Here is a 57,671-nt window from a genome sequence, read left to right as displayed (position 1 = left end):
CCCGCGTTGCCCACCTGCGCGCGGCTTACTGCTGGCGATGGCGCTGGCCGCCACCGGCACGCAGGCCGCAACGCCGCCGCCGTATCTGGACACCCAACGCCCCTTCGACGCGCGTGCGGCCGACCTGGTGTCGCGCATGACGCTGGAAGAAAAGGCCGCGCAGATGCAGAACGCCGCCCCGGCGATCCCGCGCCTGCAGGTGCCCGAATACGATTGGTGGAACGAAGCGCTGCACGGCGTGGCGCGTGCCGGCGGCGCCACCGTGTTTCCGCAGGCGATCGGCCTGGCTGCTACGTTCGATACCCCGTTGATGGCCGAGGTGGCCACCGCCATCAGCGACGAAGCGCGCGCCAAGCACCACGCCTTTCTGGCGCGTGGCGAGCACAAGCGCTACCAGGGGCTGACCTTCTGGTCGCCCAACATCAACATCTTCCGCGACCCGCGCTGGGGCCGCGGGCAGGAAACCTACGGCGAAGACCCGTTCCTGACCGCGCGCATGGGCGTGACCTTCGTGCAGGGCCTGCAGGCGCAGCAAGGGCCGTACCGCAAGCTCGATGCCACCGCCAAGCACTTCGCCGTGCACAGCGGCCCGGAGGCCGACCGTCATCACTTCGACGTGCATCCCAGCGAGCGCGATCTCCATGAAACCTATCTGCCTGCGTTCCAGGCCCTGGTGCAGGAAGGCAAGGTCGCCGCAGTGATGGGCGCCTACAACCGCGTCAATGGCGAATCCGCCTCGGCCAGCACGCGGCTGGAAGGCATCCTGCGCCGCGACTGGGGCTTCGATGGTTACATCGTCAGCGACTGCGCCGCCATCCGCGATATCTGGCAGAACCACAAGATCGTGCCCACGCCCGAGGCCGCTGCCGCGCTCGGCGTCAAGCACGGCACCGACCTGGATTGCGGCGACACCTATGCTGCGTTGCCGGCGGCGGTGCGTGCCGGCTTGATCGACGAGGCCAGCATCGACACCGCGCTCAAGCGGCTGATGACCACGCGCATGCGGCTGGGCATGTTCGACCCGCCGGCCAAGGTGCCGTGGGCGCAGATTCCTGCGGCGGTGAATCAATCGCCAGAGCACGATGCACTGGCCCGCCGCACCGCGCGCGAATCGCTGGTGCTGCTGAAGAACGACGGCCTGCTGCCGCTCAAACCCACGCTCAAGCGCATTGCCGTGATCGGCCCCACCGCCGACGACCCGATGTCGCTGCTGGGCAATTACTACGGCACGCCGGCCGCGCCGGTCACCATCCTGCAAGGCATCCGCGACGCCGCACCGCAGGCGCAGGTGGTCTACGCGCGCGGCAGCGACCTGGTGGAAGGGCGCGAAGACCCCAATGCTGCGGCACCGATCGACACCCGCTATCTGCGCCCGGCGCCGGATGCCAAGCAGAACGGCCTCACCGGTGAATACTTCAAGGGCCGCGCCCTGGCCGGCCAGCCGGTGCTGACCCGCATCGACCCGCGCATCGCCTTCCGCTGGGACCGCAATGCGCCCACCGACGATGCCGTCGGCCGCGGTGAACTGCAGGCCGATCGAGCGCTGGCCAAGGACGACTTCAGCGTGCGCTGGCATGGCCAGCTGCTGCCGCCGGTGTCGGGCACCTACGAGCTGCAGATTGCCGCCGACGATGGCGTGCGCCTGTTTCTGGACGGCAAGCTGCTCATCGATCAATGGAGCGAGGCCCCGCGCATGCGCGGCGGCAATGCCAGCGTCGCGCTGGAAGCCGGCAAGGCCTACGACCTGCGCGTGGAATACTTCGAGGCCACGCGCGATGCCGGCGTGCGTCTGGCGTGGCGCATGCCCGGCGCCAAACCGCCGCTGCAGGAAGCGGTGGACGCCGCACGCAACGCCGAGGTAGTGGTGTTCGTCGGTGGCCTCACCGGCGATGTCGAAGGCGAGGAGATGGACGTCAACTATCCCGGTTTTGCCGGCGGCGACCGCACCGACACCCGCCTGCCCAAACCGCAGCGCGAATTGCTGCAGGCACTGCAGGCCACCGGCACGCCGGTGGTTGCGGTGCTGACCACCGGCTCGGCGCTGGCGATCGACTGGGCGCAGCACCACGTGCCCGCCATCCTGCTGGCCTGGTACCCCGGCCAACGTGGCGGCAGCGCGGTTGGCGATGTGCTGTTCGGCCAGGCCAGTCCCGGCGGCCGCCTGCCGATCACCTTCTACAAGGAAGACGAGCGCCTGCCCGCCTTCGACGATTACGCCATGCGCGGCCGCACCTATCGCTACTTCGCCGGCAAGCCGCTGTACCCGTTCGGCCACGGCCTGTCGTACACGCAATTCGCCTATTCGGATCTACGCCTTGATCGCACCACGGTGGCCGCCGATGGCACGCTCACGGCCACGGTCACGCTGAAGAACACCGGCCAACGCGCAGGCGATGAAGTGGTGCAGCTGTATCTGCATCCGCTCAAGCCGCAACGCGAACGCGCCATCAAGGAACTGCGCGGCTTCCAGCGCATCACCCTGCAACCCGGCGAGCAGCGGCAGCTGCGCTTCACCCTCAAGGCGCAAGACGCCTTGCGCATCTACGACGAGCAGCGCAAGGCCTACGCAGTGGATCCAGGCGACTACGAAGTACAGATCGGCGCTTCCAGCGCAGACATCCGCAGCACACAACGCTTCACCGTCACCGACAAGTAGCAGCCGTTGACACCCTCGCCCTGCGGACGTGGGCGAAGAACCCACTCAGCCGCGATTGCCCTAAGCCCCTCTCCCGCCGGGGCGAAGAGGCACCGCTTGCGCGCCACTGGCGCGCGTGCCTTGGAGCGCCCGCGTCGCAAGACGTGGGCCGGGGCGCGGAGCGGGGGTTGGGGTGAGGGTACGGCCACAGGCGAACTTGCAGCACCCCCACGATTCCAAACAAAAACCCATGCCAATTCCAACGCTCTCCATCGCAACACTCGCGCACCTACCAACCACCGTCCTCACTCCCAGCTACGACCCCAAACAGACCACCATCGGCATCGTCCATCTAGGTGCAGGCGCCTTCCATCGCGCCCACCAGGCCGTCTACATCGATGACCTGCTCGCACAGGACCCCACCTGGGCCATCTGCGCCGTCTCCCTGCACAGCCCGAGCGTGCGCGACGCCCTGCGCCCGCAGGACGGCCTGTACACCCTCGCCCTGCTCGACGAGTACCCGCAGCTGCGCATCATCGGCGCCATCCACGAGGCGCTGTGCGCCGCCGACGAACAAACCGCCGTGCTCGCGCGTCTGTCAGACCCCGCCGTGCGCCTGGTCACCCTCACCGTCACCGAAAAAGGCTATTGCCTGGCCGGCGACACGCTCGACCTCGCCCATCCCGACATCGCGCACGACATCGCCAACCCTGGCACACCGCGCAGCGCCATCGGCTATCTGGTCGCCGGCCTGCAACAACGCAGGCAGCAGGGCAGCGCACCGTTCACCGTGCTCAGCTGCGACAACCTGCAAGACAACGGCAGCCTGCTACGCCGCGCAGTCTTGCTGCTCGCACAGCAAACCGATCCCGCGCTTGCGGCATGGATCGACCGGCACGTCACCTTCCCGCGCTCAATGGTCGACAGCATCACCCCCGCCACCGACGACGCGCTGCGCGCCAACGTGCACGCACAGACCGGTCTGCACGACGCCTGGCCGATCCAGCGCGAGCGCTACAGCCAGTGGGTGATCGAAGACCGCTTCTGCAACGGCCGCCCCGCCTTCGAAAGCGCAGGCGTGATTCTCAGCGACGATATCGCCGGCTATGCACGCGCTAAACTGCGCCTGCTCAATGGCCCGCACTCCACACTCGCCTATCTCGGCGGCCTGCTCGATCTGGAAACCGTCGCCGACGCCATGCGCCACTCGCAACTGGCCACCTTTGTCGAAGCCCTGATGCGCGAGGACATCGCCCCCACCCTGCAACCGATGCAAGGCTTCGACCCGCAGCACTACTGCGGCGCCATCCTCGCCCGCTTTCGCAACCCCGCCATCCGCCACCTGCTCGCCCAGATCGCCTGGGACGGCTCGCAAAAGATTTCGGTGCGTCTGCTCGGCGTCATCAGCGATGCATTGGACGCCGGGCGACGGATCGACCGGCTCTGCATTCCGGTAGCGGCGTGGCTGCAGTTCGTGCGCAGGCGGGCGGCCAACGGCGTGGCATTGGTCGATCCGCTGAGCGAGGTCCTCAGCGACATCGCCCATTCGACCACCGGCGATGCCAGCCATGACATCGCGGCATTCCTCACCGTGGATGCGGTGTTCGCTACGCTCTCTGGCGATGCGCGTTTTGTGGAGGCACTGCGCGCTGCCTACGCTGCGCTGGGCACTGCAACACCGGCAGAGATACAGCTGGCAATCGATGCAAGGTGATGTGCGGCAAACGCATCGCCGGCTGCCATCGCATGCCAGCAAAGCCCGATGTCTGCATCGTGCGATGTCGGGCAGCGTGTATATCGTGCCACCTGACCGATGGCCTGTTCCGGATAGCCAGGTACGCAGATGCGGGCGATTGGACGCCTAGCCACCGATTACCTGCCCAATCCTGATCAGATTTCCGCTCTCATCGACAAGCGCAAATTCCCGCATCCCCCAGGGCTTGTCGCTGACAGCATCGAGCCTGGGGATGCCGTGCGCCGGAAGCTGCGCGGCACGCATGGCGGCGTAGACCGCATCGACATCGCCAACCCGGATATAGCAGCCCGCATAGCAGGCCGCAGGATCCAGGTCCGGGTGTGCGAAGAAATGCAGCTCCACCTCGCCACGCGTCAGGATCGCGTAGCCCGCATCGTGCGGGTGCGCGTCGCCGACAAAGCCCAGCCGCCGATAGAAGGCGACCGTGTGTTCGATCGAGCGACCGGGGAGCAGTGGAATCGCACGGTCTGGCGTTTCGGTAGTGGCAGTCATCGCTTTCTCGTAGTGGGATAACGAAGCCGTCTTTGAGCACAACGATACGCCAGATACGAGGGATCGGTTGGGAGCCGTGCCGTGCTGTCTTGACTCGCTGTGTTGGCGAGTAGCAAGATCCCTGTGCTGCGGCACATTCCGCAGCCGGATTTGACAGTCCGAAACCACAAGGCGCACCAGCGCCCATTGCACGATGTCGGCGCTTTTTCTTTGCCCGATGTCATGCGTGGGGGGCGTGCCCGCTCTATGGCGGGCGGTGTGCGGAGACCGAAAGGTCTGCCGGTACCTTGTGGCCGGTCTGTCAACCGCATACCGTCCGCCACCTCGATTGACAGCGATGCGGCGGACTTCCTATCGCACAAGGAGTTCGATATGACCCGTCCCAAAGCAACCGCCCGTGCACGCGCTGCATCGCCTTCCAGTCGATCTGTTGTAACACGCGCCAGATCCAAGCACCGCCCGGCCGCCAGCATGACCGACGCTGAGCCAGCGGTGGATCCGTCGCTGGCGCACACTCCGCCCTTGCGCAAGCCCGGCTTCCGTATTCCCGAGCGGGTCACCATGAGCTATCAGCACTACGACGTGCGGCGTGCCGAGGATGTCATCGGTTGCGCGGTGCCCAAGCTGCGGCTGTCCGGGCGCTGGCTGGAACACTGCGGTTTCGCAGTGGGTGATGCGTTGCGGGTAACGGTGGGACGCGGCGTGCTGTTGATCAGCCGCGTGGCGCCTGCGGTACCGGCGGTGAGATCGCGCCGCAGGTGACACGCCTGGGGCGAGCGCCCTTGCCCGGCGCTTTGCGCTTCCTTCTCCCGTGCACGGGAGAAGGGACGCATTCTGCTCTGGTCTGGATTGCAGAAGGGAGGCCGGCTGTTGCTGTTTGCGCGTGAGAGCAGAGGTGCCTGTTGCGGTGCGGAGCAGCAAAGCAAGGCTGCGTAGCGCAGGGGCTGTCAGCGGCAGAGAGCTTCTTGCCTGCAATGGCATCTGCACCGCATCGCTCGACATGACATGCTTGGCCTCACCTACGCCCCGCCCACGTTCGGACAGGTTCAAGCGCCACATGGCCATGCGCAAGCTACCGTATTCGCGCACCGATGGAGTTCTCTGCATGAAAATGGCTGTCTTCAGCACGCGCCCTTACGACAAGCGCTTTCTCGATGAAGCGAAACTACGCCTAGGCACGCAATGTGCAGCCGAGTTCGTTTATTTCGAGGCATCGCTCGATCTGCGGACGGCAGCGTTGGCGCAGGGCTGCGAGGTGGTCTGCGTATTCGTCAACGACCAGCTCGATGCGCCCGTGCTGCAGGCACTGCACGCGACCGGTGTGCGCGCGGTGCTGCTGCGCTGCGCCGGTTTCAACAATGTGGATCTCGCTGCGGCCACCGCACTTGGGCTGTTCGTGGCACGCGTGCCGGCCTACTCGCCCGAAGCGGTGGCCGAGCACACCCTGGCGCTGGTCATGACGCTCAACCGCCAGACGCACCGCGCCTACAACCGCGTGCGCGAGGGCAACTTCATGCTCAATGGCCTGCTCGGCCGCACCTTGCACGGCAAGACGGTGGGCCTGATCGGGCTGGGCAAGATCGGGCTGGCGACTGCGCGTATCTTTCAAGGGATGGGCTGCGATGTGCTGGGCTTTGATCCTTATCCCACGCCTGGCTTCGATGCGCTCGGGCAGCGGGTGGAGCTGGAGACACTGTTCGCCCGCTCGGACATCGTCTCGCTGCACTGCCCGCTGACACCGGCAACGCAGCACCTGATCGATGACACGGCGCTGGCGTCGATGAAGCCGGGTGCGATGCTGGTCAACACCTCGCGCGGTGGCTTGGTGGATACCGATGCGGTGATCCGCGCGCTCAAGTCCCGCCAGCTCGGCCATCTGGCCATCGATGTCTACGAACAGGAAAGCGCATTGTTCTTCCAGGACCGCTCGGGCGAAATCATCGACGACGAAGCGTTTCAGCGCCTGATGACCTTCCCCAATGTGCTGGTGACCGGGCACCAGGGGTTCTTCACCGCAGAGGCATTGCAGGAGATCTCCGACATCACCCTGCGCAACCTTGCCGATTTCGCTGCCGGTTCCCCATGCGCGAATCGTGTTCCGGCACCTTAGCGGCACCTTCTCGCTCACCAGCCGCGCAGGTTCGACGCATCGACTCCTCTGTCGTGGTACTCGGGTTCAAGCCGGTACGGCAGTTGCCTGGCGACGCAGCGCACAGATCCGCGTGCAACCAACCGCGGCGGCCAGCCCCAGCTGACCGGTGTACCAGCTCACCTGCCGCAAGTATCCACCCAGGCGGCAGTTGACTGCATGGCCCAGTGGCCGCACCCGCCTGTGGCCCCGGCGCATGTATGCATCCCGGATCACCGGCGCCACGCCCTGCAGCAGAACCGGGCCCAGCCGGCTTGCCAACAAGTATGCAAACACGTCGATACCCACCATCTCCAGCAGTGGTATGGCCGCTGCAACCTCCGGATTGGATGCGATGCAGGCAATCGCCAGCGTGGTAATGGCAATGACCGCCCTGCGGTTCAAGTTGACCGGCCACATGTCGATGGTCCTGAGCGCTCTCTGGATGTCACGCAGATCTGCACAATTCAGACACCTTGGCTTGCCTGTCGGTCACGATACCCGGACGCCCCGGCTGCTGCCGGATGTATTGAAGATGCGCGTCAGCACCAGCACGAGCAGGACCACAAAGCTCAACTCCCACACATAGAATGCGGCGCCCACGTGATCGATCATGACTTGCTGGCCAGCCTCGTTCTTGTCGAACCGGGTTGCGCGAAAGGTATCCAACCCGATCAGGCAAGCCGCTACCAACAGGGCCGCCGCCATCTTGTCCGCCTTGAGGAAATAACACAGCCATGCCAGCAGGAACAGCGGGTTACTCATCCAGGCCAGGCACTGGCCATCGAGCACCTGCATCCAGCCAAGCAGCAGGATGACAAATCCACCCAGTTGATCATTACCGCCATGCAGTGCAGGAAGGCACAGCGAAATGCCGTACAGCAGGGCAGATAGCAGAAGTGGAAACAGCTTCATGGGCGTCCGTGTCTGATGATGAGGCGAGTGCATGTCCCCGCGTTAGGGAGGCTCGTTCCATCTCGGCACAAGCCAACCTGCATCACTATAGACACTGCGCGTGCCGCTTTCACGACCACGCTGCCAAGCCCGCCGACGCATCTCGTGGAGCGGCGGAGGCTTCGGCCCAATGCATCGCTATGGCATGCTTGAACCCCTGCCGCACAGCGTCCGACGTCCGCCTTGCCATGGCCGCCCACAAGAAGCAGAACTTGCCGGAAAAGCTCTGCGTTCAATGCAGGCGACCCTTCTGCTGGCGCAAGAAGTGGGAAAAGGTGTGGGACGAGGTGAAGTATTGTTCGGACCAATGCCGCCGAAACAGCAAGCGGCAGCGCCCGGAACAATAGTCTGCTTACGCGCAACCCATCTCTCCCGTGCCGTCGCGCGTGAGCCGAGCGGGTTCGGCCATTCTGACAGCCGGTTGCGGCTAACGTTTACCAGCTTTTTTCGCAGCACCCGATCCACTCGCCCGCTTGGCAGCGCTGCCTTTACCTGCCACTGCCATGTTGTCCACCAGATTGGGATAGGGGCGGCCTGCTGCCTTGGCGCGTTGTCTGGCCTGTGCCTTCTGCGCCGGGGACAGCGGACCTGAGCGCGAGCGACTCTTGGGGTTGGGCCTTTTCCATGGCGCAGACGTCTTGCTTGTGCCTTTCTTCGCTGCACCGCGCGTGGAAGCGCTCTTCCCGGCTGCAGTTCGGCGGGCGACCGTCTTGTTTACCGCTTTCTTCGTCGATGCTGCCTTCTTTGCAGGAGATTTCCTGGCCGCAGTCTTCTTGACTGCCTTCTTGACTGCCTTCTTGACTGCCTTCTTGCCGGTCGCCTTGCGGGCACCGGCCGAGGGCGCCGACTTGCGCGTCGCTGCGTTACCGGCGCTCGTTTTCTTGGTCGCGGCCTGTGTTGCCGACGGTTTCCTCGCTGGCGACGTTCCGGTTGCTTTCTTTGCGACCGCCTTCTTTCTCGCGGTCTTCTTCGGGGTGCGCTTATCCGCGGCACCGGCATGGGCGGCGGCCGTCGTGGTCGCGCTTGCTCGTTTTCCTGCCGGGGTCTTCGCGCTCGCCGCCTCTTCCAGACGCTGGTACTGCCGTGCCGCCCAGCGCTGGCCGGCATCGCCGCCCCAGAGCAGCCAGGCAATGTAGCCGGCCGATGGCGCGCTACGGTCGGCCCAGCCCTTGCCAGTCTTGTCCACGCTGTGGCGCGCGAAGTACGCATGCATGCGCCGGATGGTCTGCGTGGAAAGCGATTTCCGTGCCGAAAGATCGCGCGCACGCGCAACGCCGATTGCGGTGCCACCACGCCCATGCTGCTCGCGCAACCGCAGTCCGCGTGCCGCCGCGTCGGCAACTGTCTTGGGCGGTGTTGTCGAAGACGCCTGCTTTGCCGGTTTGCGTGCCACACCTTTCTCCTGTCGTATCGCGTTGCCGTAGTGTTCGCATGCGCGGTGCTGCTGCATGTGAAGAAGCCGGCAGCCAGGACTGCCTAGGCAGCCTGCCGGGGACATCACGGCAATGCGCAAGCACGCGCGACCTGGCCCTGGATCAGCCTGCTTGTGCGAGTGGATCATCGCGCACGTGTCGCTACACTTGCCTGCCCACGCCATCGGAAGAGTGCTGCATGCGCCTGTTGACGAGCTGGTTCCGCGCAAGCCTGTTTGCTGCCGCGGTCGGCACTTTCCCCGCGCTTGGTCAGGCCACCGACAAGGCGGTGCCGGTGGCCACCTCGGCACAATCGAAGCAGACGGCCTCCTGGCAGACGCTGACCCCGCACAACAAACCGCACGCGCGCCATGAGAACAGCCTGGTGTCGGTCGGCGACAGGCTCTATCTGATCGGAGGGCGCGACGACCGCCCGCTGGACATCTTCGACACCACAACACGCCGTTGGTCCAAAGGCAGCACGCCGCCGCTGGCGGTCAGCCATGCGCAGGCAGTGGTGTCGTCGGGGAAGATCTACGTCGTCGGCGGCCTGACCGGCGACTACCCGGAAGAAGCCGCGCTGACCCACCTGTTGATCTACGACCCTGCCACCGATCGCTGGCAGGCAGGCGCGGAGATTCCCGAGGGCCGTCGCCGCGGCGCGGCAGGCGCGGTGGCGCACGACGGCGTGCTGTACCTGGTCGGCGGCAACACGCGCGGCCATATGAGCGGGTATGTGCCTTGGCTGGATGCGTTCGACACAAGGACGCAGCAATGGACGCAGCTGGCCGACGCACCGCGTGCGCGCGATCACTTCCATGCAGTGGTGCTCGACGGCAAGCTGTACGCGGCCGGTGGCCGCAGGTCCTCGCACGAGAGCGGCAACACCTTGGCGCAGACGATTTCCGAAGTCGATGTCTATGACATCCAGCGCGGCACCTGGAGCGTTGCCCCGGCCGCGCTGCCGACGCCGCGCGCCGGTGCCGCCGCCATTACACGCAATGGCCAGCTGCTGGTCATGGGCGGCGAGAGCACGCGCCAGTTGAAGGCGCACGACGAGGTCGAAGCCTACGACCCGGCCACCTCCACCTGGACGCCGCTGGCCGCATTGCCGCGAGGGCGCCATGGCACCCAGGCCGCAGCGGTCGGCGACGCTCTGTACATCGTGGCGGGCAGCGGCAACCGCGGCGGCGGGCCGGAGCTGGATGATGTGCTGGTGTTGCATGAAAGCAGCGCGCAATAGGCCATGCCGACTCCCGCGTACGGCATGCTGCAAGAGACCTGGTTGAAGATTGTGCCTCTGCAGACGAGGATCTAATCTGCTGCATCGTTGTTCAATGTGCAGTGCCAGGGAGCGGTCATGCCGAAACGTGGATCAGATCACACGCCATCAACGATGCCTGGCGTTGCCGGGCAATTTTCGCTGCCACTGGTACAGGCGGAAGGCGAGCCGGCGACATCGCCACTGCTGGCAGCTACCGACCCGCGTTACAGCAATTACATCGTCTATGTCGATGAAAGCGGCGACCACGGCCTGGAGTCGGTAGATCCCAACTATCCGGTGTTTGTGCTGGCCTTGTGTGTCTTCCACAAAGGCCACTACGCGCAACGCGTGGTTCCCGCGATTGAGTCATTCAAGTTCAGGCATTTCGGGCATGACGTGGTGATTCTTCACGAGCATGACATCCGCAAGGAAAAGGGACATTTCCGCTTCAGTGATCGATTGGAGAAGACGATTTTTCTGGACGAGCTGACGGGCATCATCGAGTCGCACAACTTCATCCTGATCAGCTGTGTCATCGACAAGACACGGCTGAAGGAAAAGGCCCAGACCGCAGACAATCCCTACCACCTGGCGCTCGCATTCTGCCTGGAAACACTTTTCGAACTGATGCAGGAAAAGAAGCAGGACGCCGTTGCCACGCACGTGGTGGTTGAGTGCCGTGGCAAGAAGGAAGACCGCGATCTGGAGCTGGAATTCAGGCGGATCTGCGACAACGCAAACCGCTGGGGCCGGCAACTTCCGTTCACCATCGTCTTTGCGGACAAAAAGGCCAACTCATCTGGCTTGCAACTGGTTGACCTCGTTGCGCGGCCCATCGGGCTATCGGTACTGCGCCCGGATCATCCCAATCGCGCATTCGACGTGCTGCAGCGAAAATTCTTCTGCAAGCAAGGCCGGCGTCAATTGGGTGTCGACTATGAAGGCTGGGGCCTGAAAATTTTCCCGCCGCCAGAAAGCGAAAAGCCCCGGTGATCTCACCGAGGCTATGACGCCGACCGGGAACCCCCAGTCCACTTAGGGTGCGAGTCTAGGGTTCTGGACCGAAGAATTCAAGGTTGCCTGCTACAAAACCGGGTCAGTCAGGACATCGCATCCATCAGCTGTTGTGACTGCTGAAAGAAGAACGACTTGCAATATAGGGCGATGGATACAGCTCCATCGCGGCCAGGGCCGCTCCTACGGGAGCGGCGACTGCTGTGCTGCGGTTTGGCCGGCCAATGCGCGCTACGGCGCGAACTCCAAGCCAAGCGCCTTGACCCGCACCCGCGCCAGCATCGCGTGCGAGGTCATGTACAGCGTGTGGCCGTCATTGCCGAAGGCGCAGTTGGAGATGGGTTCGCCGGTTTCGATACGGCCCAGCCTGCGGCCGTCGGGGGCGAACACGATGACGCCGCCGGGGCCGGTGGCAAACAGGTGGCCGTCGGCGGAGACCGCCATGCCGTCGGGCAGGCCGGGCGCGTCCTCGGCGACCAGATCGGAGGCGTCGGCGAACACGCGCTTGCTGGTCACCGCACCGGCTGCGTCGAGCGTGTAGGCCATCCAGATCGGGCGCTCCGGATCGGAGTTGGCCACGTACAGGGTGCGCGCATCGGGCGACAGTGCGATGCCGTTGGGAAGGCTGAGACTGTCGTCCAGCAGATGCACGCTGCCGTCGGTGTCCAGCCGGTAGACGCCGTTGTAGCGCAGCTGCTTGACCGGCGAATCGTTCATGCCCTTCAGGCCGTACGGCGGGTCGGTAAAGAACACCACGCCATCGCTACGGCGGACGAGATCGTTGGGGCTGTTGAAACGGTGGCCTTCGAACTGCGTCGCCAGCGGCGTCTTCTTGCGCGTGGCCGGGTCGAGCCTGGCGACGATGCGCGTGCCCGAATCGGCCAGCAACACGGTGCCGCCCGGTTCGGCATACAGCCCATTGGCGCCAGCTTCGCGCAGCGTGGCCTGCTCCGGGCCGCTGTAACCGGATGGCGACAGCAGGACCGACAGGCCTGCGTCCTCCGACCAGCGATAGAGCTTGTTTTCCGGCACATCGGTGAACAGCAGATAGCCACCGTTGCGGACCCAGGCCGGGCCTTCGGACCAGGTGAAGCCTTCGCTAAGCTTCTCGATGCGCGCATCGCCAGCGACCACCTCGCTGAAGCTGCGATCGAAGCTCTGCAGATGCCCGATCGCGGCAAAGCGCGGTGGCGGCACCTCCTTCCTGGTGCAGGCGGCGAGGATTGCCAGCAGCGGAACGGCCAACAGCAGATAGGGCGGCAAGCGCATCGGTCTGTCCAGTAACGAAGTCGGGCCATGATGCCACCATGCGCGTGCAGGCCTGCTGCGCATGCCGGCAGCCGTGCTAGCGCTCGCCAGCGTGCGCGGGTACCGCCAGCACCGCATCCAGTGCCGGTTTGGGCTGGTAGTTTCGATCGAACAGCAGCGGATAGTTGGTACGGCCGGGCACGGGGTAATCGTTCTTCCAGGACATGCCATCGCTGACGCCCCACACGCTGACGCGTGCGAGCTTGTCGCGCTTGCGCCAGAACAGCGCGAACAACTCGGCGTAGCGATCGCGCAGCTGCGCCTGCACCTGCGGCGGCAAGCCCTCGCGATACGGGTCGAGAAAGCGCTTGAATTCCGGCAGCTGGAACTGCTTGTGCGCAAGTCCGGTCCCGATGACCTGGCCTTCCCTGGTCAGTGGCAACACGTCGATGTCCAGCTCGGTGATCATGACCTTGATGCCGAGCGCGGCGTAGGCATCGATGGCGTCTTCGATATCGCGCAGGCTGGGATAGTTGAGCCCCCAGTGTCCCTGCATGCCGACGCCATCGATGCGGATGCCCGATTGCTGCAGCATCCTGACCATGCGCACGATGCCATCGCGCTTGCTCGGCCGCCATGCGTTGAAATCGTTGTAGTAGAGCTCCGCATCCGGCGCATACCGTTGGGCAAAGGTGAAGGCGTTGCGCACCACGGTGTCGCCATCGCCGACGCGCTGCACCCAGTTGGTATCGCGGTAACGTCCGTCTTCGTCGATGATCTCATTGACCACGTCCCAGGCCTGCACCTTGCCGACGTAGCGCCCCGCCACGCGCTCGATGTGCGCGCGCATGCGCTCCAGCTGCGCGTCGGCGCTGTTGGGCTTGCCCTGTGCATCGACGAAGAACCATTCCGGCGTCTGGTTGTGCCAGACCAGGGTATGGCCGACCACGAACAGGGCGTGATCGCGCCCATAGGCGACGAAGGCGTCGGCCGCGCCGAAGTCGAACACGCCTGGGCGCGGGGCGACCACTTCGGCCTTCATCACGTTCTCGGCAGTGATGGCATTGAAGTGGCAGGCGACCAGCGCGGCAGAGGCAGCGTCCTTGCCGGAGACGATGTCGGCATTGACGGCGGTGCCGATCAGAAAGCCGTCGGCGTAGGCGTGCTCGAGCGAGGTGCTGCGGGTGTCGCAGTCAGCCAAGGCCGGCACTGCCATCACAGCGCCGATCAGGGCCAGAACAAAACGCAAGCATGCTGCTGGGCGCTCGTGGGTCTGCTGCATCGCCGGATTCCTGTGCAGGCACCGCAGGTAGTGCGTCATCGGGAACTCCATCACTCCACCACCACCTGCGCATTGGCGGCCTGCAAACTGTCGGAGTCCACATGCAGCGTGATGGTGCCACGCGCGCCGGGCTTGGCACGCACGATCGCCAGGCACAGCCCGTTGAACGCATTGCGCTGCGGCGCGGCGAAGGATTCCAGGTTGGTGGGATCGCCGTTGTCGGTGGCGACCAGCTCGCCCGGGCCTTCGATGCGGAAACGCAGGCGGTCGCCGGCGGTCGGCGCCGGGCGTCCATCGCGATCGAGCAGGCGCACGGTGACGAAACTCAGATCCTGCCCGTCGCCGCGAATGCTGCCGCGGTCGGGCGTCACCTGCATGCGCGCGGCGCTGCCGGCGGTTTGTACGCGGTCGTCGGCCCAGGGTTTGCCTTCCCTGTACGCCTGCACGCGCAGCTCGCCGGGTTGGTAGACCACCGCGTCCCAGCGCAGCCGGTACTGCAGCGGGCCCTTGCGCTTGCGTCCCTGCGAGACGCCATTGACGAACAGCTCGGCCTCGTCGCCGGAGGTGAACACATGTACCGGCGTGACCTGACCCTCGCGGCCGGGCCAGGTCCAGTGCGGCAGCAGATGCGCCATCGGCAGGTCGGGGCGCCAACGCGATTGATACAGCCAGTAGCGATCCTTGGGAAAACCGGCCAGATCGAAGATGCCGGAGTACGAACTGCGCGAGCTGTAGTACGGCGTGGGCTCGCCCAGATAATCGAAGCCGGTCCAGACGAATTCGCCGGCGACATACCGATGCCGGTCCTGCGCCGCGAACACCTTGTCGGCGCTGGAGCCGAAGTCCACCGCATGCAGTTCGTAGGCGCTGACCTGGTGCGCGACCGAATCGCCGCCGCGCCCATCGCGCACCGGTGCGCTAATGTCTGGCGTCACCGGAAACAGATACACACCGCGGCTGCTCAACGCCGAGGCGGTCTCGCTGCTGAGAATGGCCTTGTGCGGGAACCTGCCATGGAACGCGGGATATTGCGGTTGTTTGCGGATGCGCTCGGTGCCTGCGAATTCCGGCGCGTCGCGGATGCCTTCGCCCTGGTAGTTGAGGCTGATGACATCCAGCGCAGCGGGCAGCGGCATCTCGGGCGAGGCGTAGTTCATCGCCACCGTGGCCGGGCGCGTGGGGTCTTCCTCATGCACGATGGCGTGCAGTGTGCGTGCGATCGCCGCGCCCTGCTCGCCGGTGTACTGCTCACCGACTTCGTTACCGACGCTCCACAAGATCACCGAGGGATGATTGCGGTCGCGCCGCAGCATCGCGCGCAGGTCCGGCTCGTGCCACTGCGGGAACACCAGGTGGAAATCCAGCGGGGTCTTCTTCATCTCCCAGCTGTCGAACACCTCGTCCACCACCAGCAGGCCCATGCGGTCGGTCAACTCCAGCAGCTCCGGCGCGGGCGGATTGTGACTCATGCGGACGGCATTGGCGCCCATCTGCTGCAGCAACTGCAGTTGCCGCTCGGCGGCGCGCAGGTTGAACGCCGCACCCAGCGCGCCGAGGTCGTGATGATTGTTCACGCCGCGAATCGGCACATGTTCGCCATTGACCAGCAAGCCCTTGTCGGCGTCGAACACGATACTGCGGACACCGAACGGTGTTTCGTAGCGATCCACCACGTGCCCGTCCTGACTGACCTCGGTCACTGCGATATAGCGGTGCGGGCGCTGGGTCGGCGGCGGGCCCCACAGACGCGGGCGGTCGATCTGCGTGCTGCCCTGCACACGGGCGCTGCCACCGGCGGCAACCGCAACCTGCACGGCGGCAATGCGCGCGACCGGCTCGCCGCTGCGTGTGCCGCGTGCATCGTCGAGCACATAGATCGCGGTGCTGACCTGCGCCTGCACCGCGCTGCGCGCGGCATTGTCCAGCGTGATCGCCAGCCGCACCTGCGCGGTGTCGGCCGACACCTGCGGCGTGGTCAGCTGCGTGCCCCAATGCGCCACATGCAGCGGCGCAGCTTTGGTCAGCCACACATTGCGATACAGCCCGCCGCCCGGATACCAGCGCGCCGACTCCGGCGGGTTGTCCAGGCGGATCGCCAGCTGGTTGCGCGCACCAAACACCACATAGGGGCTCAGGTCCACGCGCCAGGAGCTGTAGCCATACGGCCAGCCACCGACCAGCTTGCCGTTGAGCCAGACCGTGGCATAGGCCATGGCGCCATCGAGATCCAGAAACAGCGCGCGCCCGCGATCGCTGGCGGGGATGTCCAGGCGCTTGCGATACCAACCCACGCCCCAGCTCGGCAAGCGCCCCATGCCGCCATAGGGACCATCGGCCAGGAACGGCCCGGCGATGGCCCAGTCGTGCGGCAGATCCACGCGCTCCCAACCGCTGTCGTCGAACTGCGGCTGCACGAAGGCGACGCTGCTGCCGGGGTGGCCGGGCGGGCGTTCGTGCCACTTCGCGGGATCTGCAATCAAGGCATTGGCCGTAGGCAGGATCCATGGCTTGAGCACGCGGGTTGCGGCGGCATCGAGGCGCTGCGCCTGCTCGGGCTGCGCATCGGCCACCTTGCCGTCTTCGCTACGTAGCACGTGCGGGCGGATGTCGTAGTCCAGGATTTGCCGATTGTCTGGAGGATCGCCGCGATGGAAGCGCCACTGCGCGTTGAGCGAGACACGCTCGCGCGGCAACTGGGTCGATGTCGGTGGTGCTGCCAGCGCGGGCACTACCAGGCAGATGCAAACCATCGCGACACCTGCGAGGCGCGCACAATGCCTGAAAAAATCTCGCGTCGCTGTCGCTGCCCTGCCTGCATGCGTCATATCGCGCCTCGCATCGACCATGCATGCAGGCGTGTCCTATCCGCACCGCCTGCACGCGTGCAGGCATCGCCACGTGCTGCCTCGCTCAGCCTCACAGCTTGTAGGCTTGCTTGGGCAGGCGATACGCCAGATCGATCGCAACCTCGGCCGCCTCGTCCTCGTCCAGCCTGTGCTCGGCGACAAGCTTGGCGAGAAAGGCACTGTCCACGCGCCGCGCCACATCGTGCCGCGCCGGGATCGACAGGAAGGCGCGGGTATCGTCATTGAAACCCACGGTGTTGTAGAAGCCGGCGCTGGCCAGGGTCTGCTCGCGGAAGCGCCACATGCCTTCCGGCGCGTCATGGAACCACCAGGCCGGCCCCAGCAACAACGACGGGTAATGGCCGGCCAGTGGCGCCAGCTCGCGGCTGTAGCTGGTTTCGTCCAGCGTAAACACGATCAGGCGCAGGCGCGGGTCGTTGCCGAACCGGTCCAGCAAGGGTTTGAGCGCGTGCACGTAGTCGGTGCGCATCGGAATATCGGCGCCCTTGTCGCGCCCGAAGGTCTGGAACAACTGCCGGTTGTGATTGCGAAAGCAGCCCGGGTGCAGCTGCATCACCAGGCCATCGTCCAGGCTCATCGCCGCCATCTCGGTCAGCACCTGCGCGCGGAACAGCTCGGCCTGCGCCGGTGTGGCGGCACCACGCACCACGGTGTCGAACAGGCGTTGCGCCTCGGCAGGCGACAGATCGGCGGTGGCCGCGCTGGGGTGGCCGTGGTCGGTCGAGGTGGCGCCGTGTGCGGCAAAGAACGCGCGGCGCTGCCGGTGCGCACGCAGATAGCCTTGCCAGCTCAGCACATCCTCGCCGGTGAGCGCGCCGAACTGCTGCAGCGCACCGGCAAACTGCTCGTGTTCGGGGTCGACCACCGGGTCCGGGCGGTACGCGGTGAGCACGCGTCCCTTCCAGCCGCTGTCGCGAATGGTCGCGTGGTGCTGCAGCGTGTCCAGCGGCGACTCGGTGGTGGCAATCACCTCGATGTTGAAGCGCTCGAACAGGGCACGCGGGTGGAATGCCGGCGTCTGCAGTGCCGCGGTGATGTGGTCGTAGTAATGATCGGCAGTGCCGGCATCCAGCCGGATGCGCAGATCGAACACGTCATGGAAGACATGATTGAGCCACAACGCAGAGGGCGTGCCGCGCAGCAACGTGTAGTGCGCGGCGAATACGCGCCACGCCGCGCGCGGGTCCACCGCCGCGCGCGATCCATCCGCACGCGGAATGCCCAAGGCATCCAGTGCGATGCCCTGGCTGTAGAGCATGCGGAACACATAGTGGTCCGGCACCAGCAACAACGCGGTGGCATTGGCGAATGGCGCGTCGGTAGCGAACCACGCCGGGTCGGTATGGCCGTGCGGGCTGATGATCGGCAGTGCGGCGATCTGCGCGTACAGGCGGCGCGCGATCGCACGCGTGCCGGGGTCGGCGGGCAACAGGCGGTCGGCGTGGAGGGTCAGTGGGATGGATGTAGACATCAGTCGGTCGCCGAACGGGCAGGAAAAAGGCAGGGCACCGGGATCACCGCGCCGCACCGTGGCTGGCAATGTAATCGCGCAGCCAGGTCAGCGCCGGCCGCTCGGTGCCATCGGCCCGGATCAGGTACGCCGCTTCCTTGTCGCGCCACAGGCCGGGGCGAAAGCCCCACAGCGTGATACCGTGCACGCCGGGGTGCTCCCAGAACACCGGGAACACACGCTGGTAGGCGGCCAGCTGCTGCGCATCGGTGGGCCCGTCCAGATCGAACTCGGTGATGTAGATCGGCAAGCCGGTCGCGGCCAGTGCATCGAGATTGTCGCGGTGCACCGACATCGCCACATTTGGCGTGGTTTCGAAGGCATGCTCCTGCACGCCGATCGCATCGACCAGTTGCTCGCGCTGCAGCAACTGCACGATCTGCAGGTACTTCTGCGTGGCCTGGGGGCTGTTGGTGATGCTGTAGTCGTTGATCATCAGCCGCGCACGCGGAAAGTGCTGGCGCGCCAGCCGGAACGACTGCAGCACCCATTCCCAGCCGCTGGCGCCGTTGCCGCCGAGCGCCTGCAGATAATTGCCGCCGCCGATGTCGTCCTTGCTGGGCGGATCGTTGAGCGGCTCGTTGACCACTTCCAGCAGGTCGATCTCCGGATAGCGCTGCGCCACCGCGGCAAACCACTGCTCGATCTCGCGGCGCTGCTCGGCCGGCCGCAGCGACTTGATCCACTCCGGCTGCTGATTGCCCCACACCATCACATGCATCTGAAACGGCATGCCGTTGGCCTTGGCCAGCCGGTAAGCAGTATCCAGCCCGCTCCAGTCCATCTGGTCGCGCACCGCTTCCACGCTGCCCCACTTGCCGCTGTTTTCCGGCGTGAGCTTGTTCCAGTACTGCGCAAATCCCGGGGACTGTTGCGGACTGTAGGCGCTGCCCAGGAACTTGGGCGCGCCGGAAGCCAGCGGTGCGGCCTGCGCAAGCGTTGCGACGTTCGCCGCCAACAACAACCCGATTGCCAGTGTGCGTATCTGCATGATGATCCCCTCAGGAAGATGCGTTGGCGGTCGGTGCGGCGGCATCTGCCGGCAGCTGCGCCGGCGCCAAGCGTGGCACCAGCATGTGTACCACCGCCAGCGCCAGCAGATACGCAGAGCCTGCCATCAGGAACACCGGCACATAACTGCCGGTGGCCTGCAGCAGGAACCCGATGAAGGTGGCGATCAGCATGCCACCGACCGCGCCGGCAAAGCCGCCGATGCCGACCACGGTGGCGACCGCGTGGCGTGGAAACATGTCCGATGGCAGCGTGAACAGATTGGCCGACCACCCCTGGTGCGCAGCGGTGGCCAGGCCGATCAGGCCCACGGCCAGCCACAGGTTATCGGCGCGTGCAGCGAACACGATCGGCACCACCGAGATCGCGCAGATCAGCATTGCGCTCTTGCGTGCGCGGTTAACGCTCCAGCCGCGCGCGATGAAGCGCCCGGCGACCCAGCCGCCGGCAATGCTGCCGATATCGGCCAGTACGAAGATCACGATCAACGGCGCGCCCAGTTGCAACAGACTCAATCCGTATTCGGCATGCAGGAACTTGGGCAGCCAGAACAGGAAGAACCACCAGATCGGGTCGGTGATGAACTTGCCCAGCACGAACGCCCAGGCCTGCCGATGCCGCAGCACCTGCAACCACGACAGCCGCCGCTGCACCGGCTCGTGCGCATCGCTGCGGATATGCGCCAGCTCTGCCGCCGACAGGCCGGGTTGCTGCTCGGGCGGGTGATAGCTGAGCCACCACACCAGCAGCCAGGTGGCGCTGAGCACGCCGGTGAACAGGAATGCCGCCTGCCAGCCCCAGGCGGTGGCGATCAGCGGCACCAGCAACGGCGCGACGATCGCACCGATGTTGGAGCCGGAATTGAAGATGCCGGTGGCCAGTGCGCGCTCGCGACGCGGGAACCACTCGGCCACCGTCTTCAGCGCAGCGGGGAAGTTGCCGGACTCGCCCAGCCCCAGGAAGAAGCGCGCAATCGCAAAGCCCACCACGCTGGTGGCCAGCGCATGTCCCATCGCCGCCAGGCTCCAGATGCCGATCGCCAGCGCGTAACCGACGCGCGTGCCGAAGCGGTCGATCACCGCACCGCTGCACAACAGGCCCAGCGCGTAGGCGGCCTGGAACGCGGTGACGATATAGCCATACTGGATCTCGTTCCAGCCAATCTGCGTCTGCAGAAACGGCGCCAGCACGCCCAGCACCTGGCGGTCGACATAGTTGATGGTGGTGGCGGCAAGCAGCAGTGCGCAGACGCGCCAACGCATGCGGCCCAGGCGCGCCAGCGTGCCGGCAGGTGCAGCCGCTTGCGGCAACTCGCTCATGCGCGCGGGCGCCATAGCGCTGCTGGACCCAGCCTGCGATGGGCAGTCGCGCAACGGCCACTGCAATGCGCTGCCACATGTCGCGTGTGGCCCGGCCTCTGGCTGCCGCGTTCTTTGGTTCGTTTCATCGAGCACTGCACCTGCACGAAGGTGGCCTTGCGCCACGGGTGATAGCGCTACCATTACCACGCTGCCGGGCAAAAACCATCGCGCAGTGCAACACGCCAGTGCGCCATATGCAGCCGGCACCATTCCGATCAGCGCCACTGCCGCAGCCGCCACGATGCCTTCCGTCGCCTATGCTGCCCTGCAGCGTGATGTTCTGAATTTGGTAGCGCTAACATCGGCCACCACTGATCGCCCGTCTCCCCCATCGCACCATCGCCGCGCCGCTACCGGCAGCGGCACTCCCTACGCAGGGGCGATGCGTGGGACATCTGCTCACCTGTTAGGGAAGGGATTACGGTGAAGAACAGCTACGCACAAACCGCGTTGTCCTGCGCGTTGGGGTCCATCCTGCTGGGCATGACCAGTACCACCGCCTGGGCGCAGTCCAGCGACGCCGACAGCGCTGCCGCCACCGCACAACCGCCCACGGCCGCCGCTGCCAGCGGCGATGCGGTGACCCAGCTCGACACCGTCACCGTCTCCGGCTACCGGCGCAGCATCCAGTTTTCCACCGATGCAAAGCGCGACTCGGTGGGCTTTGCCGACACCGTGTTTGCCGAGGACATCGGCAAGTTCCCGGACATGAACATCGCCGAGTCGCTCAACCGCATCCCCGGCGTGCAGCTCTCGCGCGACGTCAATGGCGAGGGCCTCAACATCGCCATCCGCGGTCTGGGCACCAGCTTCACCAAGACCACGCTCAACGGCGCCAGCATCGCCACCGCCTCGATCGGCCTGAACGCGCAGAACCAGAACCGCGAAGTCGATCTGAACCTGTTTCCCACCGAGTTCTTCACCCAGCTCACCGTCAGCAAGACGCCCACCGCCAGCATGCTCGAAGGCGGCGTCTCCGGCGTGGTGGACATGCGCAGCGCGCGTCCGTTCGATCGCCCCGGCGTGCACTTCACCTATCAGGCCCAGGCGGACTGGAACAGCACCAGCGAAAAGACCACCCCGCGCGGCGCCTTCATGGGCAGCTGGACCAACGAGCAAGGCACCTTCGGCGCATTGCTGGGCGTGGCCTCGGTGCGCAGCAAGCTGGGCGTGCGCGGCTTCGAAAGCGTGGGCTGGACCAACCCCGGCCTCACCTACACCCAGTGCGGCCTCACCCCGCCTGCCGGCACCCCGGCCACCAATCAACCGGCCGCGTGCAACGTCAATGGTGGCGGCAACTGGCGCATTCCCGACCGCGTGCCGGCCACCGCCGGCAGCGGCCTGACCACCGGCGAGACCATCGATGCGGCCTGGCTGCTGGCGCGCAACCCGGGCCTGAGCATCGACCAGATCAGCGACGCGCTGATTCCGCGGCTGGGCCGCAGCGTCTACATGAATGGCGATCGCGACCGCGATGCCTCGGTGATGTCGCTGGAATGGCGCCCGTCCGACAGCATGCATTTCTACCTGGACACGCTGTATTCGGAAGCCAAGCGCACCACCGAGCGGATCAGCATGAATCTGATCGGCCGCAACGGCAACATGATCCCGCTGGGCATGCAGCTGGACCAGAACAACGTGGTCACCAGCGCCACGTTTGCCAATGCGCAGTACTTCCTGGAAGCGCGCCCGTACCGGGAAGAGGTCAAGTTCTGGAGCGTCAATCCGGGTGCCGAGCTGTTGTTCGGCGAGAACCAGGACATCAAGCTCAACGTGCAGGCCAATGCCACGCGCAGCTGGCTGCAGCGCGAGTCGCCCAGCATCCTGGTCACCTCGCCGTTCACCACCGTCGATTACCGCAACGAAGGCGGCGACCGCCCCTCGATCAGCAGCCCGCTCGATCTCAACGACCCCAATCTGGGCTGGGGCTGGAACGGCGGCCGGGTCAATATCCAGAACGAAAAACGCGTGACCGAAACCCGGGGCGCACGCGCCGACCTGCAGTTCGGCGAAGACAAGCGCAACATCAAGATCGGCGCCGCCTACGACCAGGCCGAGCGCACCATCCGCGGCTTCGACAACAGCATCGCCTGGGAGCAGGTGGTCTGCCGCGGTGGCGGTGGCAATGTCTGCAACGGCGGCCCTGGCTCGGCAATCCCGAATGCGGCGCTGGCCGGCTATCTGCGCCCCGGCCCGGATGGCTTCATCACCGCCGATTTCAACCGCTTCCTGGGCGACACCAATTACTACGCGCTGCGCGATTCCGCACCGGAGACCAACTCCGCCAACACCGGTGCCTCGGCCGGCGGCATCCGCGAAAAAAACTGGGGTTTCTATATCGAAACCAACGCGGAAACCGAAGTGTGGAACCGCACGCTGCGCTTCAATGCCGGCGTGCGCTACGTGACCACCGACCAGACCATCACCGGCCCGGTCACCATCAACGGCATCCGCCGCGTCCAGGTGCTGGATTCGGACTACAAGGAAACCCTGCCCTCGTTCAACGCCGCCTGGGACGTGGCCGACAACGTGGTGCTGCGGCTATCCAGCTCGCGCACGCTCACCCGGCCTGACCCCAGCGCGATGTTGCCCAACACCAACTTCAGCGACCCCTCCGCGCAGACCGCAACCCAGGGCAATCCGAACCTGGCGCCGTACCTGTCCACCAACGTGGATTTCGGTGGCGAGTGGTACACCGGCGGCGAAGGCTATGTGGGCCTGACGTTGTTCAACAAGCGCATCAGCGGCTTCACCGTCAACGGCGTGCGGCGTATCCCCTTCAACGACCTGGGCGTGCCCTACGACAGCCTGCTGCCGATTCAGCAGGCCGGCCTGGACCAGCGCGGCGGCCCGAATGCGGCCACCGTGGATGTCCAGACCCAGGTCAACGCCGACGGCGTGCTCAACATCCGCGGCACCGAGGCGATCTGGGTGCAGCCGCTGGACCGGCTGGTCGACGGTCTGGGCTTCAGCGTGAACTACACCCATGTCACCCAATCCTCCGAAGGCGAAGGCATTCCGGCAGTGGCGGTCGGCGTTGCACCCAACCTGTGGAACGGCACCGTGTACTGGGAAAAGGACGCCGCCTCGGTGCGCCTGTCCTACACCTGGAACGACGACATGGTGATCTCCGGCGCCAACCAGAATGGCATTCCCTACGCGCGCCTCAACGCCGATGCGCGCGGGCAGCTGGATCTGTCTGCCAGCTACACGCTGGAATCGCTGCCGTCCAAGCCGCAGATCACCCTCAACGTCACCAACCTCACCGACGAGCCGCTGCGCACCACCTACGCCTGGCCCAACGCCACCTACGATCTGTACGAGCCCGGGCGCACGGTCATGCTCGGCATCCGCGGTACCTTTTGAGTGCTGTGTTTGCCGGTCGCGATCACCTCCCATCGCGACCGGCAGCCTGGCGCGCGCCGCGGCGTTTTCCGCAGCACTCCCTGAGCCCCGCCCCACCTCATGAACGATCGCTCACAACAGCTCTCCTTGCGCGAAAAGATCGGCTACAGCCTGGGCGACCTGGCGGCCAACCTGATCTTCCAGACGCTGGTCACCTTCCTGGCGTTCTTCTATACCGATGTGTTCCGCATCCCGGCGAGTGTGGCCGCCACCCTGATCTTCGTGGTGGGCATGCTCGGCGCGTTCGTGTTCACGCCCATCATCGGCATCCTGGCCGACCGCACCCGCACGCGCTGGGGCAAGTTCCGCCCGTGGATCCTGTGGACGGCATTGCCGTTCGGTGCCTTGTCGCTGGCCGCGTTCAACACACCCGCACTCGGCGAGCAGGGCAAGATCGCCTACGCCTTCGCCACCTACACGCTGCTGATGCTGGTGTACGTGGCCAACAACCTGCCGTACTCGGCATTGAGCGGCGTGCTCACCGGCAGCATGGAGCAGCGCAATAGTTTGTCGGCGTACCGCTTTCTGGCGGTGACGTTTGCACAGTTCATCATCCAGGTGTTGTTGCTGCCGCTGGTCTTGATCCTGGGCAATGGCGACAAGGCACAGGGCTTTCGCAACACCATGGCGCTGTTTGCCGCCGTCGGCACGCTGTGCTTTCTGATCACCTTTTTCACCACCCGCGAGCGCGTGCTGCCGATCAGCGAACAACGCAGCAGCGTACGCCAGGACCTCACCGATCTGGTCCGCAACAGACCCTGGCTGGTGATGCTGTCGCTGACCATCCTGGTCTTCATCAATCTCGCCATGAAGGGCGGGATGTACATCTACTACTTCAAGTACACCCTCGACGCGAACGCGTTGACGCTGTTCCTCGACAACGCCGGCTTCAACCGCTTCATCGCTGCGATCAACAGCATGCTTACCGGCGCCGGCCTGAGCGCGCTGCAATGGCCGCAGGACGCACCCACCTCGGCCTTCAGCGTGTTCAGCGCCGGCGGCATCCTGGCGATGATCGTGGGCATCGGCTTTTCCAAGCGGCTGGCCGATCGCTACGGCAAGCGCAACGTGTTCGGCGGCGCGCTGCTGATCTCCACGCTGTTCCTGCTGGCGTTCTACGTGTATCCGCCGACTGCGATCGCCTGGGTGTTCGCCTCCTACGTGCTGCACGGCTTCTTCTACGGCATCACCATCCCGCTGCTGTGGGCAATGATCGCCGACGTGGCCGACTACTCGGAATGGAAGAACCACCGCCGCGCCACCGCGATCATCTTCTCGGCGATGTTGTGCGGCCTGAAGATCGGCCTGAGCGTCGGCGGCGCGCTGGTTGCCGGCATCCTGGCGTTCTATGGCTACGATGCCGCCCTGCCGCTGCAAAGCGATGCGGTGACAAACGGCATTCGCCTGGCCATCAGCGTGTATGCGTCCATCCCGTTCCTGCTCGGTACCGCGTTGCTGGCGCTGTACGAGATCGACAAGCCGCTGGAAACCCGCATCGAACACGAGCTGGGCCTGCGCCGACGCAGCGCCGCGCTCGCCACCAGTTGACGCCCTCTCCCTCCCACCTCATGCACAGGTACGCGCATGTCCGATGAACTGCACACCGCTGCACTGCAGGCGCTGGCGCGCACCGCCATTTCCGCACCGCTGGTCACCCACCTCTATACCGCCGATCCTTCCGCACACGTGTTCGACGGCGCCTTGTACATCTACCCCTCGCACGACATCGATGCCGGCGTTGCCTTCAGCGACGATGGCTCGCACTTCGACATGGCCGACTACCACGTCTTCCGCATGGCCCATCCCGGTGCACCGGTGGAGGACCTCGGGCAGGTCCTGCACGTGCGCGACGTGCCGTGGGCACAGCGCCAGATGTGGGCACCGGATGCCGCGCAGCGGGACGGCAAGACCTATCTGTATTTTCCCGCCAAGCGGGCCGACGGCATCTTCCAGATCGGCGTGGCGGTCGGCGATGGCCCGCAAGGCCCGTTCGTCGCCGCAGCCGAACCCATCGCCGGCACCTACTCGATCGACCCGGCGGTATTTGCCGACCACGACGGCGCGCATTACCTGTACTTCGGCGGCATCTGGGGCGGCCAGCTGCAGCAGTACCGCGACAACGTCTATGCGCCGGACCATCAGGAACCGGGCGACGACGCGCCCGCACTTGGCCCGCGCGTCGCCCGCCTGCACGAGGGCATGACGCAACTGGCCGAACCCACCCGCGAGATCATCATCCTCGACGAACACGGCACCCCGCTACGCGCAGGCGACCACGCCCGCCGCTTCTTCGAAGGCCCCTGGGTCCACCACCATGCCGGCCGCTATTACTTGTCCTATTCCACCGGCGACACCCACCGCATCTGCTACGCCACCAGCGATACCCCGTTCGGGCCATTCGCCTACCAGGGCGTGCTGCTCGCACCGGTGGTCGGCTGGACCACGCATCACTCCATCTGCCTGTTCAACGGCCAGTGGTATCTTTTCTATCACGATGCTGTCTTGTCGGGCGGGCAGACGCATCTGCGCAGCATCAAGATGGCACCGCTGGAGCACGACGCGGATGGAAGGATCGCGACGATTCATCCATATGGGGAAGACGCGGTATCGCCCTGGTGAATGCCGTCGGGCTACCGCCTGCCGGGACTATCGGCGCGTCATGGCTCGACCGCCGGCGCTGAACGACACGTCCTGCCACCGCTGCGCTTTCAAAGCGCGTCTTTATCCTCGTTGCGGCTGATCGTCGACCCGGCGCTCACCGCTCCGTGATCGCGCGTTTCCTGGCATGCGCAAGGCGTCGGCCTGGCGCTTCAACACCGCCATGACATGTCGAGCGTTACGGTCGTGCCGCTGGCACACCACGCCAGCGTGCACTCAGTCCGGAACTGCATCGCATGGGCTTGCATCCGGACGCACAGTAACGCCGTAGGCCTATCTACGGGTTCTTTCTGGTGGAGGTTGCCATGCGAGGTGGTTCGATGCTGTTGTTGCTGACGCTAGCGGTCTACGGGAGTGCCAGTGGGAGCGAGTCGCGTGCCGCCCTGCCCCGCGCAGACAGCGTCGACGTGCCGCGCTTCATGGGCGACTGGTACGTCATCGCGCACATTCCCACCCGGCCCGAGCGCAAGGCCTACGATGCCGTGGAGCGCTATGCGCTGCGGCCGGACGGCCGCATCCAGACCACCTTCACCTACCGCAAGGGCAGCTTCCAGGCACCGCTCAAGTCCATGCATCCGATCGGCCAGGTGGCGAAGGAAGGCAATGGTGCGCTGTGGAGCATGCAGTTCTTCTGGCCGTTCAAGGCCGAGTACGTGATCGCCTGGCGGGATGCGGCCTACGCGCAGACCATCGTGGCGCGCAGCAAGCGCGATTACGTCTGGTACATGGCGCGTACCCCGCAGGTGTCCGATGCCGACTATCAGCAGGCTGTCCAACGCATCGCCGCCATGGGCTATGACGTGTCGCAGCTGCGCCGCGTACCGCAGTCACAGCGGTAACGCGGTAAGAGTGCAACCAGCTCAGCGATGCAGTGACTGCATCGCCGGCTCTCGCACACGGGCTGCGTCAGGCGTCCTTGTCATCCACGGAAAACTCCCAGCCGTCATTCAGGCCACCCAGCGGCTTGGCCTCCACGGCCAGCTCCTCCTCGAACGCCGAAATCGCCTTGTGCGACGGCACCATGGTCGGATACACCGTCACGTCCATCGGAAACGCGGTGTTTTCCGGATAGTGGCAGCAACGCACCTTTTGCTCGAAGCGCAGCAGCATCACCGAGAACTCCAAGGCCGATTCCTTCGTGGGGAAGACCACGGAGAACGCAATCTCGCGCGGCTTCGACAGGTCCACGCCTTGCTGGGCAATGTGCCAGAGGGTGTTGCCGTTATCGTCGTTGGGATACAGGTCCGGATGTCGTTGCATGTGAGCTTCGGTCTTTGGCGGCCGGTGGCCAGGGAAGAGCGCTGGCGCTGATTGTGCGCTCTGGTCGCGTGTCGCCAGGATCCAGACCTCGGCTGCTGGAGCCTACCGTCTCCCAGTGTTCGAGGTGCCTGCTCAGGCAATGAACCTGCTATGCAGATGGCCGCACGATGTGCGACCACCTTGGGCAATTCACGGCAGCCAAACCAGATTCATCAACTGCGGATCCGCGGTCACCTTGACCAGCTTGCCGCTGGGGCCGAACTGCACCTGGTACTCGGAGAAGCTGTCGCGCCAGTAGCGCCAAAGCGAGGCGTCCAGATTCGGGTTTTCGCTGCTGATCGGGTAGCCGACCGCCATCAGCACCTGTTCGCGGGTCATGCCGCCAGTGAGCTTGCCGTCATTGATGGCCTGGCGGATCTTGGGCGGGAAGGTGGCGAGCTTGAGCTTGGGGTCGGCGGTGACGACATAGCGCGCGGCGAAGGCGGTGTTGTCCAGGTCGCGGCTGTAATCGTTGCCGATGGACTGCTTTTCGCCGGCGATCTTGAGGTTGACGCGGTTGCGGCCGAAGCCGGTGACGCTGACCGGGGTGCCTACGGGAAGCATGCGCTTGCCGTCTTCGGCGTAGTTGCTGTCGCTGATCCAGCTGCCGTCGGTGCGCAGGTTGCAGCACAAAAAGCCGTCGTACTTGGCGACGTCGGCGGCGCTGGCCAGGTTGGCGGCGGTGAGCAGGCTCAGGGCCAGCAGGGAAGAACGCAAACGCATCGTAAAGACTCCTTTCTCGACGGCCATGGCCGCGCGGCAATGATGGGATCAGGCGCGCCGCCGTTTCCCCAACGGCGCGCAGGCATTGTCGCAGCCCCGGGCGGCTTGGCAAGCACGGGTGACGCGGCCGGCCCGTGGTTGTGTATGCTCGGAGCCGTGGAAACTCTCTCACCCGCCGAGATCGCCGAGCAGATCGCCGAGTTGCGACGCGCCCACCGCGCGTTGGACGAGGAGATCCAGCGCGTGCCCGCCAACATGGACGACGAGCTGCAGATGAAGCGCCTGAAGAAGCGCAAGCTGCATCTCAAGGACTGCATCACGCGGCTGGAAATGGAACTGGTGCCTGACGAGCCGGCGTGAGGCTGGTGCGTGCGGCCGCCTGGGTCTGCTTTGCGGCAGTGGATATCAAGGTCGCGGTGACAGGCAGTTGAGTCAGTTGGTGACGCAGGCAGGGGTTTGTCCGCATGGCGCCGGCTTGAGCTGAGGCGTGTCGCGTTGGTCGCTTGGGCCACACCCTCACCCCAACCCCGCTGCGCGCCCCAGCCCACGTCTTGCGATGCGGGCGCTCCAAGGCACGCGCGCCAGTGGCGCGCAAGCGGTGCGGCTTCGCCCCGAGGGGACAGGGGCTTGATACGCCGGCCTTGGAGAATTGTCGATCTCTTCGGCCGATCTGGGCAACGGATCCGGGCGCTTGTTCGCGTCAGCGGACGTGCAATCGCCTCACCGCTTTTGCGCGTCAGGCGCCGACTGTCGTAAGACGACCCGAGCCGCCGTCCTCAGCCTGCGCGCAGCAGGATCTTGCCGCGGCGGCCCGGTTCGGCGCTTGCCGCGGCCGCCTTGGCTGCATCTTCCAGATCGAATACCGCTTCCACCGGCAGGGCTAGGCTGCCATCGACGGCGGCCTTGAGCAGTTCGCCGATCATGCGGCGCTTGTCCTCGGGCTTGGTGGCGGCCATGACCTTGCTGCCCCAGAAGCCGCGCACGCTGGCCTGCTTGAAGATCACATCGCCGCTGGAAATCTGCAGCGGCTCGCCGGTCATCGAGCCGAACGAGATCAGCTCGCCGCCCTCGGCAAGCAGCCCCATCAGGTCGCCGGCCGGGCTGCCGGCGACAGAGTCGATTGCGCGCACGATCGGCGCCTCGCCGACCAGCGCGCGCACGCTGTCCTGCCAGCCCTCCCGGGCGGTGGAGACCGCGTTGCCAATGCCCAGGGCCTGCAGCTCGTCCACGCCGGCGTCGCGGCGCACCAAGTTGACCACGTTGATACCGCGCGCGGCGGCGAGCATGGCGACAGTCTTGCCGACCGCGCCGTTGGCGGTGTTCTGAACGATCCAGTTGCCTTTTTCGACATGCAGGAACTCGATCAGCATCAGCGCGCTCAGCGGCATGGCGATCAACTGGCAACCGCGGTCGTCGTCCAGCGCGTCGGGCAGCGGCACCACGCCGGACGCGTCGGCCAGGAAAAACTCCGCCCAGCTCTCGTGCACGCCGGCGGCGACCACGCGCTGGCCGGTCTGCAGGCCCTGGACGCCTTCGCCCAGAGCATCGATCACCCCGGCCGCCTCGCTGCCGCCGATTGCGGGAAGCTCCGGCTTGTAGCCGTAATTGCCACGCACCGTCCACAGGTCGTGGTTGTGGATGGGCGAGCGACGCATGGCGATGCGCACCTGGCCCTTGCCGGGCTGCGGGGTGGGCCGTTGACCGAGTTCGAGCACCTTGGCCGGGTCGCCGAATTGGGTGTGGATGGCTGCGCGCATGGAAATCTCCTGCCGGGCACGCCAGTGATCCAACGCACCCGATCGTGATGAAAGGTGGCGCGATGCTATCGGCACGGCTGCAAGAGGCGGATGAAACGAACGGAACTGTTGTGTGAAGTTGCGGGCGTTGGTGAACAACGCCGCGAGTGACTCTGGTCAGCTGCAGCGCCGGATAATCTGCGTGCTGACCGACCCGCATCCGCCCTTCGGGCACCTTCTCCCTGTGCGAGAAGGGAAGCATGGTGCGCATCTGCGCTTCCCTGCGGGTGCGCTGCCATTGCCCGGCATCACCTACCGCAGGGAGAGGCTGGCGTTTGTACTGCCGCCTTACTCGGCCGGCGGCAGCACCACGTCCGGCTTGACCGCCTCGGGGCTGACCCGCTCGATAGTGTGGCGCAATTCGCGGCCAAGGATGAACTTGGCGTCCTTGGCCCAGGCATCCAGGCGCTCGTCGAACAGCAGCTTGCTGTTCTCGTCCGGCCACACCAAGCGCAGCTCGCGCAGTTTCTGGATGAAGCTGCGGAACAGGGTCTTGTCGAAGAACTCCGGGGCGGCCGGGGCATACAACAGGCTCAGGCGTTGCGCGGCCTGCTGGCACAGGCTTTCCAGTTCGCCGGCACCGAGCACGCCGGGGCCGTTCTTCACCAGCACCGAGATGGCGATGTAATAGCGCTCGAAGGCCTGCTGCAGCGAATGGCCGATCGCACGCAGGCGGAACACCTCGTCGGTCTGCCCGGTGTTGCGGGTAAGGATGCCGCCATCGTCATCGGTGACGTTGAGCAGCAGGCCTTCGCGCACGAACATGTCGATGGTCTGCTCGATACGCTCGGCAAAGCGGTCCTCGCTCCACGGCAGGAACAACTCCGCCTGCAGGAACGGGTACACGGTGCGCCCCAGGCGCAACAGACCGGCACGGCTCATGCGGCGGTTGTTCTGGAAGCAGCACGCCACCCACGAGGAGGCGGTGAACAGGTGCAGCACGTTGTTGCGGAAGTAGCTCAGCAACACCGCAGTGTCGCCGCTGACGCTCAGCACATCGCCCAGCGGATGCGACACGCGCGTGAGCACGTTGATCTCTTCGGCGTGGGTGATGATGCGCGCCGGGGTGTGCGGGGTGACGGTGACACGGTCCGAATACGGCATCTCCGCCAGCAGCTTCTTGCACAGCTCGATCTGCGCGATCAGGTCGGCCTCGCCCATCGCGTGCTTGGGCGTGGACAGCAGCGCCAGCGCCAGCAGGTTGATCGGGTTGACGTCGGCGGCGCAGTTGATGCGGGTCTGGATCTGGGTGGACAGCGTGTCCACCGCCGGTGCCAGCCAGGTGGGCTTTTCGTCGTCGGGCAGCGGTTGGCCGTCCCAGTCGGGCGCGTGTTTGGCCAGCACGTCGTTGAGCGCGATCGGCTCGCCGAAGTTCACCACCACCTGGCCGTAGTTCTGCTTGAGCACCTTGGGGATGGACCACAGCAGGCCCCAGATGGATTCCTTCTCCTTGGGCCGGCCGGTGAGCTCGTCAAGGTAGCTGTTGCCTTCCATCAGCTTTTCGTAGCCGATGTAGACCGGCTGGAACAGCACCGGCTTGCGCGGCTGGCGTAGGTAGGCGCGCAGCGTCATCGCGATCATGCCGCCCTTGGGCTGCAGCAGGCGCCCGGTGCGCGAGCGCCCGCCTTCGACGAAGTATTCGATCGAGTAACCGCCGGCCACCAATTGGGCGACGTACTCGCTGAGCACCGCCGAATACAGCGCATTGCCCTTGATCGAGCGGCGGATGAAGAACGCGCCGCCCTTGCGCAGCAGCGTGCCCACCACCGGCAGGTTGAGGTTGATGCCGGCCACGATGTGCGGCGGCACGATGCCGCGTTCGTACAGCAGGTAGCTCAGCAGCAGGTAATCCATGTGGCTGCGGTGGCTGGGCACGTAAACCACCTCGTGCCCGGGCGCGGCCTGCTTGAGCTTGTCCAGGTGATGCACCAGCACGCCGGCGTAGATGCGGTTCCACACGTGGGTGAGCAGGAAGCTGGCCGAGCGCACCACCGGGCTGGAATAGTCGGCGGCAATTTCCCAGGCGTAGGCATGCGCCTTGCGCCAGGCATCGACCGGCTTGGAGTTGTCGCGCTTGGCCTGGGTGGCGATCGCCTCGCGCACCGAATCGGCGGCCAGCACCTGGTCCACCAGCAGGCGGCGGGTGGACAGGTCCGGCCCGATCACTGCCTCACGGATACGGCGGAAATGCGTGCGCAGCACGCGCTGCAGCTTGCGCAGGGTGCGCTCGGGCGGCAGGCCCTCGGCCATGGTCTGGCGCAGCGAGATCGGCGGAGCGAAGCGCACGATGGTGGTGCGGCCGTTGAGCAGCACCGCCAGCAGGCGCCGGAAGCGGCCGACCAGCGCCCAGTTTTCCGAGAACAGCACCGCAAACCAGCCGCTCTGCTTGTCCGGCGCGCGGCCGACGAAGATCGACACCGGCACCAGATGCACGTCCAGGTCGGCGCGCACGCGATGCGCCTGCAGCAGCTTGGCCAGCGAATCCGAATGGGTCTTGCCGCCGCGCTGCTCGGGGATCAGCGAATTGCTGCTGCTGCGCCGCGACAGCGCCAGGTAGGCGCGCTTGCGCTGCAGCGGGTCGCCCGGCAGCGGCACCAGTGGCGAGGGCAGCCCGGCCTCGCGGCAGGCCTTGTCCAGGATCAGCGCGCTGGACAGGCCGTAGTCCTCCAGCACGTAGACCACCGGCGTGCCGTCGTCGTAGCGGCTCGGCTGATCCGGTTCGATGGTCAGGCTCAGCCAGGGGTCGGCCAGGCGGCCGAGCAGGCGCGCCCACCACGGGCGTTTGGCGCTGCGGGCAGCGGCGACGGCGGGCGCGATCGACGGCGCAGCGTCCGGCGGAACCGGAACGGCGCTCGGCAAGGCGGCGGCCGTGGCACCGAGATCGGCAGCAGCGCTGGGCGGGGCGGGCTGGCCGTCCGGGAACGGCAGGGGATTCTGTTCTGGCATCACGGTCATTATCGCCCAGCCGGGCGTTGCCCGGTGGCGGCGGGCGTGGCGGGCGCGGCCGCCGGGGTGTCAGGCGTTGCAGCGGCGTCGGGTGCGGGCGCCGCCGGCGCAGCGCCGAGCAGCGCCTGCACCTCGTCCTGGGTCTGCTGCTGGTACCAGTGGCCGTCGCGCTTGATCAGGCCGATGCTCAGGTCGATGTCGTGCGCGGCCAGCGGATAGCGCAGCCGCACCTGGGCGCGGTCGCCGTCTTGCCTGATCAAGCCGGTGCGCAGCGCATCCAGGCTGCTGTCCAGCGACAGGCCGTAACGCTCCAGCACCTGCTTGGCCGCGGCCCAGAACGGCCCGAGCCGGCGCAGGCTCTCTTCCATCCCCAAGCGCTGCAGATCGGCGTCCGAGCCGATGCCGGTGGCGCGGGCGGCAGTCACCAGGTCGGCGATGCTGGCCTTGGCGCGCGCGCGATCGGCCAGCGGCGCAGTGGCCGCCCAGGCGCTCAGGGCATCGACCAGCTGCACGTAATGGGCGCGCTGCTCGGGCTGGTAGTCGCTGCGGCTGCGCAGGTATTGCACGCCGAACTGGCCCAGCGACTGCGCAGCCTGGCGGATGCCCTGCGACTGGCCGGCCAGCTGTGCATCGAAGGCCTGCTGCAGCTGGCGCTCGGCGCCGGGCGCCGACAAAGTGCCGAGCAGGCTGCCGACCTCGTTGGGCAGCGGTAGCTCGGTCAGCGGCCAACGGCTGGCGCCGCTGCGCCAGGCCGCCTCCAGCTGGGTGTATTGCGCAGGTGTGACCCGGATCCGCGCATAGGCGACCAGGTCGTTGCGCCGCAAGGGCAGGGTCATCGACTGCATCGCTGCGGCTGGCTCGGCGCTGGCGCCCGGCAAGGCGGCGGTCTTGTCAGCGCGCTGGCAGCTGCCCAGGCACAGCGCTGCCAGCAGCACCCACGCGATGGACTGGAACCGGCCGGCGCGGACGGTAGATGGCGACATGCGCACGCTGTTCCCCTGATCGATCGGCGCATCTTGCTGTCTGAACGCACTGGCGGCAAGGCGCGCGACAACCGTGCGCCCGGGTACGGTGCGGAAACGTTAGATTTTCGTAGTTCCATGCATGTTGTCGCCCAGTGTCCGACATTGACTGCCGTTGTCCTTCCCGGACAAACTTGTCCAGGCGATGCCGCCAAGCCCTTGTGCCACCTGCGTTTGGCCCAATGGTGCAGCGCATCATGTAAGCGCTTGCAGTTCCTGCTAGCGTGCGCGCCATCTCGCTCTGAGGTCGCCATCGGTTGGGGCCGATGTCATTCATGTGCATGTGTGACACGAACGTTCTGCGCCAGCGGACCGTGCGACCCTTCCCGGCGTGCGGTGGCAACCGCGTTGTTTTGGAGGTTTTGCCATGAGTCGGCCACGCTCCGAAGGCGGTAGCGTCACCATCAAGGACGTCGCGCGCGAAGCGCAGGTGTCGGTGGCAACGGTCTCGCGCACCATGAATGGGCACCAGCATGTGGCCGAGTCGGTGCGCGAGCGCGTGCTGCAGGTGGCCCGCGCGCTGCATTACATCCCGCACCACGCCGCGCGCAGCCTCAGCAGCCGGCGCACCCACACCATCGGGGTGGTGTTGCCGGACCTGCATGGCGAGTTCTTTTCCGAACTGATCCGCGGCATCGACCAGGTGGCGCGCGAGCAGGGCTACCACCTGCTGGTGTCCAGCTCGCACGGCGACCCGCAGGCGCAGCGCAGGGCGCTGGAACGCCTGCCTGGCCGCGTGGACGGGGTGGTGGTGATGTCGCCCTCGCTGGGCGACTCCGGCGTGCACGAGGACGCCCTGCCCGGCGGCCTGCCGGCAGTGCTGCTCAACTGCGCCGGCACGGCCAGCCAGCGCCCGGTGCTCAACGTGGACAACTACGGCGGCGCGCGGACGATGACCCGGCACCTGCGCGACAGCGGCCACCGCCGCATCGCCTTCATCGCCGGGCCGGCCGACAACTTCGATGCGCATGAGCGTCTGCGCGGCTACCGCGACGAGCTGGCGCTGGATGCCGACGTGCAGCCGTGGGTGCTGCCGGGCAACTTCGACGAAGAGTCCGGCTACCGCGCCGGCCAGACGCTGGCACAGGGCGCGCGCCCGGATGCGGTATTCGCGGCCAACGACATGATGGCGCTGGGCTGCCTGTTCGCGCTCGGCCATGCCGGGCTGAAGGTGCCGCAGGACATCGCGCTGGCCGGCTTCGACGACGTGCCGATGGCGCGCTACGTGCTGCCGGCGCTGACCACCATGCGGGTGGATATCGCCGGGCTGGGCGCGCGGGCACTGCAGTTGTTGCTGGGCCAGCAACTGGTCGATGCGCCCGCCCCGCCCGCCGATGCCGCACCGCCGGCGTTTTCCGAGATGGTTCCCGAACTGATCGTGCGCGCGTCCAGCGCGCCGCGGGCGGCGCCTCCCACCTGAAACGCGCCACCACGCTTTGCCGAACGTGTGTTGCTTGCAGTCCGTTGCCGTTGTTGCCAGCTGTCCCGCTTGACGCAGTACCGACGCGCCAGCCACTCCGCTGGTTCGCGCTTTACCCCTGGGAGGGGGAAAGTCATGAAGAATTACCGCACCGTCTCCACCCTGCCAGCGCGCAGCCTGTTGTGCTGCGCCCTTGCCGCCTCGTTGCTGGCCAGCACCCCGGCCATGGCCCAGTCCAGCAATGCGACCTTGCGCGGCCAGGTTGCGGCAGCACAGGCCGGCACCACCGTGACCGCGACCAATGTCGCCAGCGGCGCCGTCCGGCGCGTGCCCACCGGCGCCGACGGCAGCTACGCGCTGGTCGGCCTGCCCCCGGGCACCTACAAGGTGGATGCCGGCCCCGGTAGCGAGCAGACCGTGACCCTGTCGGTGGCCTCGTCGGTCACCTTGAACCTGGGCGGCAGCGCAGCCGCGGCGCCTGCCGGCGATGCCACCACGCTGGATGCGGTGCAGGTCACCGCCACCACGCTGCAGGAGGTCAAGACCTCCGAAGTGGGCACCAACGTGTCGCTGAAGCAGATCAGCACCGTGCCGCAGCTGACGCGCAACTTCCTGGAGTTCGCCGACACCGTGCCGGGCATGCAGTTCGAGACCAACTCCAACGGCAACAGCCAGATCCGCGGCGGCGCGCAGGGCAGCTCGGCGGTGAACGTCTACATCGACGGCGTCGGCCAGAAGAGCTACCTGTTCGGTGGCGTGTCCGGCCAGGAGCAGAGCGCGGGCAACCCGTTCCCGCAACTGGCCATCGGCGAGTACAAGGTCATCACCTCCAACTACAAGGCCGAGTTCGACCAGGTCGGTTCGGCAGCGATCGTGGCCTCGACCAAGTCCGGCGGCAATGAGTTCCACGGCGAGATCTTCGGGCGCACCAGCAATACCGATTTCCGCGCGCGCCAGCCCGACGAACGCGCCGGCGCACCCAACTCCGATGGCAGCAAGCGCAAGACTCACCAGGACGAATACGGCTTTGCGCTGAGCGGGCCGATCGTGCAGGACAAGGCGCATTTCTTCTTCAGCTACGAAGGCAAGGGCTTCGAGGTCTCGGCCGATCCGGTGGCCGTGCCCGATCGCTTCAGTGCGCTCAGCGACGACCTGCCGGCCGGCGTGCAGAGCCGGCTCGGCTCGGTCACCCGCCCGTTCAACGAAGACCTGTACTTCGGCAAGGTCGACTGGGACATCGGCGAGAACGACCGCCTCGAGCTCACCGGCAAGTACCGCGACGAAGAAAGCCGCGACAGCGTCGGCGGCCAGACCACCGCGATCGCCTCCAAGATCAACCTCAACACCGAAAAGCGCTTCGACCTGCGCTGGCAGCATTACGGCGAGCGCTACGTCAACGAAGCGCGCGTGTCCTATGAAGACGTGCTGTTCAATCCCACCGCCTACACCGTGGGTAGCCAGAGCGTGTACACGCGCGGCATCGCCGAAGACGACGTGCTGCTCAACGACGGTGCCACCAGCGGCCTGGCGATCCAGCGCAAGGGCCAGAAAGGCCCCAGCTTCCAGAACGACCTGACCTTCAACAACCTCGAGTGGCACGGCAACCATGTCATCAAGATGGGCGTGAAGTACAAGGAAGTGGAGCTGACCCAGAGCGAGAACTCTGCGGCCAACCCGTCGTTCTACTACGCGGTGGGCGATGGCGCGGGCACCTCGGCCATTCCCTACCAGGTGCGCTTCAACCTGCCGTTCGCCGGTGCCGCACCGTCGGTGACCACCACCAGCAAGCAGCTGGGCCTGTACATCCAGGACGATTGGGACGTCAACGACAAGCTGCAGTTGAATATCGGCGTGCGCTGGGATGGCGAAAAGATTCCCTCGTACCTGGACAACGTGACCCCGCCGGAAGTGGTGGCGGCCTTGAACGGCCCCGGCACCGATCCGGCCGTGAGCGCCACCTACGCCGAGCAACTGGCCAAGGGCGGGGTGGACATCAACGATTACATCAGCAACGGCCGCAATCGCAAACAGGACAACAACAACTTCGCGCCGCGCCTGGGCTTTTCCTACGACTTCCGTGGCGACGAGTCGCTGGTGCTGTTCGGCGGTGCCGGCCGCAGCTACGACCGCAACCTGTTCGACGTGATGGGCCTGGAGCAGATCAAATCCGCGCTGGCGCAGTACACGATCCGCTTTGCCGGGCCCACCAACTGCGTCCCGGCGCCGGGTACCTGCACCGCCTTCGATCCGACCTATGTGAGCAATCCCGACAGCCTGGCCAACCTGGTCGATGCGCGGGTGCGCAACGGCGAAATCGACCTGCTCAACAACGATCTGAAGACGCCGTATGCCGACCAGTATTCGTTGGGCCTGCGCACCCAGCTGGGCGACTGGAACACCTCGGCCACGCTGTCGTATATCCATAGCAAGGACGGTTTCATCTTCACCCTGGGCAACCGCTATGCCAACGGCGATTTCTTCCAGAACGGCGCACAGGCGTTCGAGCAGCGGCCGCAGGGCTTCGGCAACCTGATCATCGGCAACAACGGCGTGGAGACCAAGACCGGCCAGTTGCTGCTGTCGGCGGACAAGGCCTATACGCAGGAGAGCGGCTGGGGCCTGACCGCGGCCTACACCTTCTCGCGTGCGCGCGGCAATCGCGGCAACGACGATCGCTACGGATTCGATGCGGCCACCATTGCCGACTATCCGTTCCTGGATCTCAATGCGGTGCCGCGCCATCGCCTGGTGCTTACCGGCATCTACGACCTGTTCTGGGGCATCAGCGGCTCGGCCAAGCTGACCCTGGCCACGGTGCCGCCGCGCAACGAGGCGATCTCCTACGACCAGTACGGCGGCCCGAGTTCGGACAATATCCGCGTAGTCTCGGTGGATGCGCCCGGCGGCAAGTTCATCGCCGGCGGCGACATCTTCGGCACCCGCCAGCTGGACCTGTCGTTGTCCAAGGACATGCACATCACCGATGCGGTGACGGTGCAGGTGCGCGGCGATCTGATCAATGCGCTGAACTTCCGCAACTACGATCAGTACAGCATCGACTGGGGCAGTGCCGGCGTGTACGACCCGCGCGTGAGCATCAACCAGTACGGCGCGATGTCCACTCCGCCACGGACCTTGTTCATGAGCGCACGCATCATCTGGTAACGGCTGCGTTGGCGGCTCCGGCGTCTCGGCCCCGGTACCGCACCCGCTGCCTAAGCTGCATCGGCCCCACGGCAATGGGGAGGGGCCGGCCGCAGGCTTGTTGCATCGTCCCGATTGAGGTGTGTTGCTGCGGCGCGACGCGCGATGCGCGCGATGCCGCAGATGGCACGCTCCGGTTGGCGACCGTTTTTGCTGTGTTTGCCGTCACTGCTGTTTGTTTGTTGCCCGCTGTACCCGTTCCATCCACACCAAGCACCAACCTCGACGCGCCAGTCACTTCACTGGTTCGCGCTTTACCCCTGGGAGGGGGAAAGTCATGAAGACTCACCGCACCGTCTCCACCCTGCCGGCACGTAGCCTGTTGTGCTGCGCCCTGGCTGCCTCGTTGTTCGCCACCACCCCGGCCATGGCCCAGTCCAGCAACGCCACGCTGCGCGGACAGGTCGCTTCCGCACAGAGCGGCAGCGAGGTCGTCGTCACCAACCTTGCCACTGGCTCGGTGCGACGCGCACCGGTCAATGCCAACGGCAACTACACCATCGTCGGTCTGCAGCCGGGTACCTACAAGGTCGAATCCAACGGCGCCAGCCGCACGGTGACCCTGTCGGTGGCCTCCAGCGCCACCGTCGATCTCGGCACCGAGGCGGCCGCAGCACCCGCCGGCGACGCGACCACACTGGACACGGTGACGGTCAGCGCGCCGATGATTCGCGACGTCAAGACCTCCGAGGTAGGTAACACCATTTCGGCGCGACAGATCCAGCAATTGCCGCAGGCCACGCGCAACTTCCTCGAATTCGCCGATACCGTGCCTGGCATGGTGTTTCAGGTGGATGGCAACGGCAACACCAAGCTACGCGGTGGCGCCTCCAATGCCAGCGCCGGCAATCTGTATATCGACGGCGTCGGCCAGAAGAGCTATGTGCGCAGCGGCGGCGTTGCCGGCCAGAGCGACACCCAGGGCAACCCGTTCCCGCAGCTGGCGATCGGCGAATACAAGGTCATCACCTCCAACTACAAGGCCGAGTACGGCCAGATCAGTGGCGCGGCGATCACTGCGGCCACCAAGTCCGGCACCAACGAACTCCACGGTGAAGCGTTCTATCGCTACACCGACCAGGATCTGCGCGACAAGCGGCCCGACGAGGAAGCCAACGGCAAGATCGATTCGCAGACCAAGGAATACGGCTTTGCGTTGGGTGGGCCGATCATCCAGGACCGCATGCATTTCTTCGTTGCCTACGAGGGCAAGGAGAACGTCGCACCCAAGAGCGTGCAACCGAGCGCAGAGGCTGCCGCGTTTCTCAACCAGCTGCCTTCCGATCTGGCCAGCCAGTACGGCCCGGCCAACATGCCGTTCGAAGAAGACCTGTTCTTCGGCAAGATCGATTTCGAACCCACCGATCGCGATCGCATCGAGCTGAGCACGATCTATCGCGACGAGACCCAGACCGCCAACGTGGGCGGCACCAACACGCTCGCGCAAGCCACCGACAAGATCAACAAGGACAAGCGCACCAACCTGCGTTGGCAGCACAGTGCAGACAACTGGTTCAACGAGGTCATCGTCGGCACCGAAAACTCGGAGAACAACCCGACCCCGCGCACGCTGGGCAACGGCATCGTCTACACATATTTCCAGCCGCGTGCCGGCTCCACCGATATCGATGAGCGCACCTTCCTGACCACCGGTTCGGCCGGCGGCAGGAATGCGCAGCGCAAGAGCCAGAAGGGCTGGTTCCTGCAGAACGACCTGACCTTCACCAGCTTCCAGTGGCACGGCGAACACACCATCAAGATGGGTGTGAACTACAAGGACATCGAGCTGACCTCGCAGGACGCGGCCGCGCTGAATCCGCAGTTCAGCTACCGCGTCAACGGCGGCAGCGTGGAATCCACGCCGTATCGCGTCGACTTCATTGCGCCCTACACCACGCCCGGCCAGCGGGCGACGGTGGTATCGCCGTCCAAGCAGTACGGCATCTATCTGCAGGACGATTGGGCCGCCACCGACAAGCTGATGATCAACATCGGCGTGCGCTGGGATTACGAGGACACACCGGCCTACACCGACTTCGTGACCTCGCAGGCCTTCGTCGACGCGCTGTACGCCAACGATGCGGAAAACCCCGGTCAACCATGGGCCAACCGTCTGCTACCCAGCGGCATCAACGTGGCCGATTACATCAGCACCGGCAACAACCGCAAGAACTTCAAGGATGCCTGGGCTCCGCGCTTCGGTTTCTCCTACGACTTCTTCGGTGACGAGGCCGCCATCCTGCACGGCGGTGCCGCGCGTTCGTACGACCGCAACCTGTTCGAGCAGCTGGCCCTGGAAACCAGTAAGGCGGCGTTGTCGCCGGTCGCGGTGTATTTCGAAAACCCGGCAACCCAGCAGTGCTATCGCGCAGACCGCACGTGCGTTGCGTTCGACCCGCGTTACCTCAACGGCATCGATCAGCTCAACACCATTCCCGGTGTCGCTGGCAGCGCCGAGTTGTTCATGTTCAACAACAAGCTCAAGACGCCGTACAGCGACCAGTACAGCATCGGCATCACCAACCAGGTGGGCGACTGGCTGACCGATGTGACGTTCCAGCGCATCCTGAGCTACGACGGCTTTGCCATGGGCCTGATCAACCGCTATCCGGATGGCTCCTACTTCCAGAACGGCAACGTGCCGTGGGGCGAGCCGGTGCCGGGTTACCAGAACACCATTCTGGGCAGCAACGGCCTGGAGCAGCGCAACAGCCAGGTCCTGCTGTCGGCCGACAAGCCGTACACCAAGGAATCCGGTTGGGGCCTGACCCTGTCCTACACCCACACCAGCGCGCGCCAGAACCGCAACATTGATGAGCCGTACGGTTTCGACAAGGCGACCATCCGCGGCTATCCGTTCGTGAAGTCCGATGCCGTGGCCGCACATCGCTTTGTCGCTTCCGGTTCGATCGATGGTCCGTGGGGCGTCACCTTCGGTGCCAAGCTGGTGCTGGCAACGCCCGAGCCGATCAACACGATCGCCTGCTTCGGCTTCACCGATCCCGATGGCGCGACCTGCCAGCAGGTCGGTGTCACCCCGCCGGGCAGCGGCAAGTTCCTGGTCGGTGGCGATATCTGGGGCTACCGCACGGTGGACTTCCAGGCCACCAAGGAGTTCACCGTGGTCGGGGACTTCAAGCTCAACGCGCGCGTGAATCTGCTCAACGCCTTCAACTTCAAGAACTACAGCGCGTACGCCTACAACGGCTTCGGCAGCAACGGGCAGTTCGATCCGGACATCGCCATCAACACCAGTGGCGAAATCAACTACGTGCCGCGCAGTGTCGTGCTGGAAATCGGCGCCAAGTTCTGATTGGCCCCATCGCCACACGCGCCGACATGGGCGTGTGGTAGTTCGAACGGGGCCGGCTGGCCCCGTTCGTTTGTCCGTCCGCCATCTTTGCCCAGGAACACACAGGCATGATCCCCGCTCCCCTCCGCAACATCGTCATCGTCGGCGGTGGCACCGCTGGCTGGATGGCCGCCGCGGCGTTCGCGCGCGTGCTTGGCCCCGGCTTCAAGGTGCAGCTGATCGAGTCCGAACAGCTCGGCACCGTCGGCGTCGGCGAGGCCACCGTGCCGCACATCAAGGCCTTCAATAACCTGCTCGGCATCGATGAAGCCGAGTTCGTCCGCCAGACCCAGGGCAGCTTCAAGCTCGGCATCGAGTTCGTCGACTGGCAGCGGCCCGGCACGTCGTACATCCATGGCTTCGGCACCCAGATTGGGCACCCGCTCGGGCTGCTGCCGTTCCACCAGTACTGGATCAAGCAGCACGCGCGCGGCAAGGCGCAGCCGCTGGGTGCCTATACGCTCAACACCGTGGCCGCGGTGCGCGGCAAGTTCATGACCTCGGCCGGCGATGTGCCGGCCAATTCGCCGCTGGCCAATATCGCCTACGCATATCACTTCGACGCCACGCAGTACGCGCACTTCTTGCGCACTTACGCCGAACAGCGCGGCGTCACCCGTATCGAAGGCCTGGTCGAGCAGGTGCAGCTGCATGCGGACAGCGGCCACGTGCAATCGCTGCAGCTGGCCTCCGGGCAGGTCGTCAGCGGCGACCTGTTCATCGACTGCTCCGGCTTCCGTGGGCTGTTGATCGAAGAAGCGCTGCACACCGGCTACCACGACTTCACCCATTGGCTGCCCTGCGACCGCGCCCTGGCGGTGCCGAGCGAAAACGTCGGCCCGCCTACGCCGTATACGCGCTCCACCGCGCGCGCGGCCGGCTGGCAGTGGCGCATCCCGCTGCAGCACCGCACCGGCAACGGCTATGTGTACTCCAGCGCACACATCAGCGACGACGAGGCCGCCGCCACGCTACTGGCCAACCTGGACGGCAAGCCGTTGGCCGACCCGCGCCCGCTGCGCTTCACCACCGGGCGGCGCAAGCAGTTCTGGAACCGCAATGTGGTGGCGTTAGGCCTGGCCAGCGGCTTCCTGGAACCGCTGGAATCGACCAGCATCCATCTGATCCAGGCCGGCATTTCCCGGCTGCTGGAGCTGTTTCCGCGCGAGGGCATCAGCCCGGTGCTGGTGCAGCGCTACAACGACCGGCTGGCGTTCGAGTTCGACCGCATCCGCGATTTCCTGGTGCTGCATTACCACGCCACCGAGCGCGACGACAGCGCGTTCTGGCGGCACTGCCGCACGATGCCGATCACCCCGGAGCTGCAGACCACGCTGGACCTGTTTCGCGACAGCGGGCGCTTCTACCGCAATGCCGAGGAGATGTTCGCCGAGATCAGCTGGGTGCAGGTGATGGTCGGCCAGGGCATCCTGCCGCGGGGCTACCACCCGTTGGTGGACCAGGTACCCGATCACGACGCCGAACGCTTCCTGGCCAGCGTGGCGCAGACCATCGGCCACTGCGTGGACGTCATGCCGGCCCACCAGCAGTTCATTGATCGCTACTGCAAGGCAGCGGCGCCGCGTTGAGCGACGGCACCGCCGACGCAGTCGCTGCAAGCACCGATCGGCAGGCAAAAAAAAGGACCGGGCACAAGGCCCGATCCCTTCGAAAACCGGGACAAGCCCGGTGGACAATGAGTGGCACAGCTTCCGACTGACATCGGACGAGGGGCATCGTACGCAGGCTTTAACGTTAAAGCAACACTTTAATTCTATCGCTTTAACTTATTGATTTTGCTCGCTTGCACCATGCGCAGCGTGCACTATCCCCATGCTCCGTCAGTGCTGCTCCGCTCGCAGCACTGCCTGGATCTCTGCCTGGATCGCATTCGCCGCAGCGGCCGGATCGGCAGCCAGGCGGATCGGCCGGCCAACCACGATGGCATCGGCGCCGTCGTGGAAGGCCTGCGCCACACCCACGGTGCGTTGCTGGTCGTCGCCGACCGGGCCGCGGGGGCGGATGCCGGGGCAGACGATCGAAAACCCTGCGCCGGTGGCGCTGCGGATCGGGCCGGCCTCCTGGCCGGAGGCGATCACCCCGTCGATGCCGGCGGCCTGCGCGGCCAGCGCGCGCTCCACCACCACCTCCACCGGTTCGCGGTCGATGCCCATCGCCGCCAGGTCCGGCCGGCCCATCGAGGTCAGCACGGTCACCGCCAGCAGGCGCATGTCGCCGTGGTTGGCCTCGGCGGCGGCCTGCAGCATGCCGGCGTGCCAGCCGTGCACAGTGCAATAGCTCACCGGCCACTGCGCCAGGCGGCGGATGGTGCCGGCCACGGTGGCCGGGATGTCGAAGAACTTCAGGTCCACGAACACGCGCTTGTCGCGCCTGGCCAGGGCGTCGAGCACCTGGAAGTACTCGCCAGAGGCCAGCAGTTCCATGCCGATCTTGTAGAAGGACACCGACTCGCCCAGGCGGTCGACCCAGGCGATCGCCTCGTCGTGGCCGGGCACATCCAGCGCAAAGATCAACCGCTCATGCGCGGCCAGCGGCAACGGGGCGCGGCTCATCGGGCCACCTCCAGCGCGGCGCGCTTGGCATCGTGGCGCTGCTGCCAGGGCTGGGCATAATCGTTGTTGAACTGCGCCGGCTCCCAGCCGCCGTAGCTGGGGTTGGGCAGCATCCACCAGCGCTCGCCGAACCAGTCGTGGTATTGCTGCAGCAGCGCGCCACGCGCCTGGCCGGTGTTGGCGGTGACCTGCACGAAGTCGCCCAACTGGTCGCCGAACTGCATCAGCACGCGGTACTTCTGGCCGGCCAACTGGCGCCGGCAGTTCTTCTCGCTGCCGTTCTGCTCGCAGCCCTGGACCACGGTGCCAAGGCCCAGAAACACACTGTCATCGGCCACCGGCAGCCCGACGCTGCGCAGGTTGGCAAGCGTGGCGTCCTTCAGGTGCACGGCGCGGTTGGAGATGTAGACCAGGGTGATACCGCGGGCGTTGGCGGCCTTGGCGAAATCCACCACGCCCGGGATCGCGGTGGCCTTCTTCTCCGCCACCCACTGGTCCCAACTCAGCTCGTCGTATTCCTTGCCGTCGCGCAGCAGGCGCGCCTGGTACGGCGAGTTGTCCAGCACCGTCTCGTCCACGTCCAGCACCACGGCCGGCTTCAGCCCGGTGGCGGCATTGCCGCGTTCCTCGGGCACCAGCGCGTCCCAGTTGGGCTGCTTCAGCGCAGCGTCCAGCTTGTCGGCAGCGGCGCGGTAGGTCTGCTCGGCCACGGCGCGGTATTCCTCCGAGCGCTGCATCCACAACACTGCGTTGAGGTTGTCGTCGCCAGCCGGCACGGTGGCGGCTGCGGGCGGCGTGGCGGTCTTGGCTGCGGCGGCGCCGGCGGCCGCATTGGCGGACACGGCGGCGTCCTGCGCGCGCTGCGCGAGCTCCTTATCGCCGGGTTTGCAGGCGCTCAGGGCCAGCGCGGTGCAGGCGAGCAGGGACAACGGGGCGTAAAGCGAGGGGCGCATGGCATCCACCAGGACAGGAGCGGCAATGAAGACCGCGATTTTAGCGGGTTCGCGCCGCCCCGCCCGCTCCGGCCGACAGCAGTGCTGCGGGCAGCGGCACGTGCGCACGCACGGCGACGTGGCCACCGTGGGATTTGCTGGCGTTGCACGCGTTTCATGCGCCTGCGACGACTGACGGCCGCTTCGATCCCGTTGCCGCTCTGGCTGCCCTGCATGGGATCGCGGCCTGAAGAACGCCAATGCAGGATCGGCATATGCTTGTGCGCTGATTGCCCCGGAGTCGCCCCCATGACAGATGCACCTTCCCCGCCCGTCCTCGATACCGCCCAGGCCCGCGTGCTTGGCTGCCTGATCGAAAAAGAGGCGACCACGCCGGATGCGTATCCGCTCACGGTCAATGCCGCGCAGGTGGCCGCCAACCAGAAGACCGCACGCGAGCCGGTGCTGAACCTGCAGACCGGCGTGGTGCATCACGCCCTGCGTCAACTCGAAACCCTGGGGCTGGTCCGCCAGCAGTTCTCCTCGCGCGCCGAGCGTTACGAACACCGGCTGGGCAGCGTGCTGGACCTGACCCGCCAGCAGGTGGCCCTGATCGGCCTGTTGCTGCTGCGCGGCCCGCAGACGCTGGGCGAGCTGTTCGCGCGTAGCGAGCGGCTGGCGCGCTTCAACGATGCCGACGACGTACGCCACCATCTGGACCGGCTCATCCAGCGCGGCCTGGCGGTGCAACTGCCGCGTGCCAGCGGCCAGCGCGAGGACCGCTACATGCATCTGCTCAGCGGCGAGCTGGATCTGGACGCACTGCAGGCCGCGGCGGCACGCGCTGCTCCAGGCCCCCGCAGCAGTGCCGACAGCAGCGAGCTGGAAGCGCGCGTACAAACGCTGGAAGCCACCGTCGCCGAGCTGCAGGATGCGCTGGCCGCCGTGCAGGCGCGCCTGGAGGCGGCTGGCGCCTAGCGCGACGGTCCGCACCTGGAGATGCCCGCTTCACATCGACCCCTGCGCGGGGCGCAAAGCACGCAACGACCAGCCAGACCGCCAGACGACGCGCAGGCCGCGCAGTGACGGCGCAGCGTGCGGCCGGCCCGCTTACGTCGGCGTATCCACCTCATCCCAGTCGGCGTCTTCGAAGTGCAGCAGCCAGTTGAGGGTGTAGTGACGCTCGTAGACCACGCCCGGCACGATGCCGGCCGGTGGCGGTTGCTCGCTCTGGCCGGCCTGGCGCACCGCCCAATGCAGGCGCAAGTGCCGGTCCAGCGCATCCAGCAGTTCCGGCACCGGTCGTAGCGTCAGCGACGGCCGCGTCGCGGCTTCGGCATGCTCCAGCGCGCGCTGGGCCGCCAGGGGCACATCACACAGGTCGGTCGGCTCCGGCAGCGCCTCGGCCAGCCCCAGGGCCCACTGCAGCACGGCCAGGCTCTCGTAGCGCCAGCCGAAGTTGGCGAGCTGCTGGGGCTCCGGCGCAGGCTGGGCAAAAAAGGCGCGCTCCTGCGGCGACAGTGCCGCCGCCACACCGGGCAGGCGGGTGTCCATCGCTTCCAACGCCGGTGGCGTATCGCCGGCGGCCAGCATCTCCGCGCGCAAGGCCGCCGCAAACAACGCCAGCATGCGCTGCGTCACCGCCGCCGCATCGCGCACTCGTGCTTCGGCCTCGCCAGGCACCGGCGGCAGGCTGGGGGGCACGCGGATGCCTTGCGCGGTCAGCTGCGCGAGTTGCTGCGCACGCCGCTGCAAGGCATCCGGCGGATACGGCACCTGCGCCTGCTCATCGATCGCCGGCTCGCCCTGGCCGATCAGCACCCGCCCGTGCGGATCGCGCACGCTGCCGTCGGCCAGGAAACACACCGCGTTGGCCTGCTCGGCCCACTGCGCCAATTCCCCGAAAGCCGCATCGTCGACCTCGAAAGTGAAATGCTGACGCACCCGCTGCACATGCCGCATCAGGTGATAGCGCGGTTGGGTCATCTGGCCGTCGCCGGCCTGACTTACGTAGCCGACGAAGCCATGCAGATGCGTGGCCAATTCCGGATCGGCGTGGTCGCGGTGCTGCACGGCGGCGCGCGGCAGGAAATCCGGCCACAACGGCTCGCGCAGCGTGGAATAGGCGTTGACCAGCAATGGCATGCAAGTGTCCTTGTTGAGGCGACGGACACAACGACGGCGCTCATCGCCAGGCAGGTGCGGTGCGGAGTCGCTGCGCCGCTCGTCCACCGAAGTGCCTGCGCGCCGTCCCCCCCCACGCTGACGACTGTTTGCTGCGTTGTGTCGGCCGCGTTCAGCGGTAAGAGTCGCCGCCAGGGTGCCGCAGGCCTGCCCGGCTGTCCATGTCGGCCGGAGCGAGCGCGATCGTGTAATACAGCACCGGATGGTCCTCCTGGCTCAACACGCGCAGGCCTTGCCGCTGCAATCCGAGTTTTTCCAGCGCGCGAATCGAATCGGCATTGTCCGGCGACACGATCGCGCACAGCTGCGGCAACCCCAGCACATCGCGCGCATGGTCCAGCACTGCGCGCCCGGCCTCGCTGACATAGCCCTTGCCGCGATGCTCGGGCAGCAGTGCAAAGCCGATATGCGGCATCGGCAAGGTATCGCGGCACAACAACCCCAATGTGCCGGCAAACGCCCCTTCGGCGCGCGTCTCCACCGCCCAGTGCGCAAAGCCGTATTTTTCCTGGTGCGCCTGCGCCCACTCACGCAGATGATCACGCGCCTGCTCGCGGGTGCGCACACCGCGGTCGTTGATGCCGGCGATGAAGCCGGGGTCGTTGACCAGCGTCAGCACTGCGTCGGCATCGCGCTCGGGATCCAATGTCCGCAGGCGCAAACGCGGGGTTTCGATCACGACAGTCACGGCGCACTCCGGCATCAGGGCAAACCAGACTGCCGTGCAGGCGTGTCGCTGGCAAGCCTGCGCGGTACGCAACAACCGCTAGTCGAACAACGCCTGGATCGCCGCCAAGCCCGCACTGGCGCGCTCTTTCTTGCGCTCGGCATCGGCCACTGGGTCGGCACCATCGCGCTGCAATTCTTCGGCCGGGATCTCGTCGAAGAAGCGGCTGGGCTTGAGCCGCACATGCTCGCCGAACTTGCGCGTCAGTTTGCTGTGGCTCATCCACAGCTGCTCCTTGGCCCGGGTGATGCCCACATACAGCAGCCGGCGCTCTTCCTGCAGGTTGCCTTCTTCCAGGCTCACTTCATGCGGCAGCACGCCGTCTTCGCAGCCGACGATGAACACATAACGGAATTCCAGGCCCTTGGACGCGTGCATGGTCATCATGCGTACCTGGTTGCCGCCATCGTCCTTGTCGTTGCGCGACAACAACGCCAGCTGCGCGGCCAGATCGCTGGCACTTGCACCACGCGGGCCGCCTTCGAACCACTCGGCCAACTCGTCCAGATTGCGCTTGCGCCGCTGGAAGCCGGTTTCGTCCTTGGACTGGTTGCGCAGGTCGTTGAGCAGGCCGGATTTGTCGGCCAGCATGCGTACCAGCTCCCCCGCCGGCAGCCTGGCCGAATGCTCGCGCATATCGCGCAGGATATCGGTGAACGCACTCAGGCCATTGGCCGCACGCGCCGGCAGGTGCTGCAGCGCGCCCATCGACTCGGCCGCGCGCGACATCGGCACCGACTTCGCACTGGCAAGCTCGGCCAGCCGCGCCAGCGAGGTCGCACCGACCTCGCGCTTGGGCGACTGCACTGCGCGCAAAAACGCCGCGTCATCTTCGGGGTTGACGATCAGCCGCAACCACGACAGCACGTCCTTGACTTCCTGCCGCTCCAGAAACGCAGTGCCGCCGGTCAGGTGATACGGCACGCGCAGCAGCTGCAGCGCCTTTTCCAGCGGCCGCGATTGGAAATTGCCGCGAAACAGGATGCAGAAATCGCTCCACGGCACCTGCTTGGCGGTACCCAGGAACGAGATCTCGGCGGCGACCTTTTCCGCTTCGTGCTCGCTGTCGCGGCATTCCCACACGCGGATGCGCTCGCCGTCGGCCTGGTCGCTCCACAGGGTCTTCAAATGCTCGTGCGGGTTGTGCGCGATCAAGGCATTGGCCGCACGCAGCACGCGGTTGGAGCAGCGGTAATTCTGTTCCAGCTTGATGATTTCCAGCGCCGGATAATCGCGGCCCATCTGCTGCAGGTTTTCCGGATTGGCACCGCGCCAGGCGTAGATGCTCTGATCGTCGTCGCCCACGCAGGTGAAGTTGCCGCGCGGCCCGGCCAGCATTTTCAGCAGCCGGTACTGCGCATCGTTGGTGTCCTGGCACTCGTCCACCAGCAAGTAGCCGATGCGCTCGCGCCAGCCCATCACGATCTCTTCGTTGGCCTCCAGGATCTGCACCGGCAGGCGGATCAGGTCGTCGAAGTCCACCGCGTTGAAGGTGGTCAGCCGCGCCTGGTAGCGCTCGTACAGGCTGGCGGCTTCCTTTTCGCGGTTGCTGCGTGCCGCCGCCATCGCCTGTTCGGGCGACAGGCCGGCGTTCTTGGCGCGCGAGATCAGGTTCTTGGCATCTTCGATCGCATCGGGCTTGGCGCCGTGCATCAGGTCCTTGATCTGGGCGGCGGCATCGTCGGAATCGAAGATCGAAAAGCCGCGCTTCAAGCCGGCAGCGGCGTGCTCGATCTGCAGGAACTTCAGCCCCAGCGCGTGGAAGGTACAGATGGTCAATCCATCGGCGCCATCGCCACGGATGCGCTTGGCCACACGCTCGCGCATCTCCTTGGCCGACTTGTTGGTGAAGGTGATCGCGGCGATGCGCTTGGCCGGATAGCGGCCGGTGGCGATCAGGTGCGCGATCTTCTCCACGATCACGCGCGTCTTGCCGCTGCCGGCACCGGCCAGCACCAACAGGGGACCTTCGCAGTGCAGCACTGCGGCGCTTTGCGGGGGATTGAGACCGTGCATAGAGGCTTCCAACAGAGCAGGTCATTGTACCGGCGCCGCGCCGGGCAGGCCTGCGCCGCCGGTTCATGCAGATGGCTGTCACCGCCGACCGCCCGGCCCGGTAAAATCCACCGATGGCCAAGCTCTACTTCTACTATTCGGCAATGAATGCCGGCAAGACCACCACCTTGCTGCAGTCGGCGCACAACTACCGCGAACGCGGCATGCGCACCTTGATCCTCACGCCCAAGCTCGATCACCGCGCCGGCAGCGGCGTGGTGGCCTCGCGGATCGGCCTGCGCGCGGACGGGCGCACCTTCGATCGCGGCACCGAGTTGCAGCAACTGATCGAACGCGACATCCAGGCCGAAGGCGCGCTGCATTGCGTGCTGGTGGACGAGGCGCAGTTCCTCAACCGTGGCCAGGTCTGGCAGTTGAGCGAGGTGGTCGACCGCCTGCGCATTCCGGTGCTGTGCTACGGCCTGCGGACCGACTTCCGCGGCGAGCTGTTCGAGGGCAGCCAGTTCCTGCTGGCCTGGGCCGACGAGCTGGAGGAGATCAAGACCATCTGCCATAGCGGCAGCAAGGCCACCATGACCGTGCGCGTGGATGCGCAAGGCCACGCGGTGCAGGACGGCCCGCAGGTGGAGATCGGCGGCAACGAGCGCTACGTGTCGGTCAGCCGCGCCGAGTTCAAGAAGATCATGCGTGGCGAAGGCCGCATCGACCCGCTGCAGATCGCGTTGCCGCTGCCGCCTGCGGGCTCGTCGGACAGGGAAACCGGCACGGGGACGGGCTGAAGAATTCAGCCGAAACGCTGTCGACGTATTGCCCCGGTATGCACGTGTGATGCGCCGCTAAACCCCTGCAGGCATTCGATCGCCGCTGTATTTCCGCTACACATCAACAGGCGTATCGTTGCCGTGCCGTTGCAGCGATCCACGCGCAACCAGGCGCAACCGCAGTCCTGTAAACTGGCGACCATCCATTTGTCGGGAGGCAATTCATGGGTCCGCTTCCTCCCGAGTTACGCGCAGATATCGCGCGTGTTGGCCGGCTATCGTCGGTCCCGGATGTCCTGACCATTCTCACCCGTCTGACCGGCATGGGGTTTGCGGCTGTTGCGCGCGTGACCGATACGCGCTGGATCACCTGCCAGGTCCGCGACGAGCTGTCGTTCGGCCTGGCGCCCGGCGACGAGCTGCCCCTGGTCACCACCTTCTGCGACAGCGTGCGTACCCAGGGCAACGCCTTGTGGTTCGGCCATGCCTCCGAGCACCCGGTCTTCCGCGATCACCCCACGCCGCGGCTGTACGGCTTCGAGAGCTATGTGTCGGTGCCGATCAAGTTCGACGACGGCAGCGTGTTCGGCACCTTGTGCGCGCTGGACCCGTTGCCGCGCGTCATGGACGCGCCGATGGTGGAAAAGGTCGAGCTGCTGGCGCAACTGCTGGCAGCGCAGATCCAGGCCGAGCAGCGCGCCGAAGAGAGCGCGCAGGAATCGCGGCGCGCACGCAGCGAGCTGGGGCGTATCGGCGCCTCCGCGCGCCTGCGCGAAGAATTCATCGGCATCCTTGGCCACGATCTGCGCAACCCACTGCAGTCCATGCATGCGGTGGTGGACATGCTGGCAATCGACCCGCTCAACCAGCGCCAGGGCGGCGCGATCCGGTCGATGCAGCGCAGCCTGCGGCGCATGGAAGAACTGATCGACTTCGCCAACGATTTCGCGCGCGGTATCGAACGCGACTGGCTGCAACTGGACTACGGCAACGGCAGCGACCTGCTCGATGCCTTGTCGCAGGTTGTCGATGAAACCCGCGCCGCGTATCCGAACCAGGTGCTGTCCACGCATGTGGCCATCGACGAGCCGGTGCATGGCGATGCGGTGCGCCTGGCACAGATGTTCGGCAGCCTGATGATCAACGCCGTGGTGCAGGGGCAACAGAGTTCGCTGATCAAGGCGGTCGCGGTCACCGAGCAGGGCCGCCTGCGCATCGAGGTCTGCAATCTGGACGGGATCGATCCACGCCGGCTCGACGTGCTGCAGGCCTCCACCCACGTGCACACCGGTGGACGCGCCTTGCCCGAAGTGGATCTGGGCCTGCACATGGCCGCCCAGATCGCCCGGGCCCATCAAGGCGAACTGCGCATCCTCAGCGGCAAGGACGGCACCTGCTTCCGGGTGGACCTGGCCTGCGTGCGTCCGCGTGCGCGCATGCAGTTGGTCAACAGCTCAACGTCGGCCTGAGTCCGCGGCGCCTGGGCGACGCATCGGCGACTGTGCGGCTGTAACGCAGCCGCGGTCGCCATTCGAAATCGGCGGCCTGTCGTCACTGCGCCATCCGAACCTGCCTGACAATCGCCCACCTCATCGGTCGCGCGACGTCCCTGTGCGCTAGTAGACCTTGCGCTCGCTCGCCGGTGGCGGCGTCCACTGGTATAGCCAGGTTTCGGTCAGCGGCTTGCCGTTGGCGCGCAGGAACAGGCGGATATCGATCTGCCGGGTGCTGTCATCCGGCGGCACCAGGTCGAACATCGCCCGATAGCCCTTGAGTTCATGCAGCGGACGCGCCGACACGATCTCGGTGCTGCCACGCGACACCTGGAGGATGGCCTCGACCTTGGCTTTGGGGTCCTTGGCCAACGCAGCCAGTTCGCCCCCGGCAAAATCCACCGCAAACCGCCACGAGAAATGGCTGCGCTTCTGCCCGACGATGCCGCCCAGGCCGGTGCGCGTGGCCACGCAGTGCGCCAGCGGCGAGCTGGCCGGCGGATGCGCGCCCCAATACAACCGGTACCCCATCAGCAACTCTTGCCCCGGCTGCGGTTTGTCCTGCGGATTCCAGAACGCCACGATGTTGTCGAAGGTCTCGTCCACGGTCGGAATCTCGACCAGTTGCACCGAGCCCTTGCCCCAGCCGTTCTTGGGTTCCACCCACAGGCAGGGGCGCTTCTCGTAGAACACGCCGTCGTCCTGATAATGGTCGAAGTTGCGATCGCGCTGCAGCAGGCCGAATCCGCGCGGATTCTCGTCGACGAACATGTTGAAGCGCAGCTGCGGCGGGTTGCACAGCGGCCGCCAGATCCACTCGCCGCCGCCGGTCCACATCGCCAGGCCATCGGTGTCGTGGATTTCCGGCCGCCAGTCCCAGTCCATGCGGCGATCGTTTTCGCCGACCTGGTACATGCTGGTGCATGGGCCGATGCCCAATCGCTCGATGGTCTTGCGCGGATAGAGCGCGCTGTCGATCTCCATCACCAGCACCTCGCCATTGGTGATGGCAAAGCGATACGCACCGGCAACGCTGGGCGAATCCAGCAGCCCGTACACCACCACGGTGTTCGAATCGTCGGCCGGCTGCTCCAGGTAATAGGCGATGAAGTCCGGAAACTCCTCCGGCCCGCCGGTGCCGGTGTCGATCGCCAGCCCGCGCGCCGACTGCCCGTACTGGCCTTCCTTGCCGACTGCGCGGAAATAGCTCGCGCCCAGGAAGGCCGAGAAATCGCGATCGGTGTCCTTGCGCGTATTGAGACGGAACCCGGCAAAGCCCAGGTCCTTGGGCAACTGCTTGCCGCCCAGCCCGCTGCTGCCGTAATCGAACGCCGCTGGGTCGTAGGCCAGCTGCTGCGCCTTGCCGTCGACGATGTCGTAGATATGCACGGGGGTGTGGAAATACAGCCCCAGATGGAAGAACTTCGCCTGGAACTTGCCGTTGCCGTCCGCCCATAGCGCATGGTCCTGGCGGTAGCGGATCGACTGGTATTGATCCCAGTTCAACGCCTCCAACGACCCCGGGAGCAGCTGCTTATGGCTTTTGTAAGGCGCCGTGGCCAACGCACGCGCCTGCCCCTTGAGCCAGCCATAGTCGAACGGCTGCGGCTGCCCCAGGCGACGCAGACCAACGGCCTTGGCCGCCAACGCCCACTGCGGCAGCGCCGGCAAACCGAGCGCGGCCAATGCGGCGGCGGCATTCTTCAGGAAGTGGCGTCGTTGCATGCGCATCGGTCTGCTCAGGGAATGGCCGCCATCATAGCCACAGCTCGGCGCGGAGGTGAATGCGGAGGTCAGGGCGCGGCAGACGAAGGCGCGCACGCATTGGTCAGCTGCAGCTCCTGCGCCTTGCTGCACAGGAACTGGTGTTGCGCCTGCTGCGCGTCGGGTCCGGTGTAGCGCAGCAAGGTCCATTGCTCGTTCGCCTGCATGCGCTCGTCCGGCGCCAGCTGCCGGTACGGCGCGTGCACTTCCATTTCCAGCAGCCCGCGCTCGGGATGCTGCGGCGGCGCGTCCAGATACAGCTCCACCTGCCCTTGCTCCGGATGGATCGCGGACAGCGGCTGGTGCGCAAAGCGGATCACCAGCACCTGGTCGCCCGCAAAGCCTGCCATCCAGCCTGCCGAAGGCTGCAACAACACCTTGCCACGCTGAATCAGCCCGTCCTGACGTGCATCGGCACGCAATGCAAACACGCCGCCGTGATGCCGGTAGGCCGGCGCAACCGTGCCGGCCTCGGTCGGCGGCTGGAGGCGAATGTCTGCCGCGTCGGCAACCGGTACGAAGACGCGCGTGCTCGCCGCGACACGCGTGTTGAACCACAGATCCCAGGCGATGGACTCGCTGCGGATGTTGCGGGCGGTGGCCTCCACCTCCACGGTATTGGCACGCGTGGATGAAAGAGCCACGCGCTTGCGTAGCTGCACGCCGGTGACCGGACTGGGCACGCCTTCCAGGATCAGGTGATCGCCACCACGTGTGACTGCACGTGTGGTTGCCAACGACAGATACGGATCCGGTGGCCAGACCGCGGTGGCCGCCTTGCGTGTCGGGTTGACCTGTTGATGCACCCACCACTGACTCTGCGGCCCTACCCAGACATCGTGGCCGAGGTACGGGATATCGCCTGCGATCGCGGACACTTCTGGCACGGGCTGCTGATCAACCGCCTCACCCGTCTTCAACACGTTGGGGTGTCCACGCAAATTAAAGGACAGCACGCGCCCACCGAACGCGGGCGTAGCACTGAGTTCAACAACCCCGTTGTGCAACTGGATGCGCTCAACTGCGGGTTTGGTGCTGGACGCAAGCTCATCCGCGCATGCGCTTGTTGCCAGTGGCAACGCTGATGCACCCACAAGCATGATCGGCATAAAGTAGCGCAGTGAGGCAGGCATGGACGACTCCAATCGCAGGACGTCACGATTGTGGCGCGATGCACGGCAACGCACCATCAAGCAATCGACCACTGCGGCTCCAAGCGCGCCGTTTGCTGTTATCCGAGGGCTACTGGCCAGCGGTCGTCACTGATCCAGAACTGGAGGTTGGTGTTTCGATCAGCGTGGGTCACCTGTCCGGCATTCAACGCTGGCAACTGCTGCACCACACCGTCGCGCGTTGCCCGATCGTGGCGTGTTTCAACACACGTCCACACTGCTTGCAGGCTTCACCCTCGCGCCCATACACCGTGAGTTCCTGCTCGAAGTAACCGGGTGCCCCGTCCGGGCTGATGAAATCGCGCAGCGTGGTTCCGCCGCGCTGGATGGCGTAGCCGAGGATGTCTTTCACTGCCGTGGCCAGGCGCCGGTAACGGTCCAACGATACTTTGCCCGCTTCGCGTAATGGGCTGATTCCGGCGCGATGCAGGCTTTCTGCCGCATAGATATTTCCCACGCCGACAACGACCGCCTGATCCATCAGAAAGGTTTTCACTGCCGCGCGCCGGCCATTCGCCAGTGCATGCAGATAATCGCCAGTAAATGCATTCGATAATGGTTCCGGGCCAAGTGCCGCCAGCAGATCGTGTACGTGCGTATCGTTTTGCCACAACAGGCAACCAAACCGACGCGGATCGTTGAAACGCAGGACACGGCCATTTTCCAGGCTGATATCCACATGATCGTGTGCCCGCGGCGGGGTATCGCCGGGTAAGACGCGCAGACTTCCGGACATTCCAAGATGCAGCAGCGCGCTGCCGCCGGCATCGGTATCGATCAACAGGTATTTGGCACGGCGACGCACATCGGTGATGGTCGCGCCGGGCAACAAGCGTTCGATCTGCTCAGGAATCGGCCAGCGCAGGTCGGGGCGTCGCAAGATGACGCCATGGATGCGTTGGCCGACCAGATGCGGAGCCAGTCCACGCAAGGTGGTTTCGACTTCGGGCAGCTCGGGCATGCAGGTCTCCAATTGGCCAGGCCGGCGGTGCACCGACACCGATTCAATATGGTGGCCAACGGCAGTAAATCCAGCTCGTCGCCCCAGTCTCGTTACGTTGCTCGATTGCGCCAGTGCAGCGTCCGAGTGTCTGATTGCCCTGGCGCTACTCGGCTTCAGCTCTGCCTTTGGCTTTGCTCTGGCTCTGGCTTTGGCCAGTTGGCTTAAATTTCGGACAAAAAGAAACCCTCAGTCCTATTGGACTGAGGGTTTCGGGTAAAGCCCCTGGCGATGACCTACTCTCGCATGGCTTGAGCCACACTACCATCGGCGCAGCTGCGTTTCACTTC

The 57,671-nt window shown here is 65.8% G+C and carries 42 protein-coding genes and 1 other RNA gene (1 of these 43 running past the window's edge); 20 read left to right on the top strand and 23 right to left on the bottom strand.

The window, feature by feature from the left end; translation table 11 throughout:
• Together ABQ137_RS20280 and ABQ137_RS20275 are read left to right on the top strand one after the other, a co-directional pair.
• Positions 1–2,656, top strand: the 3' portion of a protein-coding gene (locus tag ABQ137_RS20280; RefSeq protein ID WP_503021259.1) for a glycoside hydrolase family 3 protein. It extends 32 nt beyond the left edge of the window; only the last 2,656 of its 2,688 coding nucleotides appear in the window; its start codon lies beyond the left edge, outside the window; its stop codon occupies positions 2,654–2,656.
• A 229-nt stretch (positions 2,657–2,885) separates the two neighbouring features.
• Complete coding sequence (locus ABQ137_RS20275) at positions 2,886–4,349, top strand: mannitol dehydrogenase family protein (protein ID WP_349783449.1); 1,464 nt, start codon at positions 2,886–2,888, stop codon at positions 4,347–4,349.
• Positions 4,350–4,496: 147 nt separating this feature from the next.
• Here the strand turns inward: ABQ137_RS20275 and ABQ137_RS20270 are convergent, their stop codons facing one another.
• The gene (locus ABQ137_RS20270; protein WP_065048686.1) at positions 4,497–4,883 is read right to left on the bottom strand and encodes a bleomycin resistance protein; all 387 of its coding nucleotides are present in this window, start codon (positions 4,881–4,883) and stop codon (positions 4,497–4,499) included.
• A gap of 471 nt (positions 4,884–5,354) precedes the next feature.
• Between ABQ137_RS20270 and ABQ137_RS20265 the strand changes: the two genes are divergently transcribed.
• Positions 5,355–5,645, top strand: a complete 291-nt coding sequence (locus tag ABQ137_RS20265; RefSeq protein WP_225874234.1) for a SymE family type I addiction module toxin — start codon at positions 5,355–5,357, stop codon at positions 5,643–5,645.
• Between the two features lie 343 nt (positions 5,646–5,988).
• Positions 5,989–6,993 carry a 2-hydroxyacid dehydrogenase gene (locus ABQ137_RS20260; RefSeq protein ID WP_046345116.1) on the top strand — a complete coding sequence of 335 codons (1,005 nt, stop codon included), beginning with the start codon at positions 5,989–5,991 and terminating at the stop codon, positions 6,991–6,993.
• Positions 6,994–7,059: 66 nt separating this feature from the next.
• Here the strand turns inward: ABQ137_RS20260 and ABQ137_RS20255 are convergent, their stop codons facing one another.
• Both ABQ137_RS20255 and ABQ137_RS20250 read right to left on the bottom strand, forming a co-directional pair.
• Entirely contained in the window at positions 7,060–7,431 is a 372-nt protein-coding gene (locus ABQ137_RS20255) for a hypothetical protein (RefSeq protein ID WP_104596793.1), read from the bottom strand.
• Positions 7,432–7,503: 72 nt separating this feature from the next.
• A complete protein-coding gene (locus ABQ137_RS20250; RefSeq protein WP_104553512.1) occupies positions 7,504–7,926 on the bottom strand; it encodes a hypothetical protein in 423 nt (140 codons plus the stop codon).
• Between the two features lie 227 nt (positions 7,927–8,153).
• On the opposite strand from ABQ137_RS20250, the gene ABQ137_RS20245 reads away from it, so the two are divergent.
• A complete protein-coding gene (locus ABQ137_RS20245) occupies positions 8,154–8,312 on the top strand; it encodes a DUF2256 domain-containing protein (protein WP_046346114.1) in 159 nt (52 codons plus the stop codon).
• Positions 8,313–8,392: 80 nt separating this feature from the next.
• Here the strand turns inward: ABQ137_RS20245 and ABQ137_RS20240 are convergent, their stop codons facing one another.
• The gene (locus tag ABQ137_RS20240) at positions 8,393–9,415 is read right to left on the bottom strand and encodes a DNA-binding protein (RefSeq protein WP_349783448.1); all 1,023 of its coding nucleotides are present in this window, start codon (positions 9,413–9,415) and stop codon (positions 8,393–8,395) included.
• 161 nt (positions 9,416–9,576) lie between these two features.
• Here ABQ137_RS20240 and ABQ137_RS20235 point away from each other — a divergent pair, with 161 nt between their 5' ends.
• Both ABQ137_RS20235 and ABQ137_RS20230 read left to right on the top strand, forming a co-directional pair.
• A complete protein-coding gene (locus ABQ137_RS20235) occupies positions 9,577–10,620 on the top strand; it encodes a Kelch repeat-containing protein (protein WP_349783447.1) in 1,044 nt (347 codons plus the stop codon).
• 117 nt (positions 10,621–10,737) lie between these two features.
• Positions 10,738–11,634 carry a DUF3800 domain-containing protein gene (locus ABQ137_RS20230; protein WP_349783446.1) on the top strand — a complete coding sequence of 299 codons (897 nt, stop codon included), beginning with the start codon at positions 10,738–10,740 and terminating at the stop codon, positions 11,632–11,634.
• A gap of 252 nt (positions 11,635–11,886) precedes the next feature.
• Here ABQ137_RS20230 and ABQ137_RS20225 read toward each other — a convergent pair whose 3' ends face one another.
• The 6 genes from ABQ137_RS20225 to ABQ137_RS20200 all read right to left on the bottom strand — a co-directional run bounded on the left by ABQ137_RS20225 (position 11,887) and on the right by ABQ137_RS20200 (position 21,075).
• Positions 11,887–12,924, bottom strand: a complete 1,038-nt coding sequence (locus ABQ137_RS20225) for an SMP-30/gluconolactonase/LRE family protein (RefSeq protein WP_349783445.1) — start codon at positions 12,922–12,924, stop codon at positions 11,887–11,889.
• Between the two features lie 76 nt (positions 12,925–13,000).
• Complete coding sequence (locus tag ABQ137_RS20220; RefSeq protein ID WP_349783444.1) at positions 13,001–14,185, bottom strand: endo-1,4-beta-xylanase; 1,185 nt, start codon at positions 14,183–14,185, stop codon at positions 13,001–13,003.
• Positions 14,186–14,235: 50 nt separating this feature from the next.
• On the bottom strand, positions 14,236–16,935 hold the full coding sequence (gene galB, locus ABQ137_RS20215; RefSeq protein ID WP_349783443.1) for a beta-galactosidase GalB: 2,700 nt from the start codon (positions 16,933–16,935) through the stop codon (positions 14,236–14,238).
• Between the two features lie 166 nt (positions 16,936–17,101).
• A complete protein-coding gene (gene uxaC / locus ABQ137_RS20210) occupies positions 17,102–18,523 on the bottom strand; it encodes a glucuronate isomerase (protein ID WP_349783442.1) in 1,422 nt (473 codons plus the stop codon).
• A 43-nt stretch (positions 18,524–18,566) separates the two neighbouring features.
• Positions 18,567–19,553, bottom strand: a complete 987-nt coding sequence (locus tag ABQ137_RS20205) for an endo-1,4-beta-xylanase (RefSeq protein ID WP_349783441.1) — start codon at positions 19,551–19,553, stop codon at positions 18,567–18,569.
• A 10-nt stretch (positions 19,554–19,563) separates the two neighbouring features.
• Complete coding sequence (locus ABQ137_RS20200; protein WP_503021258.1) at positions 19,564–21,075, bottom strand: MFS transporter; 1,512 nt, start codon at positions 21,073–21,075, stop codon at positions 19,564–19,566.
• 282 nt (positions 21,076–21,357) lie between these two features.
• Between ABQ137_RS20200 and ABQ137_RS20195 the strand changes: the two genes are divergently transcribed.
• The 4 genes from ABQ137_RS20195 to ABQ137_RS20180 all read left to right on the top strand — a co-directional run bounded on the left by ABQ137_RS20195 (position 21,358) and on the right by ABQ137_RS20180 (position 27,836).
• Positions 21,358–24,300, top strand: coding sequence for a TonB-dependent receptor (locus tag ABQ137_RS20195; RefSeq protein WP_184615964.1), 2,943 nt, complete (start codon positions 21,358–21,360; stop codon positions 24,298–24,300).
• 99 nt (positions 24,301–24,399) lie between these two features.
• Complete coding sequence (locus ABQ137_RS20190) at positions 24,400–25,887, top strand: MFS transporter (RefSeq protein ID WP_039563770.1); 1,488 nt, start codon at positions 24,400–24,402, stop codon at positions 25,885–25,887.
• A 36-nt stretch (positions 25,888–25,923) separates the two neighbouring features.
• Positions 25,924–26,958 (top strand): glycoside hydrolase family 43 protein, encoded by a 1,035-nt coding sequence (locus tag ABQ137_RS20185; protein ID WP_349783440.1) that lies wholly within the window; start codon positions 25,924–25,926, stop codon positions 26,956–26,958.
• 344 nt (positions 26,959–27,302) lie between these two features.
• The gene (locus tag ABQ137_RS20180; RefSeq protein WP_054592246.1) at positions 27,303–27,836 is read left to right on the top strand and encodes a lipocalin family protein; all 534 of its coding nucleotides are present in this window, start codon (positions 27,303–27,305) and stop codon (positions 27,834–27,836) included.
• A gap of 67 nt (positions 27,837–27,903) precedes the next feature.
• On the opposite strand, the gene ABQ137_RS20175 is transcribed toward ABQ137_RS20180, so the two are convergent.
• Complete coding sequence (locus tag ABQ137_RS20175) at positions 27,904–28,257, bottom strand: ribonuclease E inhibitor RraB (protein ID WP_024937634.1); 354 nt, start codon at positions 28,255–28,257, stop codon at positions 27,904–27,906.
• 189 nt (positions 28,258–28,446) lie between these two features.
• Complete coding sequence (locus ABQ137_RS20170) at positions 28,447–29,019, bottom strand: hypothetical protein (RefSeq protein WP_039527696.1); 573 nt, start codon at positions 29,017–29,019, stop codon at positions 28,447–28,449.
• A 156-nt stretch (positions 29,020–29,175) separates the two neighbouring features.
• On the opposite strand from ABQ137_RS20170, the gene ABQ137_RS20165 reads away from it, so the two are divergent.
• Positions 29,176–29,379 (top strand): YdcH family protein, encoded by a 204-nt coding sequence (locus ABQ137_RS20165; RefSeq protein ID WP_023905744.1) that lies wholly within the window; start codon positions 29,176–29,178, stop codon positions 29,377–29,379.
• A gap of 416 nt (positions 29,380–29,795) precedes the next feature.
• Here the strand turns inward: ABQ137_RS20165 and ABQ137_RS20160 are convergent, their stop codons facing one another.
• The 3 genes from ABQ137_RS20160 to ABQ137_RS20150 form a co-directional block, all read right to left on the bottom strand.
• Positions 29,796–30,776: a zinc-binding dehydrogenase gene (locus ABQ137_RS20160; protein WP_349783439.1), complete on the bottom strand. Its 981-nt coding sequence runs from the start codon at positions 30,774–30,776 to the stop codon at positions 29,796–29,798.
• Between the two features lie 327 nt (positions 30,777–31,103).
• Complete coding sequence (gene plsB, locus ABQ137_RS20155; RefSeq protein WP_349783438.1) at positions 31,104–33,770, bottom strand: glycerol-3-phosphate 1-O-acyltransferase PlsB; 2,667 nt, start codon at positions 33,768–33,770, stop codon at positions 31,104–31,106.
• Positions 33,770–34,744, bottom strand: a complete 975-nt coding sequence (locus ABQ137_RS20150; protein WP_065033356.1) for a hypothetical protein — start codon at positions 34,742–34,744, stop codon at positions 33,770–33,772. Before ABQ137_RS20150 ends, plsB begins: the two co-directional genes overlap by 1 nt.
• 406 nt (positions 34,745–35,150) lie before the next feature.
• Between ABQ137_RS20150 and ABQ137_RS20145 the strand changes: the two genes are divergently transcribed.
• The 4 genes from ABQ137_RS20145 (at position 35,151) to ABQ137_RS20130 (ending at position 44,348) form a co-directional block, all read left to right on the top strand.
• Entirely contained in the window at positions 35,151–36,203 is a 1,053-nt protein-coding gene (locus tag ABQ137_RS20145; RefSeq protein WP_104593425.1) for a LacI family DNA-binding transcriptional regulator, read from the top strand.
• A gap of 135 nt (positions 36,204–36,338) precedes the next feature.
• Positions 36,339–39,368: a TonB-dependent receptor gene (locus tag ABQ137_RS20140; RefSeq protein WP_349783437.1), complete on the top strand. Its 3,030-nt coding sequence runs from the start codon at positions 36,339–36,341 to the stop codon at positions 39,366–39,368.
• A gap of 316 nt (positions 39,369–39,684) precedes the next feature.
• A complete protein-coding gene (locus tag ABQ137_RS20135) occupies positions 39,685–42,720 on the top strand; it encodes a TonB-dependent receptor domain-containing protein (RefSeq protein WP_024937641.1) in 3,036 nt (1,011 codons plus the stop codon).
• Positions 42,721–42,827: 107 nt separating this feature from the next.
• Positions 42,828–44,348 (top strand): tryptophan halogenase family protein, encoded by a 1,521-nt coding sequence (locus tag ABQ137_RS20130; RefSeq protein WP_349783436.1) that lies wholly within the window; start codon positions 42,828–42,830, stop codon positions 44,346–44,348.
• 252 nt (positions 44,349–44,600) lie between these two features.
• Here the strand turns inward: ABQ137_RS20130 and pyrF are convergent, their stop codons facing one another.
• Entirely contained in the window at positions 44,601–45,332 is a 732-nt protein-coding gene (gene pyrF, locus ABQ137_RS20125) for an orotidine-5'-phosphate decarboxylase (RefSeq protein WP_349783435.1), read from the bottom strand.
• Complete coding sequence (locus tag ABQ137_RS20120) at positions 45,329–46,294, bottom strand: HAD family acid phosphatase (protein WP_024937644.1); 966 nt, start codon at positions 46,292–46,294, stop codon at positions 45,329–45,331. Before ABQ137_RS20120 ends, pyrF begins: the two co-directional genes overlap by 4 nt.
• A 279-nt stretch (positions 46,295–46,573) precedes the next feature.
• Between ABQ137_RS20120 and ABQ137_RS20115 the strand changes: the two genes are divergently transcribed.
• Positions 46,574–47,242, top strand: a complete 669-nt coding sequence (locus ABQ137_RS20115; RefSeq protein WP_160955252.1) for a YceH family protein — start codon at positions 46,574–46,576, stop codon at positions 47,240–47,242.
• Positions 47,243–47,374: 132 nt separating this feature from the next.
• Here ABQ137_RS20115 and ABQ137_RS20110 read toward each other — a convergent pair whose 3' ends face one another.
• On the bottom strand, positions 47,375–48,409 hold the full coding sequence (locus ABQ137_RS20110) for a DUF4272 domain-containing protein (RefSeq protein WP_349783434.1): 1,035 nt from the start codon (positions 48,407–48,409) through the stop codon (positions 47,375–47,377).
• A 70-nt stretch (positions 48,410–48,479) separates the two neighbouring features.
• Between ABQ137_RS20110 and ABQ137_RS20105 the strand changes: the two genes are divergently transcribed.
• Positions 48,480–48,556, top strand: a non-coding RNA gene (locus ABQ137_RS20105) — sX9 sRNA.
• 4 nt (positions 48,557–48,560) lie between these two features.
• Here ABQ137_RS20105 and ABQ137_RS20100 read toward each other — a convergent pair.
• Positions 48,561–49,151, bottom strand: coding sequence for a GNAT family N-acetyltransferase (locus tag ABQ137_RS20100; RefSeq protein ID WP_349783433.1), 591 nt, complete (start codon positions 49,149–49,151; stop codon positions 48,561–48,563).
• 63 nt (positions 49,152–49,214) lie between these two features.
• Positions 49,215–51,191, bottom strand: coding sequence for a DNA helicase Rep (gene rep, locus ABQ137_RS20095; RefSeq protein ID WP_104601520.1), 1,977 nt, complete (start codon positions 51,189–51,191; stop codon positions 49,215–49,217).
• A gap of 113 nt (positions 51,192–51,304) precedes the next feature.
• Between rep and ABQ137_RS20090 the strand changes: the two genes are divergently transcribed.
• On the top strand, positions 51,305–51,970 hold the full coding sequence (locus ABQ137_RS20090) for a thymidine kinase (protein ID WP_024937658.1): 666 nt from the start codon (positions 51,305–51,307) through the stop codon (positions 51,968–51,970).
• A gap of 206 nt (positions 51,971–52,176) precedes the next feature.
• Entirely contained in the window at positions 52,177–53,421 is a 1,245-nt protein-coding gene (locus tag ABQ137_RS20085) for a GAF domain-containing sensor histidine kinase (protein WP_024937659.1), read from the top strand.
• A 147-nt stretch (positions 53,422–53,568) separates the two neighbouring features.
• On the opposite strand, the gene ABQ137_RS20080 is transcribed toward ABQ137_RS20085, so the two are convergent.
• From ABQ137_RS20080 to mutM, 3 genes are all read right to left on the bottom strand, one after another.
• The gene (locus ABQ137_RS20080; RefSeq protein ID WP_126966967.1) at positions 53,569–55,170 is read right to left on the bottom strand and encodes an OpgD/OpgG family glucan biosynthesis protein; all 1,602 of its coding nucleotides are present in this window, start codon (positions 55,168–55,170) and stop codon (positions 53,569–53,571) included.
• 68 nt (positions 55,171–55,238) lie between these two features.
• Positions 55,239–56,342, bottom strand: a complete 1,104-nt coding sequence (locus tag ABQ137_RS20075; RefSeq protein WP_184519747.1) for a DUF4380 domain-containing protein — start codon at positions 56,340–56,342, stop codon at positions 55,239–55,241.
• Positions 56,343–56,526: 184 nt separating this feature from the next.
• Positions 56,527–57,342, bottom strand: a complete 816-nt coding sequence (gene mutM / locus ABQ137_RS20070; RefSeq protein ID WP_349783432.1) for a bifunctional DNA-formamidopyrimidine glycosylase/DNA-(apurinic or apyrimidinic site) lyase — start codon at positions 57,340–57,342, stop codon at positions 56,527–56,529.
• Positions 57,343–57,671 lie beyond the last annotated feature (329 nt).

The sequence above is a fragment of the Xanthomonas sp. WHRI 8393 genome (genome assembly GCF_040203315.1).
Taxonomy (GTDB): domain Bacteria; phylum Pseudomonadota; class Gammaproteobacteria; order Xanthomonadales; family Xanthomonadaceae; genus Xanthomonas; species Xanthomonas arboricola.
This window is presented reverse-complemented; position numbering and strand designations above follow the sequence as displayed.

Coding starts and splice junctions, on each gene's coding strand:
- pyrF (WP_349783435.1), bottom strand. CDS start 45,332: ATGAGCCGCGCCCCGTTGCCGCTGGCCGCGCATGAGCGGTTGATCTTT.
- galB (WP_349783443.1), bottom strand. CDS start 16,935: ATGGTTTGCATCTGCCTGGTAGTGCCCGCGCTGGCAGCACCACCGACA.
- ABQ137_RS20220 (WP_349783444.1), bottom strand. CDS start 14,185: ATGCAGCAGACCCACGAGCGCCCAGCAGCATGCTTGCGTTTTGTTCTG.
- plsB (WP_349783438.1), bottom strand. CDS start 33,770: ATGACCGTGATGCCAGAACAGAATCCCCTGCCGTTCCCGGACGGCCAG.
- ABQ137_RS20265 (WP_225874234.1), top strand. CDS start 5,355: ATGACCGACGCTGAGCCAGCGGTGGATCCGTCGCTGGCGCACACTCCG.
- ABQ137_RS20145 (WP_104593425.1), top strand. CDS start 35,151: ATGAGTCGGCCACGCTCCGAAGGCGGTAGCGTCACCATCAAGGACGTC.
- ABQ137_RS20130 (WP_349783436.1), top strand. CDS start 42,828: ATGATCCCCGCTCCCCTCCGCAACATCGTCATCGTCGGCGGTGGCACC.
- ABQ137_RS20090 (WP_024937658.1), top strand. CDS start 51,305: ATGGCCAAGCTCTACTTCTACTATTCGGCAATGAATGCCGGCAAGACC.
- ABQ137_RS20175 (WP_024937634.1), bottom strand. CDS start 28,257: ATGCAACGACATCCGGACCTGTATCCCAACGACGATAACGGCAACACC.
- ABQ137_RS20115 (WP_160955252.1), top strand. CDS start 46,574: ATGACAGATGCACCTTCCCCGCCCGTCCTCGATACCGCCCAGGCCCGC.
- ABQ137_RS20225 (WP_349783445.1), bottom strand. CDS start 12,924: ATGCGCTTGCCGCCCTATCTGCTGTTGGCCGTTCCGCTGCTGGCAATC.
- ABQ137_RS20100 (WP_349783433.1), bottom strand. CDS start 49,151: ATGCCGGAGTGCGCCGTGACTGTCGTGATCGAAACCCCGCGTTTGCGC.
- ABQ137_RS20085 (WP_024937659.1), top strand. CDS start 52,177: ATGGGTCCGCTTCCTCCCGAGTTACGCGCAGATATCGCGCGTGTTGGC.
- ABQ137_RS20170 (WP_039527696.1), bottom strand. CDS start 29,019: ATGCGTTTGCGTTCTTCCCTGCTGGCCCTGAGCCTGCTCACCGCCGCC.
- uxaC (WP_349783442.1), bottom strand. CDS start 18,523: ATGTCTACATCCATCCCACTGACCCTCCACGCCGACCGCCTGTTGCCC.
- ABQ137_RS20205 (WP_349783441.1), bottom strand. CDS start 19,553: ATGCAGATACGCACACTGGCAATCGGGTTGTTGTTGGCGGCGAACGTC.
- ABQ137_RS20200 (WP_503021258.1), bottom strand. CDS start 21,075: ATGGTAGCGCTATCACCCGTGGCGCAAGGCCACCTTCGTGCAGGTGCA.
- ABQ137_RS20250 (WP_104553512.1), bottom strand. CDS start 7,926: ATGAAGCTGTTTCCACTTCTGCTATCTGCCCTGCTGTACGGCATTTCG.
- ABQ137_RS20075 (WP_184519747.1), bottom strand. CDS start 56,342: ATGCCTGCCTCACTGCGCTACTTTATGCCGATCATGCTTGTGGGTGCA.
- ABQ137_RS20260 (WP_046345116.1), top strand. CDS start 5,989: ATGAAAATGGCTGTCTTCAGCACGCGCCCTTACGACAAGCGCTTTCTC.
- ABQ137_RS20275 (WP_349783449.1), top strand. CDS start 2,886: ATGCCAATTCCAACGCTCTCCATCGCAACACTCGCGCACCTACCAACC.
- rep (WP_104601520.1), bottom strand. CDS start 51,191: ATGCACGGTCTCAATCCCCCGCAAAGCGCCGCAGTGCTGCACTGCGAA.
- ABQ137_RS20270 (WP_065048686.1), bottom strand. CDS start 4,883: ATGACTGCCACTACCGAAACGCCAGACCGTGCGATTCCACTGCTCCCC.
- ABQ137_RS20140 (WP_349783437.1), top strand. CDS start 36,339: ATGAAGAATTACCGCACCGTCTCCACCCTGCCAGCGCGCAGCCTGTTG.
- ABQ137_RS20240 (WP_349783448.1), bottom strand. CDS start 9,415: ATGCAGCAGCACCGCGCATGCGAACACTACGGCAACGCGATACGACAG.
- ABQ137_RS20135 (WP_024937641.1), top strand. CDS start 39,685: ATGAAGACTCACCGCACCGTCTCCACCCTGCCGGCACGTAGCCTGTTG.
- ABQ137_RS20230 (WP_349783446.1), top strand. CDS start 10,738: ATGCCGAAACGTGGATCAGATCACACGCCATCAACGATGCCTGGCGTT.
- ABQ137_RS20190 (WP_039563770.1), top strand. CDS start 24,400: ATGAACGATCGCTCACAACAGCTCTCCTTGCGCGAAAAGATCGGCTAC.
- ABQ137_RS20110 (WP_349783434.1), bottom strand. CDS start 48,409: ATGCCATTGCTGGTCAACGCCTATTCCACGCTGCGCGAGCCGTTGTGG.
- ABQ137_RS20160 (WP_349783439.1), bottom strand. CDS start 30,776: ATGCGCGCAGCCATCCACACCCAATTCGGCGACCCGGCCAAGGTGCTC.
- ABQ137_RS20255 (WP_104596793.1), bottom strand. CDS start 7,431: ATGTGGCCGGTCAACTTGAACCGCAGGGCGGTCATTGCCATTACCACG.
- ABQ137_RS20150 (WP_065033356.1), bottom strand. CDS start 34,744: ATGTCGCCATCTACCGTCCGCGCCGGCCGGTTCCAGTCCATCGCGTGG.
- ABQ137_RS20245 (WP_046346114.1), top strand. CDS start 8,154: ATGGCCGCCCACAAGAAGCAGAACTTGCCGGAAAAGCTCTGCGTTCAA.
- ABQ137_RS20080 (WP_126966967.1), bottom strand. CDS start 55,170: ATGCAACGACGCCACTTCCTGAAGAATGCCGCCGCCGCATTGGCCGCG.
- ABQ137_RS20180 (WP_054592246.1), top strand. CDS start 27,303: ATGCGAGGTGGTTCGATGCTGTTGTTGCTGACGCTAGCGGTCTACGGG.
- ABQ137_RS20235 (WP_349783447.1), top strand. CDS start 9,577: ATGCGCCTGTTGACGAGCTGGTTCCGCGCAAGCCTGTTTGCTGCCGCG.
- mutM (WP_349783432.1), bottom strand. CDS start 57,342: ATGCCCGAGCTGCCCGAAGTCGAAACCACCTTGCGTGGACTGGCTCCG.
- ABQ137_RS20185 (WP_349783440.1), top strand. CDS start 25,924: ATGTCCGATGAACTGCACACCGCTGCACTGCAGGCGCTGGCGCGCACC.